52 protein-coding genes (2 of these 52 running past the window's edge) are annotated in these 57,671 nt (G+C 62.1%); 23 read left to right on the forward strand and 29 right to left on the reverse strand.

The window, feature by feature from the left end:
* From R2N11_RS02145 to rfbB, 14 genes are all read right to left on the reverse strand, one after another.
* Nucleotides 1–574 carry the beginning of a heparinase II/III family protein gene (locus R2N11_RS02145; RefSeq protein ID WP_316679949.1) on the reverse strand. It extends 1,277 nt beyond the left edge of the window, so only the first 574 of its 1,851 coding nucleotides appear in the window; it begins with the start codon at nucleotides 572–574; its stop codon lies beyond the left edge, outside the window.
* Between the two features lie 7 nt (nucleotides 575–581).
* Nucleotides 582–2,729, reverse strand: a complete 2,148-nt coding sequence (locus tag R2N11_RS02150) for a bi-domain-containing oxidoreductase (protein WP_316679950.1) — start codon at nucleotides 2,727–2,729, stop codon at nucleotides 582–584.
* Nucleotides 2,730–2,751: 22 nt separating this feature from the next.
* The gene (gene asnB, locus R2N11_RS02155; RefSeq protein WP_316679951.1) at nucleotides 2,752–4,668 is read right to left on the reverse strand and encodes an asparagine synthase (glutamine-hydrolyzing); all 1,917 of its coding nucleotides are present in this window, start codon (nucleotides 4,666–4,668) and stop codon (nucleotides 2,752–2,754) included.
* A 39-nt stretch (nucleotides 4,669–4,707) separates the two neighbouring features.
* Nucleotides 4,708–5,994, reverse strand: a complete 1,287-nt coding sequence (locus R2N11_RS02160) for a hypothetical protein (RefSeq protein WP_316679953.1) — start codon at nucleotides 5,992–5,994, stop codon at nucleotides 4,708–4,710.
* Nucleotides 5,981–7,216 (reverse strand): lipopolysaccharide biosynthesis protein, encoded by a 1,236-nt coding sequence (locus R2N11_RS02165; protein WP_316679954.1) that lies wholly within the window; start codon nucleotides 7,214–7,216, stop codon nucleotides 5,981–5,983. Before R2N11_RS02165 ends, R2N11_RS02160 begins: the two co-directional genes overlap by 14 nt.
* A 97-nt stretch (nucleotides 7,217–7,313) precedes the next feature.
* Nucleotides 7,314–8,321 carry a glycosyltransferase gene (locus tag R2N11_RS02170; RefSeq protein WP_316679955.1) on the reverse strand — a complete coding sequence of 336 codons (1,008 nt, stop codon included), beginning with the start codon at nucleotides 8,319–8,321 and terminating at the stop codon, nucleotides 7,314–7,316.
* 87 nt (nucleotides 8,322–8,408) lie between these two features.
* Entirely contained in the window at nucleotides 8,409–9,305 is an 897-nt protein-coding gene (locus R2N11_RS02175; protein ID WP_316679956.1) for a GDP-mannose 4,6-dehydratase, read from the reverse strand.
* A gap of 2 nt (nucleotides 9,306–9,307) precedes the next feature.
* Nucleotides 9,308–10,342 (reverse strand): GDP-mannose 4,6-dehydratase, encoded by a 1,035-nt coding sequence (gene gmd / locus R2N11_RS02180; RefSeq protein ID WP_316680031.1) that lies wholly within the window; start codon nucleotides 10,340–10,342, stop codon nucleotides 9,308–9,310.
* A complete protein-coding gene (gene wecC, locus R2N11_RS02185) occupies nucleotides 10,339–11,583 on the reverse strand; it encodes a UDP-N-acetyl-D-mannosamine dehydrogenase (protein WP_316679957.1) in 1,245 nt (414 codons plus the stop codon). The genes gmd and wecC overlap by 4 nt, the downstream gene beginning before the upstream one ends.
* Nucleotides 11,583–12,704, reverse strand: coding sequence for a non-hydrolyzing UDP-N-acetylglucosamine 2-epimerase (gene wecB, locus R2N11_RS02190; protein WP_316679958.1), 1,122 nt, complete (start codon nucleotides 12,702–12,704; stop codon nucleotides 11,583–11,585). Before wecB ends, wecC begins: the two co-directional genes overlap by 1 nt.
* Nucleotides 12,705–12,963: 259 nt before the next feature.
* Nucleotides 12,964–14,403, reverse strand: a complete 1,440-nt coding sequence (locus R2N11_RS02195; protein WP_316679959.1) for a mannose-1-phosphate guanylyltransferase/mannose-6-phosphate isomerase — start codon at nucleotides 14,401–14,403, stop codon at nucleotides 12,964–12,966.
* 87 nt (nucleotides 14,404–14,490) lie between these two features.
* Nucleotides 14,491–15,048, reverse strand: a complete 558-nt coding sequence (rfbC, locus tag R2N11_RS02200; protein WP_316679960.1) for a dTDP-4-dehydrorhamnose 3,5-epimerase — start codon at nucleotides 15,046–15,048, stop codon at nucleotides 14,491–14,493.
* Nucleotides 15,049–15,090: 42 nt separating this feature from the next.
* On the reverse strand, nucleotides 15,091–16,008 hold the full coding sequence (gene rfbD, locus R2N11_RS02205; RefSeq protein WP_316679961.1) for a dTDP-4-dehydrorhamnose reductase: 918 nt from the start codon (nucleotides 16,006–16,008) through the stop codon (nucleotides 15,091–15,093).
* On the reverse strand, nucleotides 15,998–17,050 hold the full coding sequence (gene rfbB, locus R2N11_RS02210) for a dTDP-glucose 4,6-dehydratase (RefSeq protein ID WP_316679962.1): 1,053 nt from the start codon (nucleotides 17,048–17,050) through the stop codon (nucleotides 15,998–16,000). The genes rfbD and rfbB overlap by 11 nt, the downstream gene beginning before the upstream one ends.
* A gap of 230 nt (nucleotides 17,051–17,280) precedes the next feature.
* Between rfbB and R2N11_RS02215 the strand changes: the two genes are divergently transcribed.
* Nucleotides 17,281–18,156 carry a symmetrical bis(5'-nucleosyl)-tetraphosphatase gene (locus R2N11_RS02215; RefSeq protein ID WP_316680032.1) on the forward strand — a complete coding sequence of 292 codons (876 nt, stop codon included), beginning with the start codon at nucleotides 17,281–17,283 and terminating at the stop codon, nucleotides 18,154–18,156.
* Here R2N11_RS02215 and R2N11_RS02220 read toward each other — a convergent pair.
* The 7 genes from R2N11_RS02220 to R2N11_RS02250 form a co-directional block, all read right to left on the reverse strand.
* On the reverse strand, nucleotides 18,153–18,950 hold the full coding sequence (locus R2N11_RS02220) for a lysophospholipid acyltransferase family protein (RefSeq protein ID WP_316679963.1): 798 nt from the start codon (nucleotides 18,948–18,950) through the stop codon (nucleotides 18,153–18,155). The two genes, R2N11_RS02215 and R2N11_RS02220, sit on opposite strands and share 4 nt — an antisense overlap.
* Complete coding sequence (locus R2N11_RS02225) at nucleotides 18,937–20,214, reverse strand: dihydroorotase (protein WP_316679964.1); 1,278 nt, start codon at nucleotides 20,212–20,214, stop codon at nucleotides 18,937–18,939. The genes R2N11_RS02220 and R2N11_RS02225 overlap by 14 nt, the downstream gene beginning before the upstream one ends.
* Before the next feature lie 10 nt (nucleotides 20,215–20,224).
* A complete protein-coding gene (locus R2N11_RS02230; RefSeq protein WP_199030284.1) occupies nucleotides 20,225–21,199 on the reverse strand; it encodes an aspartate carbamoyltransferase catalytic subunit in 975 nt (324 codons plus the stop codon).
* A 68-nt stretch (nucleotides 21,200–21,267) separates the two neighbouring features.
* Nucleotides 21,268–21,786 (reverse strand): bifunctional pyr operon transcriptional regulator/uracil phosphoribosyltransferase PyrR, encoded by a 519-nt coding sequence (gene pyrR / locus R2N11_RS02235; RefSeq protein WP_316679965.1) that lies wholly within the window; start codon nucleotides 21,784–21,786, stop codon nucleotides 21,268–21,270.
* Nucleotides 21,783–22,226: a Holliday junction resolvase RuvX gene (gene ruvX, locus R2N11_RS02240; RefSeq protein WP_199030282.1), complete on the reverse strand. Its 444-nt coding sequence runs from the start codon at nucleotides 22,224–22,226 to the stop codon at nucleotides 21,783–21,785. Before ruvX ends, pyrR begins: the two co-directional genes overlap by 4 nt.
* Complete coding sequence (locus R2N11_RS02245) at nucleotides 22,219–22,791, reverse strand: YqgE/AlgH family protein (RefSeq protein ID WP_199030281.1); 573 nt, start codon at nucleotides 22,789–22,791, stop codon at nucleotides 22,219–22,221. The genes ruvX and R2N11_RS02245 overlap by 8 nt, the downstream gene beginning before the upstream one ends.
* 82 nt (nucleotides 22,792–22,873) lie before the next feature.
* On the reverse strand, nucleotides 22,874–23,626 hold the full coding sequence (locus R2N11_RS02250; RefSeq protein ID WP_199030280.1) for a 16S rRNA pseudouridine(516) synthase: 753 nt from the start codon (nucleotides 23,624–23,626) through the stop codon (nucleotides 22,874–22,876).
* 111 nt (nucleotides 23,627–23,737) lie between these two features.
* On the opposite strand from R2N11_RS02250, the gene R2N11_RS02255 reads away from it, so the two are divergent.
* On the forward strand, nucleotides 23,738–25,285 hold the full coding sequence (locus R2N11_RS02255; protein ID WP_316679966.1) for a cryptochrome/photolyase family protein: 1,548 nt from the start codon (nucleotides 23,738–23,740) through the stop codon (nucleotides 25,283–25,285).
* A gap of 55 nt (nucleotides 25,286–25,340) precedes the next feature.
* Complete coding sequence (locus tag R2N11_RS02260; protein ID WP_316679967.1) at nucleotides 25,341–26,030, forward strand: hypothetical protein; 690 nt, start codon at nucleotides 25,341–25,343, stop codon at nucleotides 26,028–26,030.
* Between the two features lie 80 nt (nucleotides 26,031–26,110).
* Here the strand turns inward: R2N11_RS02260 and R2N11_RS02265 are convergent, their stop codons facing one another.
* From R2N11_RS02265 to R2N11_RS02290, 6 genes are all read right to left on the reverse strand, one after another.
* Complete coding sequence (locus tag R2N11_RS02265) at nucleotides 26,111–32,329, reverse strand: Hpt domain-containing protein (RefSeq protein ID WP_316679968.1); 6,219 nt, start codon at nucleotides 32,327–32,329, stop codon at nucleotides 26,111–26,113.
* A 103-nt stretch (nucleotides 32,330–32,432) separates the two neighbouring features.
* Nucleotides 32,433–34,661, reverse strand: coding sequence for a methyl-accepting chemotaxis protein (locus R2N11_RS02270; RefSeq protein ID WP_199030277.1), 2,229 nt, complete (start codon nucleotides 34,659–34,661; stop codon nucleotides 32,433–32,435).
* A gap of 270 nt (nucleotides 34,662–34,931) precedes the next feature.
* Complete coding sequence (locus R2N11_RS02275; protein WP_316679969.1) at nucleotides 34,932–35,477, reverse strand: chemotaxis protein CheW; 546 nt, start codon at nucleotides 35,475–35,477, stop codon at nucleotides 34,932–34,934.
* A 45-nt stretch (nucleotides 35,478–35,522) separates the two neighbouring features.
* Nucleotides 35,523–35,891, reverse strand: coding sequence for a response regulator (locus tag R2N11_RS02280; protein WP_316679970.1), 369 nt, complete (start codon nucleotides 35,889–35,891; stop codon nucleotides 35,523–35,525).
* A 30-nt stretch (nucleotides 35,892–35,921) separates the two neighbouring features.
* Nucleotides 35,922–36,398 (reverse strand): response regulator, encoded by a 477-nt coding sequence (locus R2N11_RS02285; protein ID WP_269848307.1) that lies wholly within the window; start codon nucleotides 36,396–36,398, stop codon nucleotides 35,922–35,924.
* A 353-nt stretch (nucleotides 36,399–36,751) separates the two neighbouring features.
* Nucleotides 36,752–36,937 (reverse strand): rubredoxin, encoded by a 186-nt coding sequence (locus R2N11_RS02290; protein WP_021196743.1) that lies wholly within the window; start codon nucleotides 36,935–36,937, stop codon nucleotides 36,752–36,754.
* Nucleotides 36,938–37,151: 214 nt separating this feature from the next.
* Between R2N11_RS02290 and hemL the strand changes: the two genes are divergently transcribed.
* Nucleotides 37,152–38,453 carry a glutamate-1-semialdehyde 2,1-aminomutase gene (gene hemL, locus R2N11_RS02295; protein WP_316679973.1) on the forward strand — a complete coding sequence of 434 codons (1,302 nt, stop codon included), beginning with the start codon at nucleotides 37,152–37,154 and terminating at the stop codon, nucleotides 38,451–38,453.
* Between the two features lie 551 nt (nucleotides 38,454–39,004).
* On the opposite strand, the gene dapA is transcribed toward hemL, so the two are convergent.
* Nucleotides 39,005–39,913: a 4-hydroxy-tetrahydrodipicolinate synthase gene (gene dapA, locus R2N11_RS02300; RefSeq protein WP_316679974.1), complete on the reverse strand. Its 909-nt coding sequence runs from the start codon at nucleotides 39,911–39,913 to the stop codon at nucleotides 39,005–39,007.
* 93 nt (nucleotides 39,914–40,006) lie between these two features.
* Here dapA and R2N11_RS02305 point away from each other — a divergent pair, with 93 nt between their 5' ends.
* The 19 genes from R2N11_RS02305 to R2N11_RS02395 all read left to right on the forward strand — a co-directional run bounded on the left by R2N11_RS02305 (nucleotide 40,007) and on the right by R2N11_RS02395 (nucleotide 57,453).
* On the forward strand, nucleotides 40,007–40,210 hold the full coding sequence (locus R2N11_RS02305; protein WP_316679976.1) for a hypothetical protein: 204 nt from the start codon (nucleotides 40,007–40,009) through the stop codon (nucleotides 40,208–40,210).
* Nucleotides 40,211–40,318: 108 nt separating this feature from the next.
* On the forward strand, nucleotides 40,319–40,945 hold the full coding sequence (locus R2N11_RS02310; RefSeq protein WP_316679977.1) for a LemA family protein: 627 nt from the start codon (nucleotides 40,319–40,321) through the stop codon (nucleotides 40,943–40,945).
* Nucleotides 40,946–40,958: 13 nt separating this feature from the next.
* Nucleotides 40,959–41,834, forward strand: coding sequence for a TPM domain-containing protein (locus R2N11_RS02315; protein ID WP_316679979.1), 876 nt, complete (start codon nucleotides 40,959–40,961; stop codon nucleotides 41,832–41,834).
* A gap of 14 nt (nucleotides 41,835–41,848) precedes the next feature.
* The gene (locus R2N11_RS02320; protein ID WP_199030382.1) at nucleotides 41,849–42,373 is read left to right on the forward strand and encodes a TPM domain-containing protein; all 525 of its coding nucleotides are present in this window, start codon (nucleotides 41,849–41,851) and stop codon (nucleotides 42,371–42,373) included.
* Nucleotides 42,374–43,040: 667 nt separating this feature from the next.
* Nucleotides 43,041–43,223: a Flp family type IVb pilin gene (locus R2N11_RS02325; protein ID WP_199030383.1), complete on the forward strand. Its 183-nt coding sequence runs from the start codon at nucleotides 43,041–43,043 to the stop codon at nucleotides 43,221–43,223.
* A 548-nt stretch (nucleotides 43,224–43,771) separates the two neighbouring features.
* Nucleotides 43,772–43,948, forward strand: a complete 177-nt coding sequence (locus R2N11_RS02330) for a Flp family type IVb pilin (protein ID WP_199030384.1) — start codon at nucleotides 43,772–43,774, stop codon at nucleotides 43,946–43,948.
* A 134-nt stretch (nucleotides 43,949–44,082) separates the two neighbouring features.
* Nucleotides 44,083–44,616: an A24 family peptidase gene (locus R2N11_RS02335; protein WP_199030406.1), complete on the forward strand. Its 534-nt coding sequence runs from the start codon at nucleotides 44,083–44,085 to the stop codon at nucleotides 44,614–44,616.
* Nucleotides 44,617–44,986: 370 nt separating this feature from the next.
* A complete protein-coding gene (gene cpaB, locus R2N11_RS02340; RefSeq protein ID WP_316679980.1) occupies nucleotides 44,987–45,844 on the forward strand; it encodes a Flp pilus assembly protein CpaB in 858 nt (285 codons plus the stop codon).
* 157 nt (nucleotides 45,845–46,001) lie between these two features.
* Nucleotides 46,002–47,903 (forward strand): type II and III secretion system protein family protein, encoded by a 1,902-nt coding sequence (locus tag R2N11_RS02345; protein WP_316679981.1) that lies wholly within the window; start codon nucleotides 46,002–46,004, stop codon nucleotides 47,901–47,903.
* Between the two features lie 32 nt (nucleotides 47,904–47,935).
* A complete protein-coding gene (locus R2N11_RS02350) occupies nucleotides 47,936–48,253 on the forward strand; it encodes a hypothetical protein (protein WP_199030387.1) in 318 nt (105 codons plus the stop codon).
* A gap of 73 nt (nucleotides 48,254–48,326) precedes the next feature.
* A complete protein-coding gene (locus R2N11_RS02355; protein WP_316679982.1) occupies nucleotides 48,327–49,520 on the forward strand; it encodes a CpaE/TadZ family protein in 1,194 nt (397 codons plus the stop codon).
* Nucleotides 49,521–49,544: 24 nt separating this feature from the next.
* On the forward strand, nucleotides 49,545–50,909 hold the full coding sequence (locus R2N11_RS02360) for a TadA family conjugal transfer-associated ATPase (RefSeq protein WP_316679983.1): 1,365 nt from the start codon (nucleotides 49,545–49,547) through the stop codon (nucleotides 50,907–50,909).
* Between the two features lie 12 nt (nucleotides 50,910–50,921).
* Nucleotides 50,922–51,899: a type II secretion system F family protein gene (locus R2N11_RS02365; RefSeq protein ID WP_316679984.1), complete on the forward strand. Its 978-nt coding sequence runs from the start codon at nucleotides 50,922–50,924 to the stop codon at nucleotides 51,897–51,899.
* A gap of 50 nt (nucleotides 51,900–51,949) precedes the next feature.
* Nucleotides 51,950–52,894, forward strand: coding sequence for a type II secretion system F family protein (locus tag R2N11_RS02370; protein WP_316679985.1), 945 nt, complete (start codon nucleotides 51,950–51,952; stop codon nucleotides 52,892–52,894).
* Between the two features lie 53 nt (nucleotides 52,895–52,947).
* Nucleotides 52,948–53,385: a TadE/TadG family type IV pilus assembly protein gene (locus R2N11_RS02375; protein ID WP_316679987.1), complete on the forward strand. Its 438-nt coding sequence runs from the start codon at nucleotides 52,948–52,950 to the stop codon at nucleotides 53,383–53,385.
* A gap of 41 nt (nucleotides 53,386–53,426) precedes the next feature.
* Nucleotides 53,427–54,461 (forward strand): TadG family pilus assembly protein, encoded by a 1,035-nt coding sequence (locus R2N11_RS02380; protein WP_316679989.1) that lies wholly within the window; start codon nucleotides 53,427–53,429, stop codon nucleotides 54,459–54,461.
* Nucleotides 54,462–54,493: 32 nt separating this feature from the next.
* Nucleotides 54,494–55,840, forward strand: coding sequence for a glycosyltransferase family 87 protein (locus tag R2N11_RS02385; protein WP_430715404.1), 1,347 nt, complete (start codon nucleotides 54,494–54,496; stop codon nucleotides 55,838–55,840).
* 54 nt (nucleotides 55,841–55,894) lie between these two features.
* The gene (locus R2N11_RS02390) at nucleotides 55,895–56,962 is read left to right on the forward strand and encodes a glycosyltransferase family 2 protein (protein WP_199030393.1); all 1,068 of its coding nucleotides are present in this window, start codon (nucleotides 55,895–55,897) and stop codon (nucleotides 56,960–56,962) included.
* A gap of 44 nt (nucleotides 56,963–57,006) precedes the next feature.
* Nucleotides 57,007–57,453 carry a GtrA family protein gene (locus tag R2N11_RS02395; RefSeq protein ID WP_199030394.1) on the forward strand — a complete coding sequence of 149 codons (447 nt, stop codon included), beginning with the start codon at nucleotides 57,007–57,009 and terminating at the stop codon, nucleotides 57,451–57,453.
* A gap of 81 nt (nucleotides 57,454–57,534) precedes the next feature.
* Here the strand turns inward: R2N11_RS02395 and R2N11_RS02400 are convergent, their stop codons facing one another.
* A protein-coding gene (locus R2N11_RS02400; RefSeq protein WP_316679992.1) for a M48 family metallopeptidase crosses the window boundary here: on the reverse strand, nucleotides 57,535–57,671 show its 3' portion. The gene runs 946 nt beyond the window's last position; only the last 137 of its 1,083 coding nucleotides appear in the window; its start codon lies off the right edge, out of view; it ends in the stop codon at nucleotides 57,535–57,537.

A 57,671-nucleotide genomic window follows, 5' to 3' on the forward strand; every position in this document is an offset into this window, starting at 1 on the left:
GCGCGTCGTGGATTTGTCCCAGCATTACTGCAGCACAAGACAGATGCATCACCCGAATCGATGCCTCTTGCCCGCACTTCCAGTTCGGACCGACATAAGGTGCATTCTGGCGAATCCAATCGGTCAACCATACGTTGAGCCTCGCCAGTTCCTCGACGCTTCCTTGTCGTGCACGCTGCGCGAATGCAAGCACCCAATCGAAACGCGATGCCTCCCAGATACACTTGATGTCGCCGACTGCGGGATCAAAATCCAGAATCTGCCACCATGGCCGTCCGGGATCAGGTACGCGCGTGCCCGTCATCGGATTGGTGAACCAATCCGGCGGTGCGTCTTGGGTTTTGACCGGCCAGCGGCCGAACCACATCGCCTCATTGCCCCAACCTGAAACCGGAGGCACGTCGACGGGCGAAAGCTTGGTGCCGACAAAGAAAGGCCCCTCGGGCACGTCCGCGTGCAAGCGCCGGACCTTGTTGATGCCCAGGCGCACCCCCGCTCGATAGCCCACGGCCCGTGCGATGTTGGGAAGCCCTAATGCCAGAGCTACCTTGATTGTCGACCAGTGACGCTTCATGTCCCGCTCATCGCTGGCTGCGCAGCAGCTCCGCGAGCTCGATCGTGACCCGCGCAACTTCAAAAATCTCATCTGCCGGAATAGCAGGTGTTCCACTTTCGATGCCGGCCAGGAATGCAGCCGCACACGCATTCTGCCCCTTGTCTTGACGCCAGAGGTTCATCTTGCGGAAGCCCGGCCAGCCATAGCCTGTAAGTTTGCGGAAATTATCCAGTTGCAGAACACGACCCGCAGCGAACACCTCAACGCGCTCTTTGGGGAAGCTCGCCGCACCATTGGCCAAGTACAGGATCGTCCCGAAGGAGCCGTCCGCAAAACCCAGCGTAACTGATGCTTTGTCTTCCGTCACAGCCACGCCAGGGGTATCACCCATGCGCCGCGCCTGAACCGAGACGATCGGACTACCTGCGAGAAAACGCATCAGATCGATGAAGTGGCACGCCTCGCCAACAATGCGCCCGCCACCCACCGCGTTGTCCTGCGTCCAGTGATTCGGAGGAATCGCCCCCGCATTCATCGTCATGATGAACGACTTGGGCTCCTTGACCGCGTTGAGCAGCGACTTCACCTTCTGCACTTGCGGCGAGAAGCGCCGGTTAAAGCCGACCATGATTTGCGGGCCGCCGGCCGGCTTAAGTGCCTGCGCCTCATCGAACGTGCGGCGAACCTCATCCAGCCCAACATGATCAATTGCCAGCGGTTTTTCCACGAAGACATGCTTGCCTGCCGCCAGAGCCTGCGCGACAAACCTGGCATGCGTGTCGTGACGCGTCACGATGGCCACAGTGTTGATTGCGCCATTGGCCAGCATGCCGGAGAGATCCGTGGAGGCCTCTGCAAAGCCGGCCTTCTTGCCATGGATCACGCCATTAATCCCGCCCGCGGTCACGATGCTATGGAACTGTGCACCGGCCGCCTTGAACGCTGGAATCAACATGCGTGAAGCATAGTTGCCGGCGCCGATGAAACCGAGCACGGGCTTCTGCGCGTCGTAGGTGGCGGGATGCCCTCCAAGGGCAACCGTACGCTGTGTGCGCGTTTCGGGAGCCGACTCGTATTGCAGAACGATTCCCAGGGCGGACTTGTCCGTCGTGAGTAGATCGTATGCCTGGGTCGCTGCCTCAAACGCAAAACGATGTGTCACCAGTGGCTTCACGTCGAGCTGGCCGCTGGCCAGCATGTCCAGTACCGCCTCAAAGTTGCGTTGCTCCGTCCAGCGCACGAAACCCAGCGGGTAGTCGTTACCCTTCTCTTCGTAACCAGGATCGTAGCGTCCGGGGCCATAAGAGCAGGACACCTGGAAGCTCAGTTCCTTTTCATAGAAATCGGCCCGATTGAGTTCGAGCCCGGTCACGCCCACCAACACGATGCGACCGCGCTTGCGACACATATGCGCCGCTTGACTCACTGGATCACTTGACTTGGTGGAAGCGGTGATGAGCACCGCATCAACGCCACGCCCCTGCGAAAACGCCATGGCTGCAGCAACCGGATCCTCGCCAGAGCCAGGGTTGCACGTCGCCGCGCCAAAGGCCCTGGCGAGCGCCAACTTGCTCTCGTCGAAGTCGATCCCCAGCACACGGCAGCCGTGCGCTCGTAGCAGTTGGACCGTGGCCAAACCGATCAAGCCAAGGCCGGTCACCACAACAGACTCACCCAATGTTGGTTGAATGAGTCGAATGCCTTGAAGACCAATCGATGCCAGCACTGTGAACGCAGCCGCCTCGCTGTCGACACCATCTGGCACTTTGGCGCACAGATTCTTGCCGACACGCACAACATCGGCGTGCGGCCCATTGGACGCCACGCGGTCACCAAGTGCAAAGCCGGTGACACCTGCTCCTACCTCAAGAACCACGCCGACATTGCAGTAGCCCAACGGCAATGGTTGGTCGAGCTTGCTGCGCACAGCCTCTACCGTGGTCATCAGGCCATCGGTCTTGACCTTGTCGAGGACCATCTTGACCTTCTCCGGCTGCTGGCGCGCCTTGTCGATAAAGGACGCCCTGCCGAAGTCCACCAACATTCGCTCCGTCCCAGCAGAAATCAGGCTATGCGTGGTTCGGATCAATAGCGTACCGGCACTCGCGCGTGGTGCGGGGGCTTCTACCAGCGAGGTTTCACCGGTGCCCATGTTCTGGAGGATCTGTTTCATTGTTCGATCAAGCGATATTCAGTTATACGGGGTAGTGGCCATCGATGTACTGTCGGCACCAAAGCTCCATGCTGACCAGCGCGAAGATCGAGTATGTGCCGTCGACACGTTGCTGCTGATCAGCGCGACGCAGTGCATCGACCGCAGCTGGATCAAAGATGCCTCGACGGCGGATCGATTCGGGCGACAACAGGTCGTCAACCAAGGGCTTGAGACGGGTCTGCAGCCAAGAGCGCAACGGCACGCCAAAACCCGTCTTGGGTCGATAGATCACATCGTGCGGCAGCATGCGTTCCATGGCACGTTTGAAGATCCACTTACCCTCACGGCCACGCTGCTTGTAGTTGACCGGAAGACGTGCAGCAAGCTCGACCAACTCCAGATCCAACAGCGGCACGCGCACTTCCACACCGGCCGCCATGCCCATCTTGTCGGTGTAGTTCAGATTGTGATCTGCGAGGAAATGCTTGCATTCTAGGTACAGCATTTTGTTCAGATCGGCCGTATGCTGCGGCACCTGTCCAAGCGAGGCCAGCAAAGGCTGCGCCAGTGAGGACGGCGTCAGCGTTGCCGCAAAATCGCGGTTCAGTAACCCCAATGCGCGGTCCGGAGTCAGCCACATGAAATAACTGGCCAGACGTTCGGCCGGATCCTTGTCGGCGTACTGCAGTGCCTTCCCCACACGCCGCAGCAGCGGGGACGACACCGGCAACGCGCCACCCGCAGCGGAAAGCAAGCTTCGCGCGGGACGCGGTAGCCACGACCAATAGCGCTCCTGCTGCAACGCAAAATGTCGGCGATACCCGGTGAAGATGTCGTCGCCGCCGGAGCCGGACAGAAGCACGGTAATGCCGTGCTGGCGTGCAAGTTCAGAGATGAACAATGCGTTAAGTGCTGCGGGATCCGCAGTTGGCTCGTCGAGGAAGTAGATCATCTGCGCCAGCCGATCAACCATCTCCGGGCCCACTTCGACCGTGTGCAAGTCCACATTCAGATGCTGAGCCACACGTTGCGCATACGGCAGATCCGCTGCAAACCCTTCGTCAGCCACCGATCCGTCGTTTACGGCAATCGTAAAGCACTGGATTCGGGTGTCTGGCAACGCCTTGCGCGCGCACGCAACCACCGCGCTGGAATCCAGCCCGCCCGATAGGAATGCGCCCACCGGTACGTCCGACAAGAGCTGGCGACGCACAGCCTGCTGAACCTTCTCGGCAACCAGATCGGCCGCCTCGTCCTCCGAAACCGACATGATCGGTTGGTCGTAAGGTAAATCGTAATATCGCCACTGACGAACAATGCGCCCATCTTTAACGATCATTGCGTGGCCCGGTTCGACCTTGCGCACTGCGCGTACCAGAGTCTGCTCCCGGGGCGACCAGAGGTAGCCGAGATGACTGAGCACCGCCTGCGGATCCAGTGCGGTATCGGCCAACCCGGCGCGCAGCAGCACCTTCATCTCGCTGGCAAAGGCGAATCGGCCACCTTCTGCGGTGTAGTACAGCGGCTTAACGCCCAGTTGGTCACGCGCAATGAACAGATACTCCTTGCGCTTGTCCCAGATGGCCAATGCGAAGATGCCATTGAGGCGATTGAGCATCGCCTCCCCGTACTTCTCATAGAGGTACAGGATGACTTCGGTATCCGAATGCCCTCGGAAGACGACACCATCAGCCTTCAACTCGGCTGCGAGTTCGGGCGTGTTATAGATCTCGCCGTTGTAGACGATGACGGTAGCGTCGCTGCGCGTGGCCATCGGCTGATGCCCCGCCTCGGAGAGGTCCTGGATGGCCAGACGGCGATGCGCAAGACCGACCCTGTTTGCTTCAAAAACAACCTGGCCTTCGTCGTCCGGCCCGCGATGCCCCAGCACACTGGCTAAGGCACGAAGATTCATGGCTGCAGGTTCATAGCCGGAGTAGCCAACAATTCCGCACATAGTTCAGATCTCTTTTATTCGAGGAGTGTCGCAATCGACTTAAGATGCCGCGGGAGTGACACGTAGGCGTGTCGCGGACAACTTGATCGTGAGCCAGAATGGAACATAGATGGTTAGGAACAGCACTGTCACGGATGCCACTTCGCCTCGGAAATAATGCAGCAGCAAGCTCACAAATAGTGCATGCCGACCGAGAGTCAAATCACAGTCCGCCCGGGCACGGACCGCGCGATAGGAGCAGCCATACAGAAAACCTGCGACCAGCCCGCCTCCAAGAAGACCAAACCAGCCGAAGTTCATATACATTTCGCCAAAAAAACCGGGAGGCAACGTGGTGCCCTCGTTTAACCAGGCGGCAGGCCAAAACGCCATCGTGAAAATTCCCGGCGCTGTCAGCGGCTTTGCCGGATACCAGACCGATGGTATCCAGATAAGAAAAATCATCAATAATGTTTGACCATATTCAAACTGCATTTGCTTCGGCATGGCGTCCATTAACACCGCCATGGTTTGAAGCTGCATCATGTTGCCGGTAAACTGCAAGAACAGGAATTTCAAAAAGGCTGAAACCACCGTATCGCCATATGCCGTGAAAGCAAAATGCCCCAATACTAGATACTCTTGCTTGATGACGTGATAAATCATCAACAGCACAAACAATAGCACCCCAAAAATTAGAAGCTTCCACGTTGAAAACCGGCGAACCCGGTAATGCCACACGAGTGCCAACGCAAGAATATAAACAAATATGGTGGCCTTAGCCCCTTGCAACGCAATGATTGCAACTGAGGCCAGAAAATAAATAGAGAACAGCAGAATTGACTTAGGCGATGCAGGCTTTTGCCGATTGGTCAACATGAGCGCCCACGCCAACCCGACGCTTAAGTATGAATTTTGCAGCAAAATAATAAAATTCATACCTGCTGACGCGCGTGTTCGATCACTCGCAGCGACCAACACTTCTTCGAAGCCACCTTGCAGATGGATCGTCAACAGTAGCCCGGCGGTAGCGACACCCGCGATGACGTAAAACGATAAAGGAAGACGCCGGCTCTTAAAGCCCAAACAACTTACGATCCTGGTGGGCGCGCGCAAACTCGCTCGGCCACCGAGCACTGCCAAATACGCAGTCGCAAAGCACAGCATCGCGAAGCCGTATCCAAATACAGCTTGTAATGCCGCAGACAGCTGGTCAGAGAAATCAAATCGCCAGAATTGCGAAAATCCATCTTCCTGGTTGAGGAACGGATATAGCGGCAACAGTACGCCACCGACAAAAAATGCCATCATCAAAGATAATGGCGAAAAAGGATCAATGCGACGCATCGGCCCTCCCACTCGATCGTTGATAGCCAAGCAATACCAGAAGACCCGATAGCTTAAGTGCGCCGAGGTGCAGCAACAGCGAAACCACTGCCCCAGCAACAAACAGGAGAACTACCCCGTCGACAGCAAAATATTTTGCCAGCGGATAAGCGAATGCCCCAGTAATAATAACTTCGACGATGTTGACATACACCGAAACTCGATATTTTCCAAGCGCAGTAATGACGGTGCCAATCGAAAGCGTGATCGCCCGCAACGGGAGAACGAAGCTCATCATGAACAGAGCGTTGATGGCAGGCGTGTAAGTCAATCGCAACCACTCTCGATTAATAATCCACGCAGCAAGCACCAAAAAAAAGAAAAGTACTGCCATGCCTAGCATGTTGCGTACGAGCTTATTAAAGCGCTCGCGAATCAGGGCAGGCGTGTGCAGTTGAGAAACAAGGCGCGGCAACTCCACCTGCATCGTTACAGCAAGAAGTAGGTTGGGCACCATCAATACAAGCGATGCGAGCCCGAAAAAACCGATTTTATCTGTCGGAACCTTTGCTGCCGCAAGTGCCAAAATCGGCAAATTGTCGCAGAGCAGACGAACAAATAGCGCTAGATTTGCCGTAATGCCCAAAGAAATGACATGCCAATTGGGAAGTACCTGACGGTTGATACCACCCGTCCCACGAAAATAATGGCGAACCCCAAGCAACATGCCGATCAATACAGCACTCTCACCAAGGTAACGCCCCACCACCCAACCACCGACCCCGAACGACCAAGACAACAAACATACAACACTGATCGCGAAGCACGTCAGTACCACTACGCGTACCGAAAATTCAGACGCAGTCTGCGTACCCTGCGCAAACGCGGCAATGACCCGAACGGTATTGCTAAGCAGCGCAACCCCCGCAATCAAGGCAACATAGTGGACCATTGCTCCGGACAGCAGGCCCCGAGTCAGCAGCAAGACAACGACTACGAGGCTGCCGACAATGATCTCCATGCAAATAAGCCGTTTCAACAACTGAGCCCGCTCTGCATCATCCCGTAGGGCCGCGATTTCACGAATCGCGAGCGTAGGTGCTCCAACCGACGTACCAAGCACAATGATGGACAGGATGGACTCCACTGTCCGGATCACGCCGACTTGATTTGGCGTCAGAAAAAACGCGGACAGAAACTGCGAGATCAAGACTCCGCCCTGAATACAGGCAGTCAGAATCAAGACACCTATCGCGGTCCGGTATCGGTGCAGAAGTTGGAAGAGGTTTGCCACGTTTTGCGGTCCGTGTATGGCGTCCGTGCAATAGAACGCGGTGTCGTCAGCGGGAAGACGTCACTGCGTCGAGCATGTCGGCCAACTGCTTCCTGCGCTGCTCGATGGAGAAGTTTGCTTCGATATGGCGCAGTTGAGCCGCCTGCAGGACCGGATCGCTAGGGGTGTCAGCCACGTCGAGCATGGCTTGCGCCAGTTGCCCAACGTCATTGGGCGTTACGAACCGGGCATACGTCCCGGCGACCTCGGGCACCGCCCCCGATGGGCTCGTAATGACCTGTGCTCCGCATGCGATAGCCTCACCGATTGCGTGCCCAAAACCTTCAAACAGCGTTGGTTGCACATAGGCCAGGCAGCGACGGTAGTGATCGCGCTTCTCCTCGTCAGAAATCATGCCTACGAAATCGACCCGATCCTCCATACCTGCATTGCGTGCCAAGGCGACCAAGGCGTCGTAGTGGTCTCCCTTCTTCCCAGCCATCACCAGACGCAGATTGGGTCGTGCCTGAGCCACACGACCAAAGGCTTCAACGATTGAATCCAGGCACTTGCGCTTTGCGTTGGTACTGCTACTCCAACTGACCGTAAAGAAATAGTCGCCTCGCTGGGATACATCAGTCCCGGGGTTGTAGTACGCCGTATTGATTGCCAACGGGCTGAGCACCGGATTGCGAACCGGCAGATGCTCCGTCACAAGGTCGTACTCGCACTGCGAGATAAAGAGATTGCGTGTCGCGCGCTTGAGCGCGAGCTTCATGAGCCACTTCTGCCATAGCGGACGGTCCAGGTAACACAAACCCGGAATCACGCCATGGCAAGTGTCGTAGTCGAAAGCCCCCGTCACGATGACTGGGCGGCGATTCGGCATGGAGCGCAGAATTGGATAGAACGCGTAAGTCCACCACCAGCAGTAGTACAGGTCGGCTGTCTTATCCAGGCTTTTGAAATCTCCGGCCAGCACAACCTCGTGCCCGAGGCTCCTGAGGATCTCAATATCGACCTTGTAGAATTCGACGGTCTCGAACATTTCACGCCAATTGGCGTGATTGGTCATGTTCGCGAAAAAGCAAATACGCATGGATATCGAGTCGTGTTTTGTGCTGCTACGCCGCGGAGCGCTGTGCATCCGGGTCGCAAAGGGTCAGTGGGCTTGCGCGGTGTACTGGTCGTACATGTGCGTGAGGATCTCCCTCAAGCCCGGAGCTGGAATATCGCCAACGAGACGGCGCAGCTTTGCCGGCGAGCCGTATAAGCGAACCACCTCGGCGCCACGCACGAGACCCGGGTCAACTTCAACCTGGATGTTGTGGCCCGAGATTTCCTTCATCGTGCCGAGGATTTGTGCAATCGAGTAATCCCTGCCACCGCAGATGTTCACCGTCTCGGATACGGCATCGCCAACGAGCAGGCGCCGATATGCTTCCACGAGATAGCTGACATCGCTGATATCCCGCGATACGTCAAGATTGCCCAACCGAATGACAGACGCGCCGGACGCGAAGTGCTTGACGATCTTCGGCACAAGGAAATTCTCTGCTTGCCCAAACCCTGTGTAGTTGAACGGCCGCGCGATCAACATGGGCAACTTGCCGAACCAGTTCCGACAGATCATCTCCATCGCCAGCTTGCTGTTGGCGTAGTGATTGGCTGGCGCGGGCGGCACATCTTCGGTAATGGGTAGCTGGTTCGCGTTGCCGTATATGTTGGCGCTGCTGGCAAGCAACACCTTGGTGGGTGTCACATTGGCCGCAAGAATTGCCTTGAGCAACGCCTCGGTGCCCAGCACATTGACGCGATAGAACTCGAGCGGGTCATCATGTGCCACGTACGCGATGGCAGCCAAGTGCACCACGTAGTCTGGTCGCACCTCGCTGATGATTCGCGTAAGCGAGGCGACGTCGTTCAGATCACAATGCCGGACACCTTCATCCGCACTTTGACCAATGCCATACACCTCAAGACCGTCGGCCATCAGGGCGTCACGCAAATACCGCCCTGTGAAGCCGGACAACCCTGTCACGAAGACGCGCTTCGCCATGGTCAGCACGAAAAGCCGTTGCGATTGCGGCGCAGGTCAGCCTCAACCATCAGGTTGCACAGCGTCTCGAGCGAGGTTTCCGCGCGCCAGCCAAGTTCCTCATACGCCTTGGCCGGATTTCCGATCAGCAACTCAACCTCAGCAGGACGATAGAACTTCGGATTGACGCGAACGCGTTGCTTGCCCGTCGCCACATCTACGGCGACTTCTTGCTCTGCCGTGCCGGACCACGCCAGTTCAATACCTGCCGCCTTGAACGCCATTGTGACGAAATCACGCACGGTTTCCGTTCTGTTGGTCGCCAGCACATACGTGTCAGGACGATCAGCTTGCAGCATCAGGCGCATACCCTCGACGTACTCCTTGGCGTAACCCCAATCCCGCTTGGCGTCCATGTTGCCGAGCTCCAGGCAATCCAGCTGACCCAGCACGATCTTGGCAACCGAATCCGTGATCTTGCGCGTCACGAATTCTTTGCCGCGCAGCGGCGATTCGTGATTGAACAAAATGCCGCTGGTGCCAAATATGCCGTAGGACTCGCGATAGTTGATCGTCATCCAGTGGGCATACAGCTTGGCCACACCGTAGGGGCTGCGCGGATAAAACGGCGTCGACTCGACTTGTGGCACAGCTTGCACCTTGCCAAACATTTCCGAAGTCGATGCTTGATAGAAGCGGATCGCCGGATTGACGATGCGAATCGCTTCCAGCAGATGCAGTGTCCCCAGGCCGGTGATGTTCGCCGTGGTAATTGGCTGGTCGAACGACACGCCAACGAAGCTTTGCGCCGCTAGGTTGTACACCTCGTCAGGCTGCACTTTGTCCAGCAGACGGATCACCCCAGAAGCATCGCTCAGATCGAATTCGACCAACTCCAGTTCAGGATGATGCTCGATGCCGAGCTCCGCCAAACGCCAGAAGTTGACGGTGCTGGAGCGTCGATACGTACCGTACACGCGATAGCCCAACTCCAGTAGTCGCTGCGTCAGGTAGGCGCCATCCTGGCCTGTAATACCGGTAACAAGAGCTTTTTTCAACGGACAATCCCCCGCGTATCGATGATCGTTTTGTCCTGCAAGGTCATCCACAGGATCGTCTTGAACTGATCGTGATCCACTAGCAGCAAGACAATGTTGGCGCGCTCAAGCGCAGAAGCCACATCGGCCAGTTCCACACCCTTGTCGGAAAGCTCGGCCGGCAGCGCATCGACATGGGGTTCAACTGCGAGAATCTTGCCAACGCCATCTGCAGCGAGTCGGCGCACGATCTCCACCGACGGGCTTTCGCGCAAATCGTCGATGTTCGCTTTGAACGCCAGACCCAGACAGGCGATGACAGGAGACTGCAGGTCGCGCGCCGCTTCCTTAACCTTGGTGACCACATAACCCGGTTTGCCGTCATTGACTTCGCGGGCGGTACGAATCAGTCGTGCCTCGTTGGGTGCCGAGTCGACAATGAACCACGGATCCACTGCGATGCAGTGACCACCGACACCAGGACCCGGCTGCAGAATGTTGACGCGCGGGTGGTGATTGGCCAGTCGGATGAGCTCCCAGACGTTGATCTTCAAGCGATCACAGATGAGTGAGAGCTCGTTGGCGAACGCGATATTGACATCACGGAACGCATTTTCCGTGAGCTTAGCCATTTCGGCGGTTCGCGCATCAGTCTTCAGGCATGCACCCTGAACAAACGTGCCGTAGAGCTGTGCCGCGAGCTCCGCGCCTTTGACCGTCATGCCACCAATGATCCGGTCATTGGAAATCAGTTCACGCAGAATGTGGCCAGGCAGCACACGCTCCGGACAGTACGCAAGATGCACGTCGGCCTGCTCTCCGGCTTGGTGCGGGAACTTCAAATCGGGGCGAAGTTCGGCCAACCATGCCGACAGTTGCTCTGTCGCTCCAACAGGCGAGGTCGACTCGAGCACGACGAGATTGCCCGCTGCAAGAACAGGTGCAATCGAGCGAGCAGCCGCTTCCACGTAAGCGAGGTCTGGCTCATGATCATTCTTGAACGGGGTCGGCACCGCGATCATGAATGCATCAGCCGGCTGCGGCACCGTGTTGGCAACCATGAAACCGTCTTTGACAACCTGGTGCACGAGTTGATCAAGATCCGGCTCAATAATGTGAATCTCGCCGCGATTAATCGTATCGACAACGTGCTGGTGCACGTCAACACCATAGACCTTGATGCCCCGGCTCGCGATCACCGTGGCCGTGGGCAATCCGATATAGCCCAGGCCGATCATCGAGACCGAACGGATTGTTGCCATTAATGAAACTCCCTTGCAAGGATATCGACGATACGGCTTGATGCTTTGCCGTCGCCATAAGGATTGTGAGCACGCGACATGCTTTGGTAGACGCTAGCGTCGTCGAGCAGGGCAGCCGCCTCGCGGACGATCGTCTGCCGATCGGTACCGACCAGTCGCACGGTGCCAGCCTCCACCGCTTCTGGCCGCTCTGTGGTATCACGCATCACGAGGACCGGCTTACCCAGCGAGGGGGCTTCTTCCTGAATCCCGCCACTGTCTGTCAGTATGAGATGACTCTGCCCCATCAAGTACACAAAGGGCAGATAGTCCTGCGGCTCAATCAGGTGGACGTTCGACAAACCACCCAGAATGCGAGACACCGGCTCTTGGACGTTGGGGTTCAAATGAACCGGGTACACGATCTGAACGTCGGGCCGAGCCGCCAATTCCGCCAGTGCCGCGCAGATGTTCTCAAAGCCGGCACCGAAGTTCTCGCGGCGGTGCCCCGTCACGAGAACAAGACGGCTGTCCTCACGCAGATAGGGGAAACGCCCAGCCAGCGTGTCGTGCATGGACGTGCTCTGCTCAATGCGCGCGTGCACCTCCAGCAAACTGTCGATCACGGTATTACCCGTGACATACACGGTCTCAGCCGCAATACCTTCTCTGAGCAAATTCAGACACGCTTGCTCCGTCGGAGCAAAATGAGTCGCCGCAATTGTCCCGGCGATCTTGCGGTTCATCTCCTCAGGCCAAGGCGAGTAGATGTTGCCTGTCCGCAAGCCGGCCTCCACATGGCCCACTGCGATGCGGTGGTAATACGAAGCCAGCGTCGCAGCCATCGTTGTGGTCGTGTCGCCGTGTACCAATACAAGGTCCGGCCGCCACTGATCAAAGACACTGCGCAAGCCCGTCAACACACGCGCCGTCAGATCCGTAAGATCCTGACCCGGCTGCATCAGATCGAGATCAAATTCCGGCACGATGTCAAAAAGCGACAGCACCTGATCAAGCATTTGCCGGTGCTGCGCCGTCACACATACCCGCGTATCGAATCGTGGGTCCCCCTTGAGGGCCTCCACGACCGGCGCCATCTTGATAGCTTCCGGCCGCGTACCAAAGACAACCAAGACTTTCATAGTTCGTATATCAATTGCACCTTGTCTGCACTCCGCAGAAATGCCGGACATAGCATCACCGGCCGCCCGCTGCTCCCACAGCCTCGGCACCAGCCTTCCCATCAAGAAAGCGTTTATTCGGGAAAAACCCTGAATTCTAAGCTAAGTCGGCGTCAAAGTGCCTTATTGAAAAGATGCCCATAAGCCACATTTCTAGAATCGAGCACCGGGGCGCCGGTGTTTAGGCCTTTGGCAACAAGGCCAGGGCCCTTCCAGACAATCAGGACGTCCGCCCGTATGAGTCTTCGAAACGGACGATATCGTCCTCCCCAAGGTACTCGCCGCACTGGACTTCAATCATGACGAGATCGATCACCCCCGGATTGATCAGGCGATGCTTGTGGCCCGCGGGTATGTAGGTGGATTGATTCGGCTGCAGTTGAATCTTCTGCTCGCCGTTGATGACAGTGGCTGATCCGCTGACAACGATCCAGTGCTCACTGCGATGGTGATGCATTTGCAGTGACAACTGCTCTCGCGGCTTCACCACGATGCGCTTGATCTTGAAGCCATCCCCCTCTTCCAACACCGTGTACGTCCCCCACGGACGATGGGCGGTTCGGTGGATACGGTAGCTTTCGTGACCAGCTTTCTTCAACTGCCCCACGATGTGCTTCACATCCTGAGTACTGTCGCGATTGGCGACCAGTAGCGCATCAGGCGTGTCGACAATGATCAGGTTTTCCACGCCGACTGCGCCAACCACACGATCTTCGCTCTTGATGTAGCAGTTACTGACCCCATGCAAGAGCGCATCGCCATAGATGCGGTTGCCCTGCGCATCCGGGGGCGTCAGCTCGCTGATGGAGTGCCAAGAGCCGATGTCACTCCAACCCATATTGCTGGGCACCACCGCGACACGATCCGATTTTTCCATGATCGCGTAGTCGATGGAAATATCTGCGACGTGCTTGAATTGCTCCGCATTCAGTTCCAGCGAACAGCAACCGCTCGATGTCGCTTCGGCGCCGAAATCAACACTTCGCTCGCACGCTTGGAGCAAGTCGGTAGCGTACTTGCCAAATTCTTCGACCGCGTGACGTGCCGTAAAGCAGAACATGCCTGAGTTCCAAAGATGGACCCCACTGGCCACGAACGCCTCAGCAACATCCAGTTTGGGTTTCTCGATGAATCGAACCACAGAGTGAACACCTTCACGCTGCTGCTCGGCATCAAGCTCAATGTAGCCGTAGCCGGTCTCGGGAGAGATCGGACGGATACCGAACGTAACGATCCGCCCTTCCAATGCCGCAGTTGACGCCGTCTCAACGACTGTCTTGAACTGATTCAGATCATCGATCAGGTGATCCGCCGGAAGCACCAGCATCACCGCATCGTCACCATGACGGCGACAAATCCAATGGGCTGCCGAAGCAACTGCGCCAGCAGTATTTCGGCCAAACGGCTCCAACACGAACCCGAGTGGGATGTGCCGATTGTTGATCTCCTGGCATTCATCGCGCGTGAGGAAGAACGTCTCACGGTTCGTGACAACGACGACCTCAGCAACGTCGGCAAACAACGTAGCGCGCTTGAATGTCTTCTGAAGCAGGCTTTCGCCGTCGGCTAACTTGAGCAAAGGCTTGGGGTAGGACTCGCGCGACACCGGCCAGAGCCGCGTCCCGGCACCGCCGGAAATGATGACAGGAACGATCTTCATTTTGACCAATCTCGATTTAATAGAAAATTATAATTTATTCTGTGCACCGCTCCCTCCAGCTCCCACCCAAACAAATCACAACAATCGCTAAGAGAAAATCTCCACGTCTGATAGGGATCGACCGGCTGCGTCTTTGACCGAGACGATCGGGGTGTCGTCAGTCGGCCATTGGATACCTACTGTGGCGTCATTCCATTGCAAGCAGCGCTCGAACTCTGGGTACCAAAAATCCGTCGTCTTGTACAGCAGCTCAGCGTATTCCGACAGCACCAGAAATCCGTGCCCAAAACCCTCGGGAATCCACAATTGCCGCCGATTCTGAGCAGACAAGGTAACGCCGGTCCAGTGGCCAAACTCAGGCGAACTCCTACGCAGGTCCACCGCCACATCGAACACCTCACCGGCAAGCACGCGTATGAGCTTTCCCTGTGGTCGCTGCACTTGGTAATGCAAACCACGCAGGACGTTGCGTACAGACCCTGAGTGGTTGTCCTGGACAAAAGTCCGATTCAACCCTGTTGCCGCCTCAAAATCTCTCGCGTTAAAACTCTCGTAGAAAAAACCGCGGTCATCACCGAATACCTTGGGCTCGAGAACCAGCACATCCGTAAGCGCCGTCCGTGTCACCATCAGATTGGTAGGCATTTGAGATATGCGTTGGCGCGTTGATTACCGATAGCGCCTTGTTTAATGAAAAATTTGGTCCAGCAGGCGGCGCAGCCCCACTCTCCAGTCGGGCAACACCATACCAAATGTCTGCTGCAACTTGGACGTATCGAGACAGGAATTCGCCGGGCGCGATGCGGCCTCTGCATAGTCGGCGGCCAAAATTGGCGTGATCCGTCCTGATGTCGCCTTCAGCGCGATGCCGCGAGCTTGCGCGTGGGTCAGAATCTCCACGGCATAGCCATGCCAACTGGTCTGCCCTGCGGAAGCAAGGTGATAGAGGCCGAATGGAAAGTTCCGACGATCGGCAAGCATCCAATAGCGCGCAAGCAACTCAGCGGTTACATCAGCAATCAAATCCGCCGTGGTCGGCGCGCCGATCCGATCGGCGATAACTCGCAAGTGATCTTGCTCACGGCCGAGTTGCAAGATCGCCTTCACAAAATTGGCCCCATGTGCACTGGCAACCCATGCGGTACGCAAGATCAATGCTTGAGCACCGCTCTCGGTAACCGCCACCTCTCCTGCCAGCTTGCTCCGCCCGTATGCTGATAGTGGATTGGTCTGATCGGTTTCAACATACGCCCCCGACTTGCCGCCATCGAACACATAGTCGGTGGAGTAGTGAACGAGCAAGCTGCCCATCGCCCTGGCTTCTTCAGCCAGGATGCCCGGCGCGACTCCGTTGACCGCAAATGCCTGCTTGACCTCGATTTCCGCCCGGTCAACGTTCGTATAGCCTGCCGCATTGATGATCACATCGGGACGAATTTCGCGCAGCGTCTTACGCAATGCTGCGGGTTGCGTCAGATCGCATGCAGCATGATCCCGGGCGACAACGCGTCCCAGGCTAGCCAAACGACGTTGCAACTCGAAGCCCAATTGACCATTGCAACCCGTCACAAGTAACGTCGGATGGGCAATCGTGCTACGCGGCATGATGCCCCACACCCTCATTGCGCAGGGCCGCCTGCACCCATACCGGGTTGTCCAAAAACCACTGGACCGTCTTGCGCAGCCCCGACTCAAAAGATTCGACTGGCTGCCAACCCAGCTCGCTATGAATCTTATTTGCGTCCACTGCGTAACGCCGGTCATGACCGGGACGATCTTCGACAAAGCAAATCTGCTCTCTGTACGAATCCTCACGCCGGGGACGCAGTTCATCCAGTAGATCGCAGAGGGTGTGGGCGATCTGCAAGTTCGAACGCTCGTTGCCGCCGCCCACGTTATAGGTTTGGCCCACGCGCCCGTGTGCAAGAACAGCTCTCAATGCGGCGCAGAGATCGCCAACGTACAACCAATCGCGAATATTGAGACCGTCTCCATAGATGGGCAGCGCTTTGCCAGCCAATGCGTTGGTGATGATCCGAGGGATCAGCTTCTCGGGAGACTGATAGGGCCCATAGCCGTTCGAGCAGTTCGTCGTGAGCACCGGCAGCCCATACGTGTGATGGTAGGCACGCACAAGATGGTCGGCCCCCGCTTTGGATGCGGAATAGGGACTGTTCGGCCGGTAAGGTGTTGTTTCGGAAAAGCTCGGGGCTTCAACGCCAAGCGAGCCGAACACCTCGTCAGTCGAAACATGAAGCAGACGAAACGCCGCACGCGAATCGGTATTCAGACTGGACCAATACGCACGGGCAGCCTCAAGTAGCGTAAACGTTCCGACCAGATTGGTCTGAATGAAGGCTGCGGGCCCATGAATTGACCGATCCACATGGCTCTCGGCGGCAAAATGCACTATTGCGCGAGGCTGGTACTTAGCAAGCACGTGGTCCAGCGCCATACGGTCACAGATGTCGGCCTGCACGAATACGTAGCGAGGATTATCGCCAACCGATGCCAATGTCTGCCTATGGCCGGCATAGGTCAATTTGTCGACATTGACCACGCCATCAGCGGCCGGATCCGACAACCACTCCAATACGAAATTGCCGCCAATGAACCCGGCACCGCCAGTTACGAGGATATGGGACAAACGCTGCACTCCTGCCTATCATCCGACCACGGGCCATAGCGTGCTGATGCCCAGGTTGTCCCCACAACAAGGGCAGCAAGAAACGAATTGCCGCGCATCACTATAAACAACGTATTCTATCCGCCCCCACCATCTCCCCCGTGGCAAGCCCCAAGAAATTTGTAGCACGCTGTAAGAACTGAGACGTCAACGTCTCTGCAGTGGACAACAACATCCGTTTTTACCGAGCCATCGTGCATTCCCACGCTTCCGAGACCACGCCCCACGCCATCGGCGACCTCCAAGGCTGCTGCGCCCCTCTCCAGTCCCTCCTGGCCGCCCTGCCAGCCAACGCGCCACTGCGCTTCGTAGGCGACCTGATCAACCGTGGCCCTGACTCTCTCGGCACGCTACGGCAAGTCATCGCCCTCTGCGAAGCCGGTCGCGCACGCACGGTGCTCGGCAACCACGACATCCACCTGCTGGCTGTGGCGGCCGGCGTGCGCAAGCCGGGCAAGCGCGACACCATCGCCGAAATCCTGGCTGCACCCGATCGTGATCAACTCATCGACTGGCTACGGCACCAGCCATTGGCCATCTTCGAGAACGGTTTCCTGATGGTGCACGCCGGCGTTCTGCCGCAATGGACGACAGGCGACGTGCTGGAACTGGCGGGCGCCGTAGAGCGCGAGTTGCGTAGCGCACATTGGAAAACCTTCCTAGCGGACGCGTTCGGCAACCATCCTGCCAAGTGGAGCAATGATCTCGTCGGCATGGACCGCCTGCGCCTGACGATCAACGCCCTCACCCGCCTGCGCTTCTGCACGCTAGATGGCGCGATGGAGTTTGAGACGACAGACGCCGAAGGTGCGCCCGACGGTCACATGCCGTGGTTCGATGTGCCGGGTCGCCGCACACGCGGCACGCCCATCGTTTTCGGACACTGGTCCACGCGCGGTTTGGTGATGCGCGATGACCTGATCGGCCTGGATACCGGATGCGTGTGGGGCGGAAAGCTGTCAGCAGCGAAACTTTCGCTGGCGCCAGCAGAGCGCGATGTGGTGCAGGTCGCGTGCGAGCAGGCGCAAGACCCGCTCGCTCACCAGAAAAACTCTCAGGCGGCCTAGCCTGCGCGTTCGATTAGCGCCGCGACAGCGTCCTGGCTGTGCGCGGCCAGTGACCGGCGGTCCATCTCTGGGGCCACAGAGGTACCCACGAGCACCTCCACCACTAACGGTGGTCCGTTCAGGATGGCGTTGATCGTATCCATCATCGACAGATCGCCGATGTACGCGGGAATGGTCGTCAACTCGCCGGTGGCAGCAATGCGATAGCGCAACGCCACGGGGCGGATCGGGGCGGCGGCGGTCACCGGCGCCTGGAACAGGTTGGCGTGGAACGGCAGCAGTTGCAGCCCGTCCGACGTCGTCCCTTCGGGAAACACGCAGATCGCATCCCCGCTGCGCAGTGCATCGGCGATCACGTGCATGATGCGGTGTGCGTCACGCTTGCGGGCGCGCTCAACGAACAGCACGCCAGTCTGCGCACACAGCCAGCCAATCACCGGCCAACTGCGGATTTCCGACTTGGCGACGAAGCGCGGCGGGTACCAGCTGTTGATCGCGTAGATGTCGATCCACGACACGTGATTGGACACGAGCATGGACCCGGCCAGATCCTTGCCTTCAACCGGCTCGCCATGCACGACGAGCGAGACGCGAAACAGCGCCAGCAGCTTGCGCGACCAGCGCTGAATCAGCGCCCGCCTGGTGCTAGGGCGTACCCACCAGAACAGCAGCGCACACGTGGTCAGGCCCTCAGCCAGATGCACGAGCAACCGCAGCTTGCGCAGCAGGTGTTTTCGCTGCGGTGTGCTCACCCCAGTGGGTGCGCTTTCCATGCGCTGATCAATGCCCGTCATAGGCAAGGTGGCCGGCAACCAGCGTGGCGCGCACGCGGCCTGCCAACTCGAAGCCCAGGTACGGCGAGTTCTTGCCCTGGCTGCGCAGGCTGCGTGGCTCGACCTTCCAGGTGGCGTGCGGATCGAACACGCACACATCGGCCATCGCACCGACCTCCAGCGAGCCCGCCTGCAAACCCAGCACGCGCGCCGGTTCACTGGTAATGCGGGCAAGCGCCTTCGACAGCTCGACCTTGTGCTCGGCGGCCCAGCGCAGCGTCAGCGGCAGCAGGGTTTCGAGGCCGGTCGCACCGGGCGTGGCCTCCGCAAACGGCAGCAGCTTCTCGTCGTCGTCCACGGGGGTGTGATCGGAACAGATCGCGTCGATGGTGCCGTCGGCCAGCGCGCGCACAATGCCGTCGCGGTCGCGCCCTGAGCGCAGCGGCGGCACAAAGCGCATCTGCGAATTGAAGTAGCCGATGTCAACGTCGGTCAGCGAGATGTGGTGGACGTTTACGTCGCACGTGACCGGCAGGCCTTCCGCCTTGGCAGCGCGCACGAGTTCGAGTCCAGCAGCCGACGACAGGCGGCACAAATGCACGCGCGCACCGGTGCTGCGCATCAGTTCGAAGATGGTGTGCAGGCGCACAGTCTCGGCAATCACCGGCACGCCGGAGAGGCCCATGCGAGACGCCAGCGGGCCGCTTGCCGCCACGCCGCCCTTGCCCAGGTACGGATCTTCGGGGCGCAGCCAGACGGTAAAGCCAAAGGTCCGCGCGTACTGCAGCGCGCGCATCAGCACCTGCGTATCAGCCATCGGCGCATCGGTCTGCGAAAAGCCGACGCAGCCCGATTCAGTCAGCTCGGCCATCTCGGTCAGCACCGCGCCTTTCAGGCCAACAGTGAGCGCGCCCAGCGGATACACGTGCGCCTGGTTCAGGTTGCGCGCGCGGAACTTGAGCATCTCGACCAGGCCCGGCTCATCCAGCACGGGGTCGGTGTCCGGCGGGCACACCAGCGACGTCACACCACCGGCCATGGCTGCGGCCATTTCCGATTCGAGCGTCGCCTTGTATTCGAAACCTGGCTCGCGCAAACGGGCAGACAGGTCGATGAAGCCCGGGCTGACGATCAAACCTGTCGCGTCGACCGTCTTGTTGGCATGGAAATCCGCCGGTGCGTGGCCGACGCCGACCACCTTGCCCGCAGCGATGTACAAGTCCTGTTGTGCGTCGATGCCGTTGGCCGGGTCGATCAGGCGGCCGCCTTTGATATGCAGTTTCATCGGTCAGTCTTTATTCTTCGTTGTTGCCAGCCACGATGCCCATCACGGCCATCCGCACCGCAATGCCGAACGTCACCTGGTTCAGGATTACCGATTGCACGCCGTCGGCCACGGCGGAGTCGATCTCCACGCCGCGGTTCATCGGGCCAGGGTGCATGACGATGGCGTCGGGCTTGGCCAGTGCGAGGCGGTCTTGCGTCAGGCCGTACGCCTTGAAGTATTCCTGCGCAGACGGCAGCAGCGCGCCGCTCATGCGCTCGTTCTGCAGGCGCAGCATGATGACCACGTCCACGCCCTTGAGGCCCTCTTCCATGTTGTGGAAGACACGCACGCCCATGTGCTCCAGGCCGCCCGGCAGCAGCGTGCGCGGGCCGATGGCGCGCACCTCGGCGCAGCCCAGCGTCGTCAGCGCATGGATATCGGAACGCGCCACACGCGAGTGCAGGATGTCACCGACGATCGCCACCGTCAGGTTGGAGAAATCTTTCTTGTAGTGGCGGATGGTGAACATGTCGAGCAACCCCTGCGTGGGGTGCGCATGACGGCCATCGCCTGCGTTGATCACGTGCACGTGCGGCGCAACGTGCTCCGCAATCAGGTACGGCGCGCCGGAGCTTGCATGCCGCACGACAAACATGTCGGCTTGCATGGCCGACAGGTTGTTGATCGTATCGAGCAGCGACTCACCCTTGCTGGTGGACGACGCGTTGATGTTCAGGTTGATCACGTCCGCCGACAACCGCTTGGCTGCGATCTCAAACGTGGTGCGCGTGCGCGTGGAGTTCTCGAAGAACAGGTTGAACACGCTCTTGCCGCGCAGCAGCGGCACCTTCTTCACCTCGCGGTCGGAATCCGATACGGAAACGAACTGCTGCGCGGTGTCCAGCACGTGCGTGAGGATGTCGCGCGACAGCCCCTCGATCGACAGCAGGTGCTTGAGCTCGCCGTTTTTCGTGAGCTGCGGATTGGCGAAAGTCTTGGGCATGAGAGACAGATACGGCAGAAGGCGACGAAAGCGGTCAGTACAGAACAGAAGCGATACAGCGCGCGAACTCAGGCACCCTTGGGCTCGCGCGTGAAGGTAAAGCGTGCGAAGGCGCCCTCACCGGATTCGCTCAGCACGAGCGACTCGTTGGCTGGCAGCGTAACGCGCTCACCGATGTAGTCCGGGGCAACCGGTAGTTGACGCTCGCCGCGGTCGACCAGCACGGCCAGTTCCACTGCGGCCGGGCGGCCGTAGTCGAACAGCTCGTTGATGGCGGCGCGGATGGTGCGGCCGCTGGCCAGCACGTCGTCCACCAGCAAAATGCGGCGCTCGTTCACATCGAACGGCAGCGTGGTCGGCTGGGCCTTGGCGTGCAGGCCCTTCTTGGCGTAATCGTCGCGATGCATGGCCACGTTGACCACGCCATATTCCGGCAGGCCTAGGTCATGCGCCAGTCGCTTGGCAATCCAGGCGCCGCCGCTGACGATTCCGGCCACCGACCAGGCATGGCCGTCGGCCATCCGTGTGCGCAGTTGTGCGACGAGGCTCTGGTACAGCGCCTCGGCATCGATCTGTTGCGATGTCATGCGTGTGATTCGTCGAAGAACTGTTGGAGGATGATGCGCGCGGCTTCTGCGTCGAGCACATCGTCGGAGGCGCCGGCATCCTGTGCGGCGATCGAAGAATAACGCTCGTCTACCCAGGTGACCGGCAGGCCATAACGGCCGTGCAATTGATTGCCGAAACGCTTGGCGAGCTTGATCATCGGCTGCTCATCGCCATCGGGATGCACAGGCATGCCGACCACGAAACCGACTGGCTGCCACTCGTCGATCAGGCGCGCAATCTGCGCAAAGCGGAAGTCGACCGAGCGGTTGGGAATGGTTTCCAGCGCCCGAGCCGAACGCGAAATAGTATTGCCTAACGCAACACCAATGCGCTTTTCGCCGTAATCGAATGCCAGCAGAGTGCCGTCTGGGGGCACGGGAGCGGTGGCCGGACCCGTCGCCGATGCGGGCTCAGGCATGCCCTGCCTCGCCCGACAGCATGGCGGGGTTGATGCCAAGCAGGTTCAGCGCAGCGGCAAACCGCTCTTCGGCAGGCACATTGAAGATGACCTCGGGGTCGGCCTGGACCGTCAGCCAGCCGTTACGGCTGAGTTCGTCTTCCAGTTGGCCGGCGCTCCAACCGGCATACCCGAGCGTCAGGATGAAGCGCTGCGGCCCGCCGCCCTGGGCGACAGCTTCCAGCACATCCTTGGAGGTGGTCATTTCCAGCCCGCCCGGCACCGCCAGCGACGACGAGTACGCGCCCGTGGCGTCATGCAGCACAAAGCCGCGCTCGGTCTGCACCGGGCCGCCGTAGTACACGGGCTGTTCTGCGAGGGGGTGGATTTCGAGCTTGAGATCGATCTTGTCGAACAGCGTCGCCAAGTCGATGTCGATGGGGCGGTTGATGACGAGGCCGAGCGCGCCGCGCTCGTTGTGCTCGCACATGTACACCACCGTGCCCGAAAACGTGGAGTCCGCCATGCCAGGCATAGCGATCAGGAACTGATTCGTGAGATTGATAGGTGCGTCCGGCGAGGCCATGCGACTAGTTTACCAAAAGCCCCCGGCCATCGCCCCTTTCATTTGGAGGAGCCTGCTTCCGGGGTAAGGATTTTGTGCCGGATCACGCACCCGGGGCGTTCTGACGCTCCGGCGTGGTGTGCAGCGCTTCGATGTCGGCGGCGTCCAGCCAGCGCCATTCGCCGGGGGCCAGATCGTCGCCCAGCGACAGCCCACCGATGGCGCTCCGGTGCAGCCCGGTCACATGGTTGCCGGCAGCGGCCACCATGCGCTTGACCTGGTGGTACTTGCCTTGCGTGAGCGCCATGCGCAGGTGGTGCGTGTCCACGCGCTCGGCCCAGGCAGCGATAACGTTTTCATCCTCGTCGTCCAGCAGCACGCCGGCACACAACTGGGCGACCTGCGCGTCGGTCACCGGCTCGGCGGTGGTGATCTCATACACCTTGGGCACCTGATGGCGCGGGCTGGTGAGCGTGTGGACGAACTGGCCGTCGTCGGTCAGCAGCAGAAGGCCGGTGGTGTCCTGGTCGAGCCGACCCACGCACTGCACGCCACGCTCGCGCAGCGGCACCGGCAGCAGCGTGTACACGCTCGGGTGATGCTTCGGCTTTTGCGAGCACTCCACGCCGGCCGGCTTGTTGATCATCAGGTAGGCACGGGCATGGTACGTCCAGCGCTCGCCGTCCACGTCCAGCACCAGGCCTGCGGTATCAACCAGCGCGTCGGGGTCTTCCATCTCGACGTCATTGATGAACACCAGCCCCGCGAGCACGAGGTCCTTGCAATAGCGGCGCGTGCCGAAGCCTTGGGATTGCAAAATGCGATACAGCGGAAGACGAGCGGAAGAATCAGCCATGACAACAACATGAAGAGAAGAATGCGGCGCGGTTTGCCAGATTTTGCCGGGTTTCGCCGGGCGTTTTGCGATACGCTCTCGGCCAATCTCCAGACCAGCCGACTCTGCCCGATGCCGCCTACCACCGGAAACCGCCAGCCCTATCACATCGGAGCACATTTCCAGCGCGGACTCGTTTGGTTCCGGCGCGATCTGCGGCACGTTGACCACGCGGCGCTGCATTATGCCCTGCGCCACTGCCGCGAAGTCTATTGCGTGTTCGTATTCGATCGCGACATCCTTGATGCGCTGCTCGCGCGCGGGCTCATGGCAGACCGCCGCATCGAGTTCATCCGCGCATCCATCGAGGAGCTGCGCACCGCCCTGCGCGAAGCCGGCGGCGAGCTCATCGTCGTACACGACCACCCGCGCCACGCCATTCCCGCGCTCGCGCGCCAGCTCAACGTTGAGGCTGTTTTCGCCAACCACGATGAAGAGCCCGCCGCCCAGGCCCGTGACGAGGCCGTGCGCAAAACGCTCGCGCAGCAGCCTTGCGCCTGGTTCGACTTCAAGGATCAGGTGATCTTTGAGCGCGACGAGGTGCTCAACGGCCAGGGCAAGCCGTACGGTGTCTTCACCCCCTACAAGAACGCCTGGCTGGCCGCGCTCACGCCGTTCGATCTGCGCGCGTACCCAACCGAGCCCTACTTCGGCGCGCTGGCCAAGCCGCCACAGGCACTCGCGCACGCCACACCGTCGCTGGAAGCCATGGGCTTCGCGCACACCAACCTTTCGGAGATCGCCTTGCCCGCCGGCATGTCCGGGGGCGCAGCACTGCTCGACGATTTCGAAGACCGCATGGACGACTACCACGCTCGCCGCGACTTCCCCGCCGTGCGTGGGCCGAGCTACCTGTCGACACATCTGCGCTTTGGCACCGTGTCGATCCGCACATTGGCAGCGCGCGCGCATGCGGCCATGCTGCGCGGCAGCCGTGGCGCGGCGACGTGGCTGTCGGAACTCATCTGGCGCGACTTCTATTTCATGATCCTGCACCACCGCCCAGACCTGGCCGATGGCGCCTCATTCCACCCGGAATTCGACCGCATCCGCTGGGTTGATGGCGAAACCGGCGACGCGCGCTTCGAAGCCTGGAAAGCCGCGCGCACCGGCTACCCGCTGGTGGATGCCGCCATGCTGCAGATCTTCCAGAGCGGCTACATGCACAACCGCCTGCGCATGGTGGCAGCCAGCTTTCTCATCAAAGACCTTGGCATCGACTGGCGTCGCGGTGAGCAGTACTTTGCCGACGTGCTCAACGACTTTGATTTCGCTGCCAATAACGGCGGCTGGCAGTGGGCTGCATCGAGTGGGTGCGATGCGCAGCCGTGGTTTCGCATCTTCAACCCGGTCACGCAATCGGAGAAGTTTGACCCGCAAGGCCGCTTCATCCGCAAGTACCTGCCGCAGCTCGCCGGGCTGCCTGACAAGTTCATCCATGCACCGTGGACGGCGCCTGCCAATGTACTGAAGGAAGCAGGCGTCGTGCTTGGCGAAACGTACCCACACCCCATCGTCGACCATGCCGGTGCACGCGCTACCACGCTCGACCGTTATGCGGTCACCAAGGCCGAGCGCACCTCCGGCGCGGAGGCAGCAGCACTGCACCAGCGCTCGTGACAGCTTGAGCGCGCTACGCGATACTGCTGCGCGTTTTTGTCCACGGAGACGCGCAATGCGCATGATGCAACGTTGTACCCCGCTGTTGGCTATCGTGGCGATGGCAACGGGTTGCCTGATGTCTGGCCCGGCGCATGCTGCGGTCAACAGCGATGCCCCCAAAACCTGCGCAGCCCCCGATGCCGGTTACACGGTCGAGCGCAGCGTGCGCGGCCCGATCGGCAAACCCGACACGGTCGATGTCTGCGTCGACGTGCTCACGCCCAAGAACAACCCGGACGGCGACCGCCGCATGCGCTTCTATACCGGCGGCAAATTGTCGCTGGCCAGTAACGACATCACCATGTGCCAGGAGTGCGGCGGCATGATCGCGGACCCGCTTGTTGCGCTGGAGATCAAGCGCGGCTCGCTGTTCGTGAGCAACCTGGGTGGCTCGCGCGAGCGCTGGGGCGAAGACTGGGTATTCACGATGCGGGACGGCCGCTGGGTCGTCGCCGGCTGGACCCTCCACTCACGAGACACCATGACGGGCCTGCAGGAGCGCTACAGCGTCAATGCCCTCACCGGGGAGGTGCGCTCCGACTACGTGCCGCCCGACAGGCCCGAACCCGACGACACGAGCAGCAAGCGCCCATCGCATCTCACCTGCACGTTGCCTAACGCATGGCGCACGCCGGCGATCGACCAACTCGCCAAGATCCGCACGCACGGCTGGGACTGCGCCAAGCTGGCCAAGTCGAAGTGACCGCCTGACAGGCACATGCCTTGCAAATGACAACGGGCCGGTAGAACACCGGCCCGTTGTCTTTGCTGCGACGGATTACGTCAACCCGCGTTGGCCACCGGCGCGCGATCGCCGATCAGGTTGCGCAAGTGCTGCAGCAACTCCTCTTCGTTGTACGGCTTGCCGAGGTAGACGTTCACGCCGATCTCCGCGGCATAGCGGCGGTGCTTATCCGCCGTACGCGAGGTGATCATGATGATTGGCGTGGCGCCGATACGCTCGTCGGCACGCACGTTGCGCGTGAGGTCGAAGCCGTCCATGTGCGGCATTTCGATGTCGACCAGCATGGCGTCAGGCGTGATCTCCTGCAGCTGACGCAGTGCATCCACACCGTCACGCGCCAGCACGGCCTGATAGCCCGAACGCGTGAGCAAACGCTGCGTGACCTTGCGCACCGTCAGCGAATCGTCGACCACCATGACGATCGGCTGCGTGGCCAGGCCCGGCACGGCATCCGTGCTGCCACTGCGCGAGAGTTCCGCCACGGCGCCGGTGGTTTCCTGATCGCCATGCGGCAAACCGAGCGCAGCGGCTTCACGCTCGAAGCGTTGCGTGAGCACGACCGGGTTGTAGATCAGCACGATCTCGCCGTCACCCAGCGTGGTCGCACCGGCAATGCCTTCCAGACGCGCAAGGTGCGGGCCGATGTGCTTGACCACCACTTCACGGTTGCCGATCACTTCATCGACATGCACGGCGGCGCGGTCTGCACCGCTGCGCACCACCACCGCCGGCGAGTACTTGCGGCCACCCGCGACAGGCTGCGCTTCTTCGAGCAGCGCGCCGAAGTAGTGGAACGGCACCGGGCCGGTCGGCAGTTGCAGCGCCGCAGCGTTGTAGGCCTCGGCCAGCGCTGCGGGGCGCAGTTGCTGCACGTGGTCGATCATGCCCGACGGGATCGCATACACGCGCTCACCCACACGCACCAGCAGCACCTGGGTAATGGCGGTGGTCAGCGGCAGGTGGATGGTGAAGCGCGTGCCGACTTCCGGCGTGGTCTGCAGCGAGATGCGGCCACCCAGGGCCACTGTCTCGGCACGCACCACGTCCATGCCCACGCCACGGCCGGCCAACTCCGACACCTGATCGGCGGTAGAGAAGCCCGGCGTGAAGATCATCTCTGTGAGGCGTGCGTCGCTGGCCTCTTCGTCCGGCGCCAGCAGCTGGCGCTCCAGCGCACGGGCGCGGATGCGGTCGAGGTTCAGGCCCCCACCGTCATCGACAAAGTGCAGCACGACTTCGTTGCCTTCCTGCTGCACTTCCAGCGTCAGTTCACCAGCGGGGTTCTTGCCTTTGGCGCGGCGCTCGTCGGCGGATTCGATGCCGTGCGCGACGGCATTGCGGATCATGTGCTCCAGCGGGCCGCCCATGCGGTCCAGCACGCTGCGGTCCAGTTCCACCGTACCGCCTTTGATAAACAGGCGGACTTCCTTGCCGGTTTCCGACGCGGCCTGACGGGCCACGCGGTACAGACGGTCGGCCACGGTATCGAACTGCACCATGCGCGCGCGCATCAGGCTGCGCTGCAGGCCGCGCGTGAGGCGTGCCTGCGTTTCCAGATCGAGCGAGGCCTGATCGAAACCGCGGAACAAGTTCTGCTGCACGGTTGCCACGTCGTTGACGGACTCGGCCATCATCCGCGTGAGTTCCTGCAGGCGCGTAAAGCGATCGAACTCCAGCGGATCGAAGGCTTCGGCGTGCGCTTGCGCGTCAGCAATGCGCGACTCCATCTGCGTTTCGGCCTGGATTTCGATCTCGCGCACCTGCGAGCGCAGACGCGCCACGTTGTCGTTCAGTTCCGACAGGTAGGTCTTGAGCGCATCGACTTCCGATTCCAGACGCGCACGCGCGGCACCGACTTCACCCGCATCGTTGATGAGCGAGTCGAGCGCTCGCGCCTGCACGCGCACCATGGCGCGCTGGCGTTCGGCCACTTCCAGCGCGTCGGCTTCTGCGCTGCGCGTGCCGGCCAGGTCAACGTTGGTGGTGGTGGCCACGGCCGGCAGCATCGACGTGCCGGGCACCGCCTGGGTTTCATCCTGCGCCTGCGGGGCTTCCGCAGCTTCAGCCAGGCCGGCATCGAGCGACAGCACCTTGCCCGAGCCCAGCGCATCGACGTGCGCCTGGATGCGGTCGAACCACATGTAGAGCTTGCGGAACAGCGCGTCGTCCACGCGGTTCTGGCGCAGGCCGCTCTCGATGGCACTTTCCATTTCGTGCGCAGCCTGACCCAGCGTCATGGCGCCCGCCATGCGAGCGCTGCCCTTCACGGTGTGCAGGTTACGCAGCAGCAGGCCGGATGCAGCGCGATCCTGCGGCGCGGCTTCCCATGCGCGCAGGTGCTGGCCGAGTTCGGGCAGCGCAACGTGCGCCTCTTCCAGGAAGATTTCCAGCAGCGCCGGATCGAGCGCGTCAGCCGGCGCCTGGCGAACCAGCTCACCGACAGCCGGTTCGGCCACGGGCGCGTGATAGGCCGGTGCGAGTTGCACCAAGTCCTGAGGCTGCTGGAGTTGCGCAAGGACGGGTTCGTCCGCCAGGCCAGCGGTTTCGTTCTCGGCCTGAGCGATCTCGACAAAGGCTTGCGGCGCAGGCTCCAGCGGCAATCGCGGACGCACCAGCACGCGCTCGCACAGCTCGTCTAGACCGCGGCGCAGCGGCTCGTCAGCCTCCGGCCAGACGCTGGCGGCAAACTGGTGCAGCATGCCACGCATGCGTTCGACCGCCTGGTCGAGCAGACGGAAGTCGCCCGGGTGCATGGCCACCGGACGGCTGTTCAGGTTCAGCAGCACCTGCTCCAACGCATCCGCCAACTGGCGTACGGGCTCCAGTTCGACCACGGCGGAGCTGCCTTGCAGCGTGTGTGCGGCGCGCAGGGCCAGCTCGCTCGGCGGCGTACGACCTTCGTGGCGCCATTCCGAGAAATCCACGCCCAGGCGGCGGATCAGATCATCGGCTTCCTGCAGGTAGACGTTGTACAGCGCCACGCTCACGCGCACGGGGCCGATGACCTTCACGCCATCGTCGTGCGGTGCTTCTTCCGCTGCGCCGGTCTGCGCAAACGGGAACGGGATCACCTTGGCATCGCCATCGATAGCGTGTGCCGGTGTTTCGAACTCCGTGTGCGGCGTTTCGGGCTCGACGCTTGGAGTCTCAGACTCAGCGGGCGGGGTTCCGGACTCGACATTCGGGGTTTCGAACCCGGCCTGCGAAGTTCCCGACGCGACATGCGAGGCGTCGAACTCGGCGTGCGACGTTTCGGACTCGATGCTCGGGGTCTCAGACTCGGCGCGAGAGGTTTCCGACTCGACATGCAAGGCTTCGTACCCGACGTTCGAGGCTCCGAACTCGGCAGGCAGCGTTTCGGACTCGACGTGAGGCGCTTCGGGCTCTGCGCTCGGGGTGTCGAACCCCGCGTGCTGCGTTTCGAGAGCAACGATCGGCGCTTCGGGCTCGTGCGCGACAGGAGTGTCTTCCCAGACCAGGGAAGATGCGTCATTGGCCGGCTCGGCAGCCTCCACCAAAGCAGCCACGGGCTCCGCCGTCGGTGCGGGCGTTTCCTGCACGGCCTCCAGCCAGACGAACGGACCACCGTGGCGCACGCGCTCGGCGGCGGCAACAAGCGGCTCGATCGGGTGATCGGCTTGCGGCGATTGCGCAATGGCAGTCGCCCACGTCGACAACTCGGATTCCGCGCGGGTGAGCAGCGCAGCCAGATCGTGCGAGGGCACGCGGCTCTCCGCCAGCCACACGTTCATCACCTGCTCGATGGCCCATGCGGCCTCGCCGTAGCGGGTGAGGCCAACCATGCGGCCCGAGCCCTTGAGTGTGTGGAATGCGCGACGCAGTTGCGTCAGCAGGTCAAGGTCGGAGCCCGCGGCCAGGCCGCCGGAGCCTGCCTCGGCCGCGGCGTGCAGCGCGTGCAGATCGGAGCGCACCCCCGCCAGCACTTCTTCGGCTTCGGACAGGAAGATGTCGAGCAGTTCGGCATCGATGGATTGCGTGTCGCGTGCAGCGGCGGCTGGTGCGGGTGCAGCTTCGGCCGGTGCAGCAACCGGTGTGGCCAGCGCAACCTGCAGGCGTTCCAGCGCGCCGGCGCTGCCAACCTGCCATGCGTCAAATTGCGCCAGCGCCTCTTCCAGACGGCGGCGACGTGCCGGGTCGTCGTCAATGGCGGCAGCGTCGCGCGCTTCCTGCAGCGCGGTACGCAACTCGGCGGCCAGCGGGTCGGTCGGGTCCACCGGATGCTTGGCGAGCAGGCGGTCGAGCAGCGATTGCAGCGGCGATGCGACGTCGGCGGCAGCCGCATGCTCTGCGGCGTGTGCGTCGGCCTGCGTTTGACGGCGGGCCAACATGCCGGATTCTGCGTCAAAGGCAAATTCGTGCCAGGCGGTTTCGCGCTCGGTTGGCGTGAGCGTACCTGCGATGACGATCTCGTCGATCTGCGTGCCGGTCAGTTCAGTACCGGCCGACAGCGCATCAAGGAAGCCCTGCAGGCCGCTGGCGTTGGCAGCCAGCGCCCCCAGATAGCGTTCGCGATCAGCACCCGCGCCCTCGCCTGCCGATTCCAGCGCGGCAATGGTCGATTGGGCGGCCTGGGTGGCGTGCACGGCCTCGTACGCATCCATGGTGGCAAAGGCGCCCTGCATGTAGCCGAACAGGCGGCTGGCCTCCTGCAGGCCTCCGCTTTGCTCGCCCTCGCGCTCAAAGGCGTCCAGGTGTGTTTCGGCCGAGGCCAGTTGCGTCTGCAGCGCGCGTACCTGCTCGGCGCGCGTACGGCGTTGTGCGGTTTCGTCAGCCAGCAGGGACAGCCAGGCCGGTGCGGGGACGGCGTCGCCGGCTTGGGTGGCACGGACTTGCTCGGCCAACTCGGTGCAGCGGGCGGCAAACCACGCGCTGCGCAGGTCGCCGGACTCACCATGCAGTGCCCACGGACGGGCCAGCATGCGCGAGAGGAACTGCAGTGTGGGGGCGATGTCGCGGCCGTGCGCTTGCGCCAGGCGCTGCGACAGATCCTGCAGCGCGGGCTGGCCCAGTGCCTCGGTATGCAGCGCGAGCGTCTGCAGCGCGGCGTCGGTTTCCTCGGCGTCGGGCTCGGCTTGCTGGCTGAGTGTTTCCAGGGTGCGGCCCACACGTTGCAGCGTATCGGTGGCATCGGTCGGCAGCAGCGCGTAGTACTGGCGCGTATGCAGTGCACCGGCAGGCGCGTGCGTGGGCGGAATTGCAAAGGCTTGCACGCAGGCAACGATGTCCGGACCCAGCGTGTCGTCACCCACCGGCGTGGCGGGCGCATTGCTGTAGGCCATGCCAGCCAGCAGATACAGTGCGTCGGTCAGCAGGCCCTGCGGCAGGTGGACGTTGTTGTGCGAGTACTGGCGCAGCAACAGGTTGACGCGCGCAGCCAGACGCTTGGCGGTCATATCGGCCGGCACCAACCCGGCACGCAGCGCGCCGAAGGTCAGCGCCAGCACGAGCCACAGATCGCGCTGCAGATCGTCGCCGGCACGGCGCGGCTCACGCTCAAGCGCGCGGATGCCGTGCAGCAGCTGCTCCAACGGAGCATACGCCGCGGCAGCAGCGGCCGGATCGGCCTGTGCGCCTTCAGCACCGGGGGCCGGCGCACGTAGCGCCGTCAGCAGCGCGAGTTCGAATTTGCGGCGCAGGCGGGCCAGCCCCGGCAGATCACGAGACGGCAATAACAGCGCCGGCAGGTGACGCAGTTCGTCGGCCCACAGGTCCGCCGGATGGATGCGTTCTTCGCCCAGGCGGGCGAGCACGGCTTGATACGGTTGGAACAGGCGCAGCGGCTCTTCGGCCATGCCGGCCATCAGGTCGGCCACATATTCCTGCAGTGCCTGTACGGCACGCGAGAACACGTCCAGCGTATGTGCATCGGCCTGCACGGTACCCGCATCGACCGCTTCGAGCAGGCGCTTGGCGGCCTGGCAATACACCTCGATGCCGCGTAGGCCGACGATCAACAGCGCGCCGGCGGCCTGGTGCAGATACTGGCCGGCCAGGCGCAGCGACGTGGTATCGCGCGCACCGATGACTTCCGGATTGGCGATGACATCGGCCGCATATTCGCCGAACTCGCGTACGGCATCGTCCAGCGCGGCGCGCATGTTGGGCGCAACCCAGGCCAGCGCGGAGAGATCACGCGCAGGCACAGCAGACTTCGGGCCGAATTTCGGACCCCCGGCAGAGACTCCAACCGCCTCAGGCGAGGCGGATTCGGGCTGGGCGGAAGATTGATGACGCATGTGTGCTTCCAAAATGCAGTTGGCGGTTGCCGCTTGGCACTCCCGCCCGAAATCCAGTGCCGACGATGGACCTTAACGCCGTGACGTCAAGCAGTGACGAAACTTAAGCGATACGGAACCGTGCCACCGAGTCACGCAGCTCTTCAGCAAGCTGCGTGAGCTGGCGCACCGACTGCGCGGTCTGGCGCGTACCCGTCGACGTCTGTTCCGTGATGTGCAGAATCTGTTCGATGTTCTGCGCCACGTCAGACGCCAGCGTCGCTTCGTGCGAGGTCGTCTGCGAAATGCTTTCAATCAGTTCGGCAAGCTGGCGTGACACGCGGCCGATCTCCACCAGTGCGGCACCGGCGTTATCGGACAGCTTCGCCCCTTCCACCACCCCCGCCGTGCTGCGCTCCATGGCGTGCACCGCGTCTTGCGTATCGGTCTGAATCGTGCGGATCAGCGCACCGATCTGCTTGGCTGCCTCGGCAGAACGTTCTGCCAGGCGCTGCACTTCCTCTGCCACCACCGAGAAACCGCGACCGGCTTCACCAGCGGACGCCGCCTGAATGGCTGCGTTCAGTGCCAGCACGTTGGTCTGCTCGGTAATGTCCGAGATCAGCTCCACGATTTCACCAATCTCCTGCGACGATTCGCCCAGGCGCTTGATCCGCTTCGAGGTTTCCTGAATCTGGTCACGGATGTCGTTCATGCCCGTGATGGCGTTCTGCACAGCCTGCTGACCTTGCTCGGCAGCAGCCAGCGAGGCGCGTGCAACGTTGGCCGATTCAGCAGCGCCGCGCGAGACCTGCGTAATGCGGTCTGCCATTTCCACCACCGACTGGCCGGTCTGGCGGATCTGGCGGGACTGTTCTTCCGATGCGGTCACCAGGCTGTCCGACGTGGTCTGCACTGCCGACGATGCCTGCGTCACCTGCTCCGCCGTCTTCTGCACCCGGCCGACCAGCTCGCGCAGTTCTTCCACGGTGTAGTTCACCGAGTCGGCAATGGCGCCGGTAATGTCTTCGGACACGGTGGCCTGCTTGGTCAAGTCACCGTCTGCGATGTCCTGCAGCTCGTTCATCAGACGCAGAATGGCGGCCTGGGTGGAATCGTTGTTGCGCTTTTCCACCATCCGGCGTTCTTCGGCTTCACGCTGACGCGCTTCTGCTTCCATCGTACGCACACGCGAATCGCGCAGGTACAGGGCAGCCAGGCCGGCCAAGCAGACCACGGTCAGGATGGCCGACAGCACCACCGCACCCAGGGTGAGCGGGCGGTTACGCACGCTGCTCGAATACGCAGATTGCAGATCCGACAGTTCGGCGCGCAGCTTTTCGTTGTCGTTAAAGATCTGCTGCTGGGCGCGCTTGGCGGCGATCAGGCCCGGCAGGTTTTCCAGAATGATCTGCGTGGTCTTCTGCACGTTGTCGAAACGGGTCGACAGCTCTTGCAGGTAGCCCTTGGTCTCGGGGTCGGTCGCAGGCGACAGGCGCAGCGCTTCCGAGCCGTTGAGCAGGCCGTTCAGGGTTTCGCGGAAGGTGTTGGTGTCCTTGCCGAGCAGGAACGCCGTTTCCGGGTTCACGCCTTCACCGGCCAGGAACTCGTTCATGTTCTTACCCAGACGCTGCGTCAACATCACGAGCTGCGACGAAGCGGCCACTTCACGGGCCGGCGCGTTGGTCTGCAGCTTCATCGACGAGATCTGCTCGGCTTCTTCCAGCAGCTCGGGGTTGGACGCGTTGAACACGTTCAGCGTCTTACCCACCGCCACCAGGGTCTTCTCTTGCGACAGCACGGCCTGCGCGCTCTTGTCGCTGCGCTTCCATTCGTCGATCGCCTTGTCGAGCAGCGCTTCTGAGTCGCTGCCGGTCGTGGCACGCACGCCGCGATCGGCGTTACCGTTCTTCAGGGCTTCAAGGTTTTCCTGCAGGCGAGCACGGCTCTCCTTGAGCTGCGTAAATGCGTTGACGTTACCAAGCAACGCCACCGGAACCGCCTTGGCCAGACGTTGCGAGTGCATCAGCGTGTCACCCGCAATTTCAATCTGCACCGAGCCGTTGTTGGCCTGGCGGTTATCCAGGTACACCGACGTCAGCAGGGCCAGCAGGCCGACCACCAGGCCGATCGTGAACACCCGCTGCTGCGCGGCAAACGGCACGCGCTCCATCCAGCCGACCACGGCATCCATTGGCGTGCGGCCCAACTGCGTGGGCGAGCCAGCGGGATTGTCGTCATCCACGTGGGGGTTATCCAACTGCATGGAGGCGGCTGATGCGCCCTCCGCTGCAACCTCCGGCGCCCCTGCCTGACCGGCACGGCGACCTGCGTTGAACCACTTGAACCCCATAGGACCCTCTTGTTTTGTCGATGCGGCCGCCCCGTTTTCCCGAGATCAGCAACATGGATTTCCCGTCCGCGGCCTCGCCTTGTCTTGCCCGGCGTGGTCCGCACCTTCTGCAGTGCATATCGGCACAAAATGGCGCGTCCTGTTGCCGCACCACGCACCGCATCTTGCCCCTTGTGCCCATCCGCTCCCGTTGCGGATGAGCCCAATCTTTTCTTGTTCGTTGCCCAGCCAATCCTGCGGCCGGGTCTTGCACTACGGTTGCCGCACGCCTTAAGCGCGGGTGCGGCCCACCTGCAGGAAAGCCGGTTCGGCCAGCAAGCGGCGTACATCCATTTCGCGCCAGAGCGTGCCCTGCGCATCGCGCCAGGCGCGGCCTTGCCATAGGCGGCTCTCGTCCTGTGCGGCCTCGACCGGCTGCAGATCACTCAGGCTGCGCAGCCCCGCCACACGCGGCACGACGATCGCGCACGCGCGCTGCGGGTCTTTGGACAGCACCACGATCTTGGCGCCGGCACTGCCCGCCGTCGGCGTTTCGCCGCAGAACAGGCTGAAATCGATCACACCCAGCAAGTTGCCCCGCGCATTCACGAGGCCCAGATACCACGGCTGCGTGAGCGGCACGCGTGCGGGCGGCTGGTAGTCCAGCACCTCGCCCGTATCCGACAGCGACAGCAGCCAGTGCTGGTCGCCGATCTGCACGCCCAGGAAGCTTTCTGTCGACGACTTGGCGCGCGCCTCTTGCAGGCGCCGTGCCAGCATCGTCTGGTATTCATGCAGGCGCTGGCGGGAGGTCAGGTTGGTGCGCGGTTCGTTCACGTCTGGCTCTTGTCCGTGGTGTTCCGGGTCGGCGGCTGGCCTAGCTTATTGCGGCAGCTTGGCGATCTTATCCAGCAACTCTTCAGCCTTGACCGGCTTGACGATGTAGTCCGACGCGCCCTGGCGCATGCCCCACACGCGGTCGGTCTCCAGCCCCTTGGTAGTGCACATGATCACGGGAATGTCTTGGAAACGCTCGTCCTTCTTGATCGCTCGGGTGGCCTGGTAGCCGTTCTGGCCGGGCATCACCACGTCCATCAGGATCAGGTCGAAGGCTTCGGATTCGAGCTTGGTCATGGCCTGCTCGCTATCGGCCGCAACCGTCACCTTGAAACCGCCCTTGCCGAGGATCTCCGACAGGTGCAGCGCTTCGGTCGGGGAATCATCGACCACCAACACTTTCTTGATTGCCATACAAACAGTCCTTCGATTAGAGAGGTGCCGTCATTGCGCAGCGCCACGAGACTCGCTCGCCGCCGGCAGATGGGTCTGGACCGCCTCCAGCAGCGCTTCCTTGGAGAAAGGCTTGGCGAGATGGTCCACCGCCCCGACCGACCGGCCGCGCGCGCGGTCAAAGATACCGTCGCGCGAAGACAGCATGATCACAGGCGTGGCATGAAACTTCGGGCTTTTCTTGATGAGCGCGCAGGTCTGATAGCCGTCCACATTCGGCATCAGGATGTCGCAGAACACGAGATCGGGCTTCAGATCGCCAACTTTGGCCAAGGCGTCAAAACCGTCCTCGGCCAGTACGACCTGGCAACCGGCCTGGGTCAGGTAAATCTGCGCGGTACGGCGGATGGTGCTGGAGTCATCGATGACCAGCACTTTGCAGCCCGAAAGGGGTGAAGGGGAATTCGCCAGCGGGGAACTCGCCAGCGGTTGGGATTCGGTCAGTTGTTCCACCCGCGCGGATTGCATCTTGTTCTCGCCTACGCGACTACGGCGACCACGGGTCGCCACGACATTCTGACCGGATGGATCGCGGCAAATCGACGCGCGGCGTGCCCCAAAAGTGCTGCAAGGGCCCACGCTGGCGACGACTTCAAAACTACGCCCCCCGGCCCGCTTATGAAGTGTGAAGCTCAGAATTTGACGAAGTGTGACAAGTCACCCATCTGCCGTCAATGATGCCATCAATGGCGCCGGCCCTTAGCCGAGCGCCTGTGGCATGGAAGCGACGAGCCTGTTCATCGAACCGTCACTTCCTGATATTTGGCTGTCGGCAAGAGGGCAACCGCTCACTTGCCGACCAGAGACAGGTCAGATCCGGCTCAGATCTGCACCATTTCGAAGTCTTCCTTGCGCGCGCCGCACTCGGGGCACGTCCAGTTGATGGGCACGTCTTCCCACTTCGTGCCGGGCGCGATGCCGTCATCCGGCGCGCCTTGTTCTTCGTCGTAGATCCAGCCGCAAATCAGGCACATCCACGTCTTGAGTTCGGTATTGGTATCGCTCATAGGGTAAAGCTTCGGTGGGTTCCGTCTATTAAAATGGCAGGCCAGATGGTACCGAATCACGCCCGTGCGCGCCAGAACAGGCGCCGGACAAGCAACGTGTTTGACTGCATCCAACATGGATCTGCGTCAAACCACCGCATAATCGCCGCAAAACCGCCTTTAAACCGTGCCGCAGCGTTGTTCTGTGCGGCACCTCTCTCCTTCAACTGCATCCATGTCGACCTCCTCCCGCAGCGCTGCCCTGTTTGAACGTGCCCAGAAGACCATCCCCGGCGGTGTGAACTCGCCGGTACGCGCCTTCCGTTCGGTGGGCGGCACGCCGCGCTTCATTGCCAAGGCAGCCGGCCCTTACCTGTGGGATGCCGATGGCACCCGCTATATCGACTACGTGGGCTCGTGGGGCCCGATGATCGTTGGCCACGCACATCCGGACGTCGTACGTGCCGTGCAGGAGGTGGCAGCCGACAGCTTCTCGTTTGGCGCCCCGACCGAGGCCGAAGTCGTCATGGCCGAGGAAATCTGCAAGCTCGTGCCGTCGATCGAGCAGGTGCGGCTGGTGTCGTCGGGCACCGAGGCCACGATGAGCGCGCTGCGTTTGGCGCGCGGCTTTACGGGGCGTGACCTGATCGTCAAGTTCGAGGGCTGCTATCACGGCCACGCCGATAGCCTGCTGGTCAAAGCTGGCTCGGGCCTGCTGACGTTTGCCGATACGACGCAAAACGCGCCCTCCTCCGCCGGTGTGCCCGAAGACGTGGTCAAGCACACGATGGTGCTGCCCTACAACGACGTCGACGCGCTGCGCGAGGCCTTTGTGCGCCATGGCAAAGACATCGCCGCCGTGATCGTCGAGCCGGTGGCCGGCAACATGAACCTGGTGCGAGGCAGCGCCGAGTTCCACCAGGCCATGCGCTCGCTGTGTACCGAGCACGGCGCTGTGCTGATCTTCGACGAGGTGATGACGGGCTTCCGCGTGGCGCTGGGTTGTGCGCAGTCGCTGTACGGCATCACGCCGGACCTGACGTGCCTGGGCAAAGTCATCGGTGGCGGCATGCCGGCCGCAGCCTTTGGCGGCCGCCGCGACATCATGGGCTTCCTCGCGCCGCTGGGCAGCGTGTATCAAGCGGGGACGCTCTCGGGTAACCCGCTGGCGGTGGCAGCCGGGCTCACCACGCTGCGCCTGATTGCGGCTGATGGCTTCCATGATCGGCTGGCTGCGCAGACGCGCAAGCTGGTGGATGGGCTGTCCGAGATTGCCCGCGAAGCTGGTGTGCCATTTGCCGCTGACAGCGTCGGCGGTATGTTCGGGATCTACTTCCGTGAAGGCGTGCCAACCAGCTTTGCTGAAGTGACCAAGAGCGATGTTGGGCGCTTCAATGCGTTCTTCCATGCCATGTTGGCTGAGGGCGTGTATCTGGCGCCTTCCGCGTTTGAGGCTGGATTTGTGTCTGCCACGCACGATGATGCGATTCTGGATGCGACGTTTGCTGCGGCTCGGAAGGCGTTTAAGGCTGTTTGATTGTTTGTTGATGGTTGGGCCTTGGTGGTTCACCCCTGTTTCATCCCCTGCCGGGGCTGACTCACTTTCTTTGTCTTGCCAAAGAAAGTAAGCAAAGAAAGGCGCGCCCGATGCGGCGAAAGATTCCTTGAATTTATGTCGCAAGGAGGGAGAGGAGGCAAACTCGCTACGCTCAAACAGCCTCCTCTCTTTTTCCTCCTTGCAACAGAAATTCAAGGCGCCGCATAGGGCAGGGAAAGTCAAAGGCAAAAAGACAAACCATCTGGGCGCCAGCCGAAACGACAAAGGCCAACCTCGCGAGGGGTTGGCCTTTGTCTTTTGACGTTAGGCCCTTGATCGCGCCTTGGATTTTTGTAAGCCGGCGGAAAAAAGACGGGAAACTGTTTGAGCGCAGCGAGTTTTTCCCGTCTCCGCCCGGTTATGAAAATTCAAGGAGGGGGTCGCCATCTCGGGCGCGCCTTTCTTTTGCTTACTTTTCTTTGGCAAGACAAAGAAAAGTGAGTCGGCCCCGGCAGGGGACGATACCGGGGATGGACCACCAGCAAAAAAACTCAAACCCGCCCAACCGCCTCTACCAACTCCCGCCCCAGCGCCGCAGAAGCCGCCACCATAGGTGCCCGCAGCACATTCTTCACCTGCCCCTCGGCAGCCAGCCAAGCCTTCAACGGCCCAGGATTGGTCGCAGCAAACAACAACCGAATCACCGGCGCCAGCGCATGATGCAGCCGCCGCGCGTCATTCAGCCGCTGCTCCTGCACCGCCCGCACCATCTCCACAAACAGCTCCGTGCGGACGTGCGCGGCCGCGATGATGGCCCCGACGCCGCCCGCGCACAGCGTGCCGAACACCTGCGCATCTTCCCCTGCCAGCACCTGCAACCGCCCATCGGCGATCACGCGTTGAGTCTTGTCCGCGTCTCCACCGCAATCCTTGATGCCGTGAATGTTGGGATGCGCGGCAAGCGCGAGCAGCGTTTCGGCGTCGATGCTCGCACCCGTGCGATACGGAATGTCGTATAGCAGTACTGGCACGGGCGAGGCGTCGGCCAGGGCAGTGAAGTACTCGATGATCCCGTCCTGCGACGGGCGGATGTAGGAAGGTGCTGGGATCAGAAACGCGGCAGGCTGGTGCTCGGCGAGCCTGAGCACGCGCTCACGCACGGGCGCCAGGGCGCTGCCCGAGACGCCCATCACGACAGGCAGCCCATCGGCCGCGGCGCGTACCGTATCGAGCACGTCGGCCTGCTCTTGATCGGAGAGCGCGGCAGCCTCACCCGTACTGCCGCAGGCCACAAAACCAGCAACACCCCGCGCGCGATATCGCGCCACTAATGTATACAGCGCACCGTAGTCGACCGAGCGCGTCACATCATTGGCAAACGGCGTGACGATGGGCACCCAGATGCCTGCATACGACGGACGCGCGCTGGGGGAAAGATGGGTGGATGGGTTTTCAAGCACGACAACACTCCTGGACGAATCAACGACCGATCAAGAACCATCAGGAGAGCATCGGGAATGCAGGGCCCGCGAGATGCGGGTAAGAGGTCAACCGTGTCTAGCGTATCGGTCAGCCGCTGTTCCGTCGCCCATCTGACGGAACAGCGCTCCGGTCAGACGAGCGGCTGTTTGGAGGCTTTTTTTGCGTGCGCACGCGTCGACGCGACCGACTGGCTGAAGGCCGGTGCGATGCAAATCGACGAAGCAAAGGAAATCGCGCGCATGGAAATTGTCAAAAAAGTCCCCATACCGTACTGATGTGTGACCGAGGCGTCAAGCGCATAGGCTAGAGTTCGCTGGAACGCCATGAGACGATGTCGGTCTCATGCCACATTGTTTGTCTGACTGTCTGATCACGAGGTACTCATGACCGCTGCCCTGTCTGTTCGTTCGACGCGTTTTTCGGTGTTGCGCTGGTTGGCGCTGTCGCTGGCCGTGCTGGCCGCGCCGTTCCTGTCCGCCTGCGGCTACAACGATTTCCAGTCCAAGGACGAAGCTACCAAGGCCGCCTGGGCCGAGGTCGTCAACCAATACCAGCGCCGTGCTGATCTGATCCCGAACCTGGTCAATACGGTCAAGGGCTACGCCACGCACGAGAAGGACACGCTCGAAGCCGTGACCAAGGCACGCGCCGCTGCCACCAGCTTCCAGATCACGCCCGAGGTGCTCAACGATCCGGCGGCGTTCCAGAAATTCCAGGAATTGCAGGGGCAGCTTTCCAGCGCGTTGTCGCGCTTGATGGCGGTGTCGGAAAACTATCCGCAGCTTAAGGCCGATCAGTCGTTCCGCGATCTGCAATCGCAGTTGGAAGGCACCGAGAACCGCATCACCGTGGCGCGCCAGCGCTACATCAAGTCGGTGCAGGACTACAACGTGCTGGCCCGTAGCTTCCCGACCAACCTGACGGCCAAGGTGATGGGCTATCAGGTCAAGCCGAACTTCACGGTCGAGAACGAGAAAGGCATCTCCACCGCCCCGGCGGTGAAGTTCTGACGAGCTGACGATCATGTCGATGCGCGCGCGTGCTTTCTTCGCCCTCCTGCTGACAGCGGCCCTCTGGCTGACTACCGCACTGCCTGCGCGCGCGCAGAGTGACGAGGTGGCCGTGCCGCCGCTGGCTGCGCGCGTGACCGACCTGACAGGCACGCTGTCTGCCCAACAGCGCAGCGCGCTCGAACAGGTGCTGGCCGACTACGAGCAACAGCGCGGCAGCCAGATTTTCGTGCTGATGGTGCCTTCTACGGCGCCTGAACCCATCGAGGCTTACGGCATTCGCGTGGCGGATGCCTGGAAGGCTGGCCGCAAGGGCGTGGATGATGGCGCCATCATCCTCATCGCCAAGGACAACCCGGTATCACTGCGCAAGATGCGCATTGAGGTGGGACGCGGGCTGGAGGGGGTGCTGACCGACGCGCAATCGAAGCGCGTCCTGCAGGATGTGATGGCACCGCACTTCCGCCAGGGCGATTTTTACGGCGGGCTGTCGGCAGGCATTTCCGCTATCCAGACCATCGTTGCGCAAGAGACCCTGCCGCCGGCCGAGCGCGCAAAGCGTCAGCAGGCCGACGGCGGCATCGGCGATTGGCTACCGGTGCTGTTTCCGCTGGCAATCATCGTGTTCTTTGTGCTGAGCGCGGCCATGCGTTCGGGCGGGCGCGTCACAGGCAGCCTGCCCGGCGGCCGGCCCGGCACGCGCGTGGTGATGGGCAACCGTGGCTGGGGCCCGGGCACCATCGGCGGGCTTGGTGGTGGCATCGGTGGCGGCTTGGGCGGCGGCTGGGGACGCGGCGGCGGTGGTTTCGGTGGCGGCGATTCCGGCGGCGGCTTCGGTGGAGGCGGCGGTGGCGATTTCGGCGGCGGCGGCGCCTCCGGCAACTGGTGAGCGCAATCACGACCATGGCATCTCAAACCCGACACCATCGCGGCGCACGCCGTGCCCTCACCCACCTGCTGACCACCTCGTCGCACGCCAAGCGCGCCTTTCCTCCGGCCGATCTGCAAAAGCTGGAAGCCGCTGTGCGTGAAGGCGAACAACGCCATCGCGGCGAAGTGCGCGTCGTCATCGAAAGCTCGCTGCCGGTGCGCGATGCGTGGGCAGGCGTCACGCCACGCCACCGCGCACGCACGCTGTTCGGCCTGCTGGAGGTGTGGAACACGCGCGAGCACGTGGGCGTGCTGCTCTACATCAACCTGGCCGACCACGCAGTTGAAATCCTGGCCGACCACGGTATCGCCGCCAAGGTCGATGCACATGCCTGGCGCACGGCCTGCGAGACCATTACGCGCGGCTTTGCTCAGCGCGTGACGATGGCGCCGGTGCTGGAAGCGCTGGCGCAGATCAACGACATCCTCGCCGCCCACGCCCCCGCTGATGGCACCCCACGTGCCAATGAGCTGAGCGACCGTCCGCTGGTGCTGTAGCGGTTCTCATTTGCGGTAGCAGCGATGTCCATTCGGATGTCGCTTTTCTCGCGTTTTCCTCGCACTTTGGGGGTCGTGTTTCAAAACTGAAACGGTTTTGACGCCCCTGCCCGCGCCCACGCTGTCGGTCGCCTGCCTAATCCTTCCGTACGACGATACCGAGGCCGAGGCATCGGGTGTCGGGATCAGGCAGTGGTTCCGCTGTAGGCCACCTCTCCGATCAAGCGCTCCTCTCTTCCTGCAAGACGTGCCGCAAGTCGCGTCGCGCTCACACCGCGCTAGGTGATTGCGGCGCGTTGCATCTTGTCTCGGCAAGGTCCCCCTTGTTTCAGTAATGCACGAACGGCCGCCGCTGGCACGGCTTCGGGGTTACCCCTGTCTTTTTGCGATGCACAACACGTGCACGTCACTTTTACGTTTGGATTTTGCGCAAACCGCGTGTGCGTGATCGTTTGCTAGGTCGTGTGCGGCACAAAGTGTCCGTAACGCGCGGGATACATGCGCAGGCCAACTGCCTGGGCTGGATGCGGGGATTCCTGCCCAGCCCAGGAAAATCAAGGACTTAGCAGCAATGGCACGGTCGTCGCTCTTATGCTCGCGCCGACATAGCCAAGCACTGTTCTGGAAAGACAGGACGAAACAGGCGAATCACCTGAGGGGGTGGGCCATGAAAACCATCAACAAACACAGCAAACACCGACCAGCCGGTGCCTCCAGCGTGGAATACGCGCTGCTGCTGGTCATGGTGGCCATTGTGCTGGTGGGTGTCATGGCAAGCGTCGAAGGCAGCGTGGGTGATTTTTGGAGCAACGCGGCATCAGTGTTGATGGCACCTGGCGGGTTCGGTTGATGGGGCTCGTCGGGAGGTGGTTCGGGTGGTTGAGATTCAAAGTCCGGGCAGCAGACGCAGTCGCGCTACGGACCCGGTAGCAAACAGCGCTTGCCACACATGAGCGGCGCAGCAAACAGAACAGAAAACGGTACGGGGAAGTTGTAGACGCGCTGGCACAGAGATGCCAGCCGATCGCGGGGACCAGCCAAGTGGCCGGGAGCGCCTGCGATGAACAGAAGTTGTTGCACTTTCAGGCGTGAGCCGGTTCCTGGAGGAAGCATGGACCGGCCCACGGCGCCCAATGGGCAGACGCTGCTATGCGGCGATGTTCGGGCGAGAGCGCACCGGCAGCCATGCCGGTGCAATCCCTGAGAACTGGTGAAGTCGGGGGAGCCTCTTGTCAGTTCGTGCTCTGGAACATGCCGGTCTTGTATCGGTATGGCACCGGTTGTGCGCACGCGATTCCCGGAACCCCTGGTTTGGCCTTGGCCGGCTTGTCTGGCCAGAACGCAGCGCCCGAACTTCAGCGGAGCGCAATCCTTGAACCATGACGTGAGGAGATTGACATGAAAGCCATGATCAAGCGTTTCGTGCGCGAAGAAGACGGTGCGGCCGGCGTGGAATACGCACTGCTGCTGGCCTTTGTGGCACTGGTGATGGTCACCTACGGGACCACCGTCAAGACCGCGGTCGGCGCCATCTGGAATTCGATCGCTACCCAGCTGTCGACGGCCGCCGGCTGAGCAGTGCGAGTCCGCCCAGATCGGGTCCGGCAGCACCGGACCTGATCCGGTCAGACATACGCTGGCCCGCGGCACTCCCGATGCCGCGTGGCACAGCCAGAACAAACACCCGTGAGGAACCTGAGATGACCACCATGACAAGCCTGAGTGCCTTGGCAAACCTCAGCCTGATCGTGCTCATCGTGATTGCCGCAGCGAGCGACGTGCGCTCGCGCCGCATCCCGAACTGGCTGGTGGCTTCGGGCCTGGTGGCAGCGCTCCTCGCGCAATGTCTCACGCAAGGTCTCACCGCGGGCGCACTCGCCTGGCTGGGTGGTGCCGCCGTGGGCATGGGACTGTGTATCGGCATCTACCTGCTGGGTGGCATGGGTGCCGGCGACGTGAAGCTGATGGGCGCGATCGGCGCCTTCATGGGGCCGTTCGGCGCCTTTCACGTTGCCTTCGTGAGTTTTCTGGCGGGCGGTGTACTCGCGCTCGCCATGGTGTTGCTGCGCCGTGACGCGCAACGCTCGTTTGCAGGGGTTTCAACGCTGCTGCTGTCGCTGCCGTTTGGTGGCAAGGCGGTGCCTTCACCGGAAACGGGCGGCAAGCGCAGTGGAACGATCCAGTTGCCGTACGCGGTGGCGTTTGCCGCCGGAACGCTGCTGGTGAAGTGGGGAGTGTTGTAAGCCGAGGGGGAACACTGGCGCGTGCCGAAGCGCTGCAAGACAGCACACGGTGTCGCCGCTTCAGGTCTGAAGGGATGAACACCATCAGGCACGCGCCAGATACGCAATGCAGTCAAGAGCCCGCAAGCAGGGGCCCGAGTTGGTCAAACGGGGGAGAAGTGAAATGCGCCAATGCAGTCGCACCATCGGGCAAGCCAGGGTCTGCGCGGCGCCGCATCGCCACGCATGTGGTCCGCGTCCGGACTGGCATCCACCGCCCTCCCCATCTCGTCTCCTGGCCGACCGGCGCCTTGGCCGGCCCTGCATACCCGCTACGTGCCTTTGCACCCGGTGGCGGTGGGATTGATGAACAACTGAGTGGGGTTGGGAAATGAAAAACCTTCGCATCCTTTCCATGCTGCTGATCGCCACGATCGCCGGCTTGGCGGCGGTGATCTTCGCCTCGCGCTGGCTCACGCAGCAAAGCAGCAACGGCATCACCAAGGTGGCGGTGGCCGCAGCCGATATCGATCTGGGCCAGCGCCTGTCGCCGGACTTCGTCAAGGTGGTGGATTGGCCAACGTCCAGCCTGCCGCCGGGCGCTGTCACTGACGTGCAAGCGCTCAGCGGCCGCGTGGTCCGCACCAGCCTGACGCGCGGCGAGCCGGTGCTCGAATCCAAGCTGACACCGCAAGGCACCGCGGGCGGCCTGTCGGCAGTGATTGCCGACGGCAAGCGCGCCATCACCGTGCGGGTGAACGATGTGGTGGGCGTGGCCGGCTTTGCACTGCCGGGCAGCTACGTCGACATCATCGTCAACACCATTCAAGACCCCAAGGACGGCAAGACAACTGGGACTGATCGCTCGGACCAATCCATCTCGAAGATCGTGCTGGAGAAGATCCTGGTACTGGCCGTCGCGCAAGAAGTGAACCGCGACGACACCAAACCCAAGGTCGTCAACGCCGTCACGCTGGAAGTCACGCCTGAGCAAGCCGAGAAGCTCGACCTCGCACGCAGCGTGGGCACGCTTTCTCTGGTGCTGCGCAACCAGATCGACCCGCAACCCGCTGATACCAACGGCGCCACCAAGAGCACGCTGCTCAAGGAACCGGCGATCACGGCAGCAGTGGCTGTGCCGGTGGTCCGTACGGTGCAGGTGGTGCATCGCGTGGCAGCAGCACCGCGCGCACCGGGCAACTGCGTCGGCGTGCTCGCCGGTGTGGACCACGGCAGCGAGTGCTTCTGAGCGGCCAAGCTGCGCACCAACGCAACACACGGGACGAACAAAACAAACGCAAGAAAAGGAAGAACAGACCAAAGGCTCCAGGAAGAGAGCCCCGGCACGGTCACAAGCATCTGACAACGGACCTTGTCACGCAGAACAACCAATCTGGGGGATCAACATGAACCGACTCATCAAGCATCGCGGCGAGGCACGCTGCATGGGAACGTACATGAAGGCGACTGCCGTGGCAGTGGCCATGCTGGGGGAGATCTGGGTAGGCACGGCGCACGCGCAAGTGGGCGTCGAGTCCGCCATCCTGAACAACAACGCAGCCGCGCCCACCAAGCCGATGCACATGTCGGCCAGTGGTCCGATCCAGGTCACCATCGGCAGCCCGGCCACGGCAGAAGCCAACCGCGAGTCGGCCGCCAGGGGCCCCAACTGCACCGGGGCCATGCGTGAACACAGCGAGGTGACGGTGCCGATCGGCAAGTCGACGATGGTGCAGTTGCCTGAACCGGTGCGCAATCGCACGGTGGGCAACCCGCGCATCGTGCAGGCCATGCTGGTGTCACCGCAAACGCTCTATGTGCTGGGGCTGGATGTCGGCTCCACCAACATGATCGTGCAAGGCCGCAGCGGTTCATGCACGGTGATTGATGTGTCGGTTGGGGCAGACCCGGCCGGTCTGCAAGCCGCGCTCCGTCGCCTGGTACCGGGTGCCAAGAATGTCGAGGTCTCTGCCGCTGCCGACAGCATCGTACTGGGTGGCACAGTCAGCGACTCCGTGCAGGCGCAAAAGATCGTGGACATCGCCAACGCGTTTGTCACGCGCCAGGCCCGCAGCCCCGTGCGTGACGACCAGGGCGCCGCCGGACAGCAGACCGCCGGCCAGATGAATGCCGGCGGCCAGAACGGCGGACCGCTGCGCAGCCCGCGCATCATCAACATGATGGCGGTAGAAGCGCCGCAGCAGGTCATGCTGGAAGTGAAGGTGGCGGAAGTCTCCAAGACCCTGATCGACCAGATGGGCTCGGCGCTCAACGTCAACGGTGCGTTCGGCAGCTGGACGGTGGGTGCGCTCGCCAACTTCCTGTCGGGGTCGAACGACATCGTCAACTTCAGCAAGAACAACCACCTGCCGCTCAAGTTCTCGCTCGACGCGCAAAAGGGCGATGGCCTGGTCAAGGTGCTGGCCGAACCAAGTCTGATGGCCATCAGCGGCCAGGAAGCCAGCTTCCTCGCAGGCGGCAAGGTGTTCATACCGGTGGCACAGGGTTCTCCGGTGGGCGGCGTCGCCACGGTGATCCTGCAGGAAGAAACCTTCGGCGTGGGCCTGCGTTTCACGCCCACCGTGATGGAGAACGGCCGCATCAACCTGAAGGTCTCGCCGGAAGTGTCGGAGCTCTCGCCAACGGGCGTGGCCGTAACGGCACCCAACAGCAACAACACGTCGATCCTGCCGCTCATCACCACGCGACGCGCGTCGACCACGCTGCAGGTACATGACGGCCAGAGCTTCGCTATCGGCGGGCTGATCAAGAACAACATCACGGGCAGCCTGAATGCGATCCCGGGTGTGGGCGAGCTGCCGGTGATCGGCGCCCTGGCACGCAGCACCAGCTTCCAGCGCGACCAGACCGAGCTGGTGTTCGTTGTCACGCCGCACCTGGTCAAGCCGTTGCCGGCCAACTATCCGCTGCCGACCGACAGCTTTGGCTCGACCAACACCGGCGAGATCCTGATGAACGGCAACATGGAAGGCCACCCGGCAGCGCCCGCCAAGGCACCGGCCGCCACCGCCGCGCCCACTTCAGCCCTGCCGGCACCCAAGGCCCCGCAAGTAATGGACGCCGCGGCCACCCCTGTACCCGTTCAAACGCCAGCCCCCACCGCAGCCGCACCTGCTGCACCAGCAACACCCGCCGCACCTGCCGCAAAAGAAGCACAGGCCCCCGCAGCCGTCACAGCGCCGGCCGCACCTGCCAACAACGACGCACCAGCAGCACCCACGGCAGCCGCACCAGCACCCGACACGCGCCGCTTTGTGTCGATGGGCGAACAGCCCTTCCATGACTGACCCGAACGCACTGATTCTGCAAGGAGACGATCATGAACATCACTGCAAAGCTGACGCGAGCGGGACTCTGCGGCGCAATCGCCCTCACCGCCCTCACGCAGGCAGGCTGCATGACTTCCACCCCGGTCTACGACCAGCACTTTGGTGAAGCCGTACGCACCCTGCGTGCCATGCAGACGCTGAACCCCGATGCGGGGTCCAACACCGATCCGGTGATGGGTGTGGATGGGCGTGCGGCCACGGCTGCCATGGACCGCTACAACACCCAGTTCACCAAACCGCAGGCCGACGTGAGCGCCTTCGCGGTGGGCGTGGGCAGCGGCAGCAGCCTGGACTCCCAAAGTCGGTAACCGGAACGGCGCGCCGCCGCATCGCACTTGCCACGCGCGCGGCGCGCCACCAGACGCTCACAGGAGCAAGGTCATGGCCAAGATCGCTGTCGTATCCGCCGATGAGTCTCACCTGCAGTACCTGGCAGGGCTGATCGCACAAGCCTCCAACCACGCCGTGCAACGGACGTGCGCTGCCCCGGCTGAGGTGCTCGGCCAGCCCGGGCTCGGGCAAGGCGCCGACCTGCTGATCCTGGAAGCCGCCGCCTTTAGCGCCGATGACATTCAACAACTGCGCCGCCTGACAGCCGACCGCCCCGACACGCTGTGCATGCTGCTGACGCAAGCCCCTTCAGCCGACCTGCTGATGCGCGCCATGCGCGCCGGCGTGCAGTGCGTGCTGCCATGGCCACCCGAGGCAAACGAGTTTCGCGAAGAGTTGCAGCGCTGCACCAGCCATGCACTCTCGAGCACGCGCAATGATGGCCAGGTGCTGTCGTTTCTCTCGTGCAAGGGCGGCAGCGGCACCACCTTCACGGCGGCCAACTTTGCGCATGTGCTGAGCGCTCGCCACGGCAAGCACGTGCTGCTGGTCGATCTCTGCCAGCAATACGGCGACGCCGCCTTCGTGGTGACCGACCAGACGCCGCCCGCCACACTGGCCAACGTGTGTAACCAGATCGACCGGCTGGACGCCGCACTGCTCGACACGTGCGTCACGCACGTCAGCGCCGACTTTGACGTGCTGGCTGGCGCCGGCGACCCGATCAAGGCCGGCGAGATCAAGGCGACGCACCTGGAACACATCCTGACGCTGGCTGCATCGATGTACGACGTAGTGGTCTTTGACGTGGGTCAGGACATCAACCCGGCCTCCATCGTGGTGCTGGACCACAGCAACGTGATCTACCCGGTGCTGCAGCTGCAGCTGTCGTACCTGCGGGCCGGCCGCCGCCTGATGGAGATATGCCACTCGCTCGGCTATCGCTCGGAGCGCCTGCGGCTGGTGGTCAACCAATACGACAAGCGCATGCCGATCACGCAGAACACCATGGAAAGCGCCTTCGGCATGGCGGTGGCGCACACCCTGCCCTACGACCCGGGCCCCGTGCGCGACTCGCTCACCCAAGGCATTCCGGTGCTGCAAATGGCGGAGAACAGCCCGATCACCCGCGCACTGGTGGACATGGCGCGCCAGCTCTTTCCGGCGACGCAGCCGCAGCGCGATGGCCTGCTGCGCAAGCTGTTCGGCCATGCCAATCAAGTGCCGGCACCCGTGCGGGCCTAACCCAATACAAGCATGGAGCGCATCATGTCACTGCGAGAACAACTCTTTCAGCAAGCCGGCGAAGCGCTGCCACAACGCGTCGCGCAAGCGAACGGCTCGTCCGGTTACACCAGCGCTGCCTACCAGCAGGTGGCGCAAGACGTGCACCAAATCATCATCGACCGGGTGGAGCTGAGCCGCCTGCAGCAGCTCACACCGGAACAGATCAAGCGCGAACTGGCGCAGTTGGTCGAACACATCATCGATGAAGGCAAGCACCAGCTCAACGAGGTGGAGCGCCGCCGGCTGGTCTCCGACGTGCAGGACGAGATGCTCGGCTACGGGCCACTGGAGCCGCTGCTGGCCGATCCGACCATCTCCGACATTCTGGTCAACACATATAAGCATGTGTATGTGGAACGCCGCGGCAAGCTGGAGCTGACCAACGTCACCTTTCACGACGACGCCCACCTGATGCGCGTGATCGAGAAGATGGTGTCACGCGTGGGCAGGCGCATCGACGAATCCAGCCCCATGGTGGATGCCCGCCTGCCGGACGGCTCGCGCATCAACGCGATCATTCCGCCATCGGCCATTGACGGGCCGCTGCTGTCCATCCGGCGCTTTTCGGTCAACCCGCTCACGATTCAGGATCTGGTGAACTTCCGCACACTCACACCGGAGATGGCGCAGTTGCTCGATGCGATGGTCAAGGCCAAGCTGAACATCCTGATCTCAGGCGGCACGGGCAGCGGCAAGACGACGCTGCTCAACATTCTCTCGGGCTACATCCCGGCCGACGAGCGCATCGTCACCATTGAAGATGCGGCAGAACTGCAACTGCGTCAGAACCATGTGCTCCGGCTGGAAACCCGCCCTGCCAACATCGAAGGCCGGGGTGAGATCACGCAGCGCTCGCTGGTCAAAAACGCTCTGCGCATGCGCCCCGACCGGATCATCCTGGGCGAAGTGCGCGGTGCAGAAGCGCTCGACATGCTGCATGCGATGAACACAGGGCATGAAGGGTCGCTGGCCACCATCCACGCCAACACCCCGCGCGACGCACTCACCCGGCTGGAGAACATGGTCAGCATGGCCGGCCTGCAACTGCCGCCGAAAACCATGCGCCAGCAGATCACCTCCGCACTGACGGTGGTGGTGCAGGTCACGCGCCTGACGGACGGCCATCGCAAGCTGGTGAGCATGCAGGAGATCACCGGCATGGAAGGCGAAGTCGTGAACATGCAGGAGATTTTCACCTTCCGCCGCAAGGGCATCGATTCTGACGGCCGCATCAAGGGCCACTTCTGCGCGACCGGTGTCCGGCCGAAGTTCTCTGAACGCCTGCAGGCCTTCGGCATTCACCTGCCGGAATCGCTATACGACCCCTCAGCGCAGTACGAGGTCTGAAGGAGAACCGTCATGGACACCATGGTGATCGGCTTCACGCTCTCGATCTTTGTGGCCATCGTGCTGGGCATATCGGCGACCTATCTGTGGTGGGATAGCCGCCACAGCCAGACTGCCAAGCGCTTCAGCCAACGCTTGAAGATGGCCCTGCTCAGCAGCGCACGACACAGCCAAGACGAGAGCATCCTCAAACAGCGCGTGCTGGCGGACTCGCCCGAAATGGCGGCCCTGCTCGGCAGGCTGCCACGCATCAACCGGGTGGATCTGCTGTTGCTGCAATCGGGGCTGGACTGGTCGGTGGCGCGGTTCCTGGCCGTGACGCTGATTGCGCCGGTCGTGGTCGTCCTCGGCCTCTCGCCGGTCAACCCGCCCTGGATCGCCTCGGTCGTCCTTGCCGTGGTTGCTGCCTCGCTGCCGCCGTTCTACGTGCTGCATCGGCGCACGCGCCGGCTGATGAAGCTTGAAGCGCAATTGCCCGAGGCCACCGACCTGATCAGCCGCGCACTGCGTGCAGGCCACGCGCTGCCCAGCGCGCTGGAAATGGCCGGCAATGAGCTCCCTCAGCCGATCGGCACCGAGTTGGCGACGGTATTCGGCCAGATCAACTACGGCGTGGCCTTGAACGATGCACTGGCCGGGTTGATCGACCGCGTGCCGGTGGACGACCTGCGCTACCTGGTGATCGCCATCCTGATCCAGCGTGAATCGGGCGGCAACCTGGCGGAGATCCTCGACAACGTCGGCACGCTCATCCGCAAGCGCCTGCAACTGCTGGACAAGGTGCGCGTGCTGTCGGCAGAGGGTCGGCTGGGTGGATGGATTCTGACGGCGCTGCCGCCGGGCATGGCGTTCATGGTCTATCAACTGAACCCGGATTTGATGTCCGTGCTGTGGAAGGACCCGACCGGCATTCACATGATGTGGTCCGCCATTGTGATGACCTGCGTGGGCGTGCTGTGGATCCGCCAGATCGTGCGCATCCATATCTGATGCAACGGCCAGGCAACAAGAATCGGAGGCAGGGGCAACCCTGAACGGACATGCAGATCGCACAGACAGTATTGCTCGGCGGAACGTTCATCATCGTCTTTGGCGCCGTGCTGATTGCGCTCTCGGTCTTGCGGCCAAGCGCGCTGCAGCGCCGCCTTGGGCAGATCGACCGCGAAGCCCCGGGGTTGGTACCGCAAGAGAATCCGTACGACTGGCTGCGCAAGGTGGGCCAGATCGCCAAGCCGCTGGCCAAGGCCTCGCTGCCCAAAGAAGGCTGGGAGCAGTCCAACCTACGCACGCGCTTCGTACACGCTGGCTGGCGCTCGCCGGAAGCGCCCACCATCTACTTTGGCATCAAGACACTGTTGGCCGCGGGGATGCCGCTGCTGCTCTCCGTGGCATTGCTGGGCCGCTTTGATGCCAACCACCAGAACGAATACTTGACCGTGCTGTTTGCTGCGGCGCTACTCGGTTTCTATCTGCCGAACATCGCGCTGAAGATGAAAATTCGCCGCCGCCAGCGCGACATCTTTGAAGCGTTTCCGGACAGCCTCGACCTCATCATGGTGTGCGTGGAAGCCGGACTGGGGCTGGATGCCGCAGTGCTGCGCGTGGTGGAGGAAATGCGCACCGCGCGCCCGGCCCTGGCCGAAGAATACGAACTGCTGACGCTGGAGTTGCGCGCCGGCCTGGCACGCGAGAAAGCGCTACGCAACCTGGCCGCCCGCACCGGTGTGGAAGACGTGAGCATGCTGGTGGCTATGCTGATCCAGGCCGACCGCTTCGGCACCAGCGTGGCGGATTCACTGCGCGTGCATTCGGACATGCTGCGCACCAAGCGGCACATGCTGGCCGAAGAGCGCGCCGCCAAGATCGGCACCAAGATCCTGTTCCCGCTGATCTTCTGCATCTTCCCCTCACTGTTTGTCGTGCTGCTGGGCCCGGCTGCCATTCAGGTGATCGGCGCACTGCGCTCGGTTGCCATCCAACAGTAGCGCTGCCTTTGACCTTGCTTTGGACGTTGCCTCATCAAGCCTAGGAGACCACCATGCGCTCCCGTGCCACCCACCGTACCGCACAGCTCACGCGCAAGATGCGAGGTGCTGCCGGTGTCGAGTTCGCCCTGGTCTTCCCGATCCTGCTGCTGGTCGTGTTCGGCATCGTTGAGTTTGGTGCGGCTTGGTATGACAAGGCCGTCATCACCAACGCCAGCCGCGAAGCCGCGCGTGCGGGCGTGGTCTTCGGCAACCCGGTGCCGACCAGCACCAAGATCCAGAGCGTGGCGACCAACTACTGCCAGAACAAGCTGGTGACGTTTGGCGCGGCGGCCAACTGCACCGTGGGTTCGGTCACCGCCTGCACAGCGACGGGCAATCCACTCACAGTCACGGTGTCGTACACGTTCACCGGCCTGGTACTGGGCAAGCTGGCCCCGTTCACCGGATCGCTGGCGCTGAACGCACAAACCACCATGCTGTGCGAATAGCACAGCTCGACTCCCTTCCTTGCCATCCAGCGAGGTCTGTCATGCATAAGCGAGCCCTCAACCTTCGGCAACGCGGCGCGGTTGGAATGATCGCCCCGATGCTACTAACTGTCTTTCTGTCGATTGGCGTGATTGCCGTCGATATCGCCCACCTGTACGTAGTACGCAATGAACTGCAGAACGCGGCAGACGCGGCCGCACTGGCAGGGGCAGCGGGGCTTAACCCCGTCAGTCCCACGCCACAGTGGAGCAACGCTGTCACCAAGGGCACCAATGCGGTCAAACTGAATGGCTCCGACGGAAAAACGCTTGCCACCGGCACAGTCACTGCAGGCTACTGGAACCTGACCGGCAGCCCGGCCGGTATGCAGGCACAGACCATTACGCCTGGCACCAACGACATGCCGGCCGTGCAAGTCACGGTCGCACGTAGCGGCACGGGCGGCACAGCTGTCAACGGTGGAGCCATCAGCGGTTGGTTGGCATCGGTCTTCGGTTTTGGCACCGCTGGCGTCCAGGCCACGGCGGTGGCTGTCATTGCCGCTCCGGGCACTGCAAACCCCGGGGCCCTGTTTCCGGTGGCGTTGAACAAGTGCCTATTCGATCTGTACTGGAACTACAGCACAAACCAACCCTTAAACGATCCCTCCACCGGCCAACCTTACGTGCTGGACATCAACAGCAGTTACGGGCCGAGTAGCGGAACTTGCGCCAGCGGCGAGTGGACCGGTTTTACCGGCGCCACAGATGCCAGCACGGAGAAGGGTTTGGTCACCAGCGGCAATCCAACAGCCGTCAGCATTGGCCAAAACATCAACATTTCCACCGGCGTAAAGACCAGTGTCTACATGGCGATTCCGGCGACGCCTCTTACCGTGACGATGCCCGTGGTGTCCCCACTCTCACCCGGGGCGACCTCGCCTGTATATGCGTTTGCCGGCTTCGTCATCACGAAAGTCTTCATTAACGGCTCGCACTCGTACATCGAAGGGCACTTCACTACCAACGTGAAAGTCAGCGGTGGCGGCACCGGCACCAACTACGGCGCCTACGTACCGCCGCGCCTGGCGGACTAGCCAACGCAAACGCATCCAAACGGGGAAACGTCATGCACCAACCCTCCCAAGAACACGCGATGGCGCATGGCGCTTCGCAGTCGGTGGTGCAATCATCGACGGCCCGTCACTGGATCAACGCCTACACGGTACGCAGGGGCAGCCAGATCATGCTGTGCCTGTCGCTGCTGATCTTCGCCCTGGGCGCGTGGGTGACGCACGGCTTCACCGATACACGCATCACCGGGCCGGCGTCGGACTTCTCCGTGTTCTGGGCCGCCTCGCACATCGCGCTGCACAGCCACCCACTGCACGCCTACGACATCGACAAGATCATGGCGGTGATCAACCAGTACGGCACGCTGGAAGCCGGCACCGAGCGCATCCTGCCCTGGCTCTACCCACCGACCTTCCTGCTGCTGGTGCTGCCGCTGTCGTTGCTGCCGCTGTGGCCGAGCTACCTGCTGTTCATGCTGGCCACCGGGCTGTTCTACGTGAAGGCCACCCTCGGGCTGCTGGGCCGTCAGGTCGACTCACGCCAGCATGCGTGGATGTCGATAGTCGGCTCGCCGGCGGTGTTCGTGACGGTGTTGATGGGGCAGAATTCCATGCTCACTGCCGGGCTGGCCGCAACCGCTGTCGCGTGGCTCGACAAGCGCCCGGTGCTGGCGGGTGTTGCCATCGGCCTGCTTGCCATCAAGCCGCAGTTGGCCCTGCTGTTTCCCGTCGTGCTGCTCGTCACGCGCGCCTGGAAGACGCTGGCCAGCGCGGCCGTCACCGCCGTGGTGTTCACCGCCGTCAGCATTGCAGTGTGCGGCTGGGACACGGTGCCGGCCTTCTTCCACAACGCGCATTGGGCCGAGACCAATCTGGTCGAACATGGCGGCACTGCCTGGTACGTCATGCCGACGTTCCTGGCTGCGGCGCGTGCCGCCGGTTTTGGCGTAAAGCTGGCCTATGTCACCCAGATGACCATGGCCGTGCTGGCAGTGATCACCACAGCGTATGTCTGGCGCCGCAGTAACGACAGCGGCTTGCGTATCGCCGTGCTGGCCACGGGCACGCTGCTCATTTCACCCTACGTGCGCGCCTATGAGCTGACCTGGCTTGTCGTTGCCATTGCGGGCTACGTGAGCCACGGCATCCGGTTCGGGCTGTCGGGCACCGAGCGCACGCTGCTCGTCGCGGCATGGCTGCTGCCAGTGTTTGAGTTCACCAACCCGCTGTTCCATCTGCCACAGGTCGGGCCGTTTTTCTTCGTTGCCGTGATGGCACTGATTGTGCAGCGCGTACGCCAGCACAACGCAGCCCATGCCGCCAGCATGCCGCCCGAGGTGCCCCTTGCGCGTCGCATGCCGGTGCAGGCCAGCGCGCACGTGTCCGCGCATGTCTCCGGTTAACCAACGACAGACCAACCATAGGTCTGCGCTCTAGCAACAACATTGGGGGAAGTCATGCAACCGAATCATCAAGGTCATCACGACACACCACTGCTCTCGCTGGTGGTGCCGTTCTATAACGAGAGCCTGGCCATCGACGCGTTCTTCGCACGCGTGGTGCCGATTCTCGAATCCATTGCGGATGTGCATTTCGAGATCGTGTGCGTCAACGACGGCAGCGCGGACGACACACTCGCCCGGCTCATCGCGGTCTCGCACGTTGATGCGCGCGTGCGCGTGATCGATCTCACGCGCAACTTCGGCAAGGAAGCCGCGCTCACTGCTGGGCTGGATGAAGCGATGGGCGATGCCGTCATTCCCATCGATGCCGACCTGCAAGACCCGCCTGAGCTGATCCCCACGCTGGTTGCGCACTGGCACCGAGGCGCGGAAGTCGTGCTCGCCCAGCGCAGCAGCCGCGCATGCGACCCATGGCTCAAGCGCGTGACGGCCAAAGCCTACTACCGCATCCACAATCGGCTCTCCGACCTGAAACTGCCCGAAAACGTGGGGGACTTCCGCCTGATGGACCGCGTGGTCGTCAACGCGATCAAGCAACTGCCCGAGCGGCACCGCTTCATGAAGGGGCTGTTTGCGTGGGTGGGCTACACCACGGTGGTGGTGCAGTACGAACGCGAACCGCGCAGCGCCGGGCAGTCCAAGTTCTCGGGCTGGCGCCTGTGGAACTTCGCACTGGAAGGCATCACCAGCTTCAGCACGCTGCCGCTGCGCAGCTGGACTTACCTGGGTGCGATGATCGCGTCGCTGGCCTTCTTCTATGGCGCGTACATCATCGCGCGCACGTTGGTCTTTGGTGTGGATGTGCCTGGCTATGCGTCGGTGCTGTCACTGCTGCTCTTTTTCGGCGGCCTGCAGCTGATCGGCCTGGGCGTGGTGGGCGAGTACATCGGCCGCATCTACGACGAGGCCAAGGGGCGCCCGATCTACCTCGTCAAGCGCCGCTACCAGGTGCGCCGCCCACGCGAGCGTGTCTTGGGCAACCGCGATGTGATCTCGCTGGCCAGCGTGAAGCTGCGCATGGCGCAGAGCGATCGTCAGCGCGCCCACGCTGGCCGGCGCTAACGCGTCGCCAAGCGGCACGCAATGCAGGCGAGCAAGGAGACATCATGCGGCCAGCACAACCCAGCAGCGCAGACACATTCGCGGCCGGACTCCCCCGCGCCATCGCACGCCGACTGCCAGACCCCATGGCAATCGTGCGTGTGCTGCGCTTCGGGGTATCCGGCGTGGCGGCTACCGGCGTGCACGTCGCCATTGCAACCACGCTCATCAACGGCTTCTCCACGACACAGGTCACGGCCAATGGCGTGGCGTTCGTCTGCGCCAATGTGTGCTCCTACCTGCTCAATGCGCTGTGGAGCTTCTCAGCCAAGCCGGGCGGCGCAAACTTCCTGCGCTTCTACTGCGTTTCGCTGTTCGGGCTGGCGCTGACACTGTCAATCTCATGGCTCGCGCAGACGGTGGGGCTCAGCTACTGGGCGGGCCTGCTGTGCATTCTGGCGGTCGTGCCGCCAATCACCTTCGTCCTGCATCGGTTCTGGACATTCCGATAGCCACGCGATCGATCTCGCACAAACAACAACGGCTATCCGTTAGGAATGGCCGCTGCTTCTAACGATGCAGATGCAGAGAGATCAGTCGGTGTCCGCGCCCGAAGCACCGTGCGTGCGGTCAAAGCGGCGCAGCGTGTCGATACGCTCACGCGTGAGCGGGTGGGAGGAGAAGAACGCCGAGGCGTCATCATCGCTGGTGGTGCCGGACTTCTTCGCGT

This window comes from Ralstonia flaminis (assembly GCF_958415495.1).
Taxonomy (GTDB): Bacteria; Pseudomonadota; Gammaproteobacteria; order Burkholderiales; family Burkholderiaceae; genus Ralstonia; species Ralstonia flaminis.

What these genes read in the sequence shown, in the direction of transcription:
- R2N11_RS02150 (WP_316679950.1), bottom strand. Translation starts at nt 2,729, where the DNA reads ATGAAACAGATCCTCCAGAACATGGGCACCGGTGAAACCTCGCTGGTA.
- asnB (WP_316679951.1), bottom strand. Translation starts at nt 4,668, where the DNA reads ATGTGCGGAATTGTTGGCTACTCCGGCTATGAACCTGCAGCCATGAAT.
- R2N11_RS02160 (WP_316679953.1), bottom strand. Translation starts at nt 5,994, where the DNA reads ATGCGTCGCATTGATCCTTTTTCGCCATTATCTTTGATGATGGCATTT.
- R2N11_RS02170 (WP_316679955.1), bottom strand. Translation starts at nt 8,321, where the DNA reads ATGACCAATCACGCCAATTGGCGTGAAATGTTCGAGACCGTCGAATTC.
- R2N11_RS02175 (WP_316679956.1), bottom strand. Translation starts at nt 9,305, where the DNA reads ATGGCGAAGCGCGTCTTCGTGACAGGGTTGTCCGGCTTCACAGGGCGG.
- wecC (WP_316679957.1), bottom strand. Translation starts at nt 11,583, where the DNA reads ATGGCAACAATCCGTTCGGTCTCGATGATCGGCCTGGGCTATATCGGA.
- wecB (WP_316679958.1), bottom strand. Translation starts at nt 12,704, where the DNA reads ATGAAAGTCTTGGTTGTCTTTGGTACGCGGCCGGAAGCTATCAAGATG.
- R2N11_RS02195 (WP_316679959.1), bottom strand. Translation starts at nt 14,403, where the DNA reads ATGAAGATCGTTCCTGTCATCATTTCCGGCGGTGCCGGGACGCGGCTC.
- rfbC (WP_316679960.1), bottom strand. Translation starts at nt 15,048, where the DNA reads ATGCCTACCAATCTGATGGTGACACGGACGGCGCTTACGGATGTGCTG.
- rfbD (WP_316679961.1), bottom strand. Translation starts at nt 16,008, where the DNA reads ATGCCGCGTAGCACGATTGCCCATCCGACGTTACTTGTGACGGGTTGC.
- R2N11_RS02220 (WP_316679963.1), bottom strand. Translation starts at nt 18,950, where the DNA reads ATGACGGGCATTGATCAGCGCATGGAAAGCGCACCCACTGGGGTGAGC.
- R2N11_RS02225 (WP_316679964.1), bottom strand. Translation starts at nt 20,214, where the DNA reads ATGAAACTGCATATCAAAGGCGGCCGCCTGATCGACCCGGCCAACGGC.
- R2N11_RS02230 (WP_199030284.1), bottom strand. Translation starts at nt 21,199, where the DNA reads ATGCCCAAGACTTTCGCCAATCCGCAGCTCACGAAAAACGGCGAGCTC.
- pyrR (WP_316679965.1), bottom strand. Translation starts at nt 21,786, where the DNA reads ATGACATCGCAACAGATCGATGCCGAGGCGCTGTACCAGAGCCTCGTC.
- ruvX (WP_199030282.1), bottom strand. Translation starts at nt 22,226, where the DNA reads ATGCCTGAGCCCGCATCGGCGACGGGTCCGGCCACCGCTCCCGTGCCC.
- R2N11_RS02245 (WP_199030281.1), bottom strand. Translation starts at nt 22,791, where the DNA reads ATGGCCTCGCCGGACGCACCTATCAATCTCACGAATCAGTTCCTGATC.
- R2N11_RS02250 (WP_199030280.1), bottom strand. Translation starts at nt 23,626, where the DNA reads ATGGCTGATTCTTCCGCTCGTCTTCCGCTGTATCGCATTTTGCAATCC.
- R2N11_RS02255 (WP_316679966.1), top strand. Translation starts at nt 23,738, where the DNA reads ATGCCGCCTACCACCGGAAACCGCCAGCCCTATCACATCGGAGCACAT.
- R2N11_RS02260 (WP_316679967.1), top strand. Translation starts at nt 25,341, where the DNA reads ATGCGCATGATGCAACGTTGTACCCCGCTGTTGGCTATCGTGGCGATG.
- R2N11_RS02265 (WP_316679968.1), bottom strand. Translation starts at nt 32,329, where the DNA reads ATGCGTCATCAATCTTCCGCCCAGCCCGAATCCGCCTCGCCTGAGGCG.
- R2N11_RS02270 (WP_199030277.1), bottom strand. Translation starts at nt 34,661, where the DNA reads ATGGGGTTCAAGTGGTTCAACGCAGGTCGCCGTGCCGGTCAGGCAGGG.
- R2N11_RS02280 (WP_316679970.1), bottom strand. Translation starts at nt 35,891, where the DNA reads ATGGCAATCAAGAAAGTGTTGGTGGTCGATGATTCCCCGACCGAAGCG.
- R2N11_RS02285 (WP_269848307.1), bottom strand. Translation starts at nt 36,398, where the DNA reads ATGCAATCCGCGCGGGTGGAACAACTGACCGAATCCCAACCGCTGGCG.
- R2N11_RS02290 (WP_021196743.1), bottom strand. Translation starts at nt 36,937, where the DNA reads ATGAGCGATACCAATACCGAACTCAAGACGTGGATGTGCCTGATTTGC.
- hemL (WP_316679973.1), top strand. Translation starts at nt 37,152, where the DNA reads ATGTCGACCTCCTCCCGCAGCGCTGCCCTGTTTGAACGTGCCCAGAAG.
- R2N11_RS02310 (WP_316679977.1), top strand. Translation starts at nt 40,319, where the DNA reads ATGACCGCTGCCCTGTCTGTTCGTTCGACGCGTTTTTCGGTGTTGCGC.
- R2N11_RS02315 (WP_316679979.1), top strand. Translation starts at nt 40,959, where the DNA reads ATGTCGATGCGCGCGCGTGCTTTCTTCGCCCTCCTGCTGACAGCGGCC.
- R2N11_RS02320 (WP_199030382.1), top strand. Translation starts at nt 41,849, where the DNA reads ATGGCATCTCAAACCCGACACCATCGCGGCGCACGCCGTGCCCTCACC.
- R2N11_RS02325 (WP_199030383.1), top strand. Translation starts at nt 43,041, where the DNA reads ATGAAAACCATCAACAAACACAGCAAACACCGACCAGCCGGTGCCTCC.
- R2N11_RS02330 (WP_199030384.1), top strand. Translation starts at nt 43,772, where the DNA reads ATGAAAGCCATGATCAAGCGTTTCGTGCGCGAAGAAGACGGTGCGGCC.
- R2N11_RS02335 (WP_199030406.1), top strand. Translation starts at nt 44,083, where the DNA reads ATGACAAGCCTGAGTGCCTTGGCAAACCTCAGCCTGATCGTGCTCATC.
- cpaB (WP_316679980.1), top strand. Translation starts at nt 44,987, where the DNA reads ATGAAAAACCTTCGCATCCTTTCCATGCTGCTGATCGCCACGATCGCC.
- R2N11_RS02345 (WP_316679981.1), top strand. Translation starts at nt 46,002, where the DNA reads ATGAACCGACTCATCAAGCATCGCGGCGAGGCACGCTGCATGGGAACG.
- R2N11_RS02350 (WP_199030387.1), top strand. Translation starts at nt 47,936, where the DNA reads ATGAACATCACTGCAAAGCTGACGCGAGCGGGACTCTGCGGCGCAATC.
- R2N11_RS02355 (WP_316679982.1), top strand. Translation starts at nt 48,327, where the DNA reads ATGGCCAAGATCGCTGTCGTATCCGCCGATGAGTCTCACCTGCAGTAC.
- R2N11_RS02360 (WP_316679983.1), top strand. Translation starts at nt 49,545, where the DNA reads ATGTCACTGCGAGAACAACTCTTTCAGCAAGCCGGCGAAGCGCTGCCA.
- R2N11_RS02365 (WP_316679984.1), top strand. Translation starts at nt 50,922, where the DNA reads ATGGACACCATGGTGATCGGCTTCACGCTCTCGATCTTTGTGGCCATC.
- R2N11_RS02370 (WP_316679985.1), top strand. Translation starts at nt 51,950, where the DNA reads ATGCAGATCGCACAGACAGTATTGCTCGGCGGAACGTTCATCATCGTC.
- R2N11_RS02375 (WP_316679987.1), top strand. Translation starts at nt 52,948, where the DNA reads ATGCGCTCCCGTGCCACCCACCGTACCGCACAGCTCACGCGCAAGATG.
- R2N11_RS02380 (WP_316679989.1), top strand. Translation starts at nt 53,427, where the DNA reads ATGCATAAGCGAGCCCTCAACCTTCGGCAACGCGGCGCGGTTGGAATG.
- R2N11_RS02385 (WP_430715404.1), top strand. Translation starts at nt 54,494, where the DNA reads ATGCACCAACCCTCCCAAGAACACGCGATGGCGCATGGCGCTTCGCAG.
- R2N11_RS02390 (WP_199030393.1), top strand. Translation starts at nt 55,895, where the DNA reads ATGCAACCGAATCATCAAGGTCATCACGACACACCACTGCTCTCGCTG.
- R2N11_RS02395 (WP_199030394.1), top strand. Translation starts at nt 57,007, where the DNA reads ATGCGGCCAGCACAACCCAGCAGCGCAGACACATTCGCGGCCGGACTC.